General features: G+C 43.7%; 44 protein-coding genes (2 of these 44 cut by a window edge). 22 read left to right on the top strand and 22 right to left on the bottom strand.

Features of this window, described 5'->3' with window-relative positions; translation table 11 throughout:
• Positions 1–2,832: the 3' portion of a TIM-barrel domain-containing protein gene (locus ACTD55_RS03460; RefSeq protein ID WP_438862911.1), read on the top strand. Its footprint begins 114 nt before the window's first position; 2,832 of the gene's 2,946 nt are visible here — the last part of the coding sequence; its start codon lies off the left edge, out of view; the stop codon is at positions 2,830–2,832.
• Positions 2,833–2,996: 164 nt separating this feature from the next.
• The gene (locus ACTD55_RS03455) at positions 2,997–6,191 is read left to right on the top strand and encodes a glycoside hydrolase family 3 N-terminal domain-containing protein (RefSeq protein WP_438862910.1); all 3,195 of its coding nucleotides are present in this window, start codon (positions 2,997–2,999) and stop codon (positions 6,189–6,191) included.
• 96 nt (positions 6,192–6,287) lie between these two features.
• On the opposite strand, the gene mdh is transcribed toward ACTD55_RS03455, so the two are convergent.
• Entirely contained in the window at positions 6,288–7,229 is a 942-nt protein-coding gene (mdh, locus tag ACTD55_RS03450) for a malate dehydrogenase (protein ID WP_438862909.1), read from the bottom strand.
• A gap of 206 nt (positions 7,230–7,435) precedes the next feature.
• Here mdh and argR point away from each other — a divergent pair, with 206 nt between their 5' ends.
• The gene (gene argR / locus ACTD55_RS03445) at positions 7,436–7,897 is read left to right on the top strand and encodes a transcriptional regulator ArgR (RefSeq protein WP_438862908.1); all 462 of its coding nucleotides are present in this window, start codon (positions 7,436–7,438) and stop codon (positions 7,895–7,897) included.
• 92 nt (positions 7,898–7,989) lie between these two features.
• On the opposite strand, the gene ACTD55_RS03440 is transcribed toward argR, so the two are convergent.
• Together ACTD55_RS03440 and ACTD55_RS03435 are read right to left on the bottom strand one after the other, a co-directional pair.
• A complete protein-coding gene (locus ACTD55_RS03440) occupies positions 7,990–9,129 on the bottom strand; it encodes an endonuclease/exonuclease/phosphatase family protein (protein ID WP_438862907.1) in 1,140 nt (379 codons plus the stop codon).
• Positions 9,130–9,279: 150 nt separating this feature from the next.
• Positions 9,280–12,426, bottom strand: a complete 3,147-nt coding sequence (locus ACTD55_RS03435; RefSeq protein ID WP_438862906.1) for a TonB-dependent receptor — start codon at positions 12,424–12,426, stop codon at positions 9,280–9,282.
• Positions 12,427–12,802: 376 nt separating this feature from the next.
• On the opposite strand from ACTD55_RS03435, the gene ACTD55_RS03430 reads away from it, so the two are divergent.
• The 5 genes from ACTD55_RS03430 (at position 12,803) to ACTD55_RS03410 (ending at position 17,456) form a co-directional block, all read left to right on the top strand.
• Positions 12,803–13,621 carry a hypothetical protein gene (locus tag ACTD55_RS03430; RefSeq protein ID WP_438862905.1) on the top strand — a complete coding sequence of 273 codons (819 nt, stop codon included), beginning with the start codon at positions 12,803–12,805 and terminating at the stop codon, positions 13,619–13,621.
• Complete coding sequence (locus tag ACTD55_RS03425; RefSeq protein ID WP_438862904.1) at positions 13,608–14,549, top strand: hypothetical protein; 942 nt, start codon at positions 13,608–13,610, stop codon at positions 14,547–14,549. The genes ACTD55_RS03430 and ACTD55_RS03425 overlap by 14 nt, the downstream gene beginning before the upstream one ends.
• Before the next feature lie 104 nt (positions 14,550–14,653).
• A complete protein-coding gene (udk, locus tag ACTD55_RS03420; RefSeq protein ID WP_438862903.1) occupies positions 14,654–15,280 on the top strand; it encodes a uridine kinase in 627 nt (208 codons plus the stop codon).
• 24 nt (positions 15,281–15,304) lie between these two features.
• Positions 15,305–16,513 carry a NupC/NupG family nucleoside CNT transporter gene (locus tag ACTD55_RS03415; protein ID WP_438862902.1) on the top strand — a complete coding sequence of 403 codons (1,209 nt, stop codon included), beginning with the start codon at positions 15,305–15,307 and terminating at the stop codon, positions 16,511–16,513.
• Positions 16,514–16,616: 103 nt separating this feature from the next.
• Positions 16,617–17,456: an isopenicillin N synthase family dioxygenase gene (locus ACTD55_RS03410; RefSeq protein WP_438862901.1), complete on the top strand. Its 840-nt coding sequence runs from the start codon at positions 16,617–16,619 to the stop codon at positions 17,454–17,456.
• Positions 17,457–17,502: 46 nt separating this feature from the next.
• Here ACTD55_RS03410 and ACTD55_RS03405 read toward each other — a convergent pair whose 3' ends face one another.
• From ACTD55_RS03405 to ACTD55_RS03380, 6 genes are all read right to left on the bottom strand, one after another.
• Positions 17,503–18,681, bottom strand: a complete 1,179-nt coding sequence (locus ACTD55_RS03405; protein ID WP_438862900.1) for a dipeptidase — start codon at positions 18,679–18,681, stop codon at positions 17,503–17,505.
• A 31-nt stretch (positions 18,682–18,712) separates the two neighbouring features.
• A complete protein-coding gene (locus tag ACTD55_RS03400; RefSeq protein WP_438862899.1) occupies positions 18,713–19,636 on the bottom strand; it encodes a Dyp-type peroxidase in 924 nt (307 codons plus the stop codon).
• Positions 19,637–19,855: 219 nt separating this feature from the next.
• Complete coding sequence (locus ACTD55_RS03395; RefSeq protein WP_438862898.1) at positions 19,856–21,100, bottom strand: ammonium transporter; 1,245 nt, start codon at positions 21,098–21,100, stop codon at positions 19,856–19,858.
• 14 nt (positions 21,101–21,114) lie between these two features.
• Complete coding sequence (gene glnK, locus ACTD55_RS03390) at positions 21,115–21,453, bottom strand: P-II family nitrogen regulator (RefSeq protein ID WP_438862897.1); 339 nt, start codon at positions 21,451–21,453, stop codon at positions 21,115–21,117.
• A 200-nt stretch (positions 21,454–21,653) separates the two neighbouring features.
• On the bottom strand, positions 21,654–22,526 hold the full coding sequence (locus tag ACTD55_RS03385) for a M20/M25/M40 family metallo-hydrolase (protein WP_438862896.1): 873 nt from the start codon (positions 22,524–22,526) through the stop codon (positions 21,654–21,656).
• 58 nt (positions 22,527–22,584) lie between these two features.
• A complete protein-coding gene (locus tag ACTD55_RS03380; RefSeq protein WP_438862895.1) occupies positions 22,585–23,814 on the bottom strand; it encodes a tetratricopeptide repeat protein in 1,230 nt (409 codons plus the stop codon).
• Between the two features lie 202 nt (positions 23,815–24,016).
• Here ACTD55_RS03380 and ACTD55_RS03375 point away from each other — a divergent pair, with 202 nt between their 5' ends.
• The 3 genes from ACTD55_RS03375 to ACTD55_RS03365 all read left to right on the top strand — a co-directional run bounded on the left by ACTD55_RS03375 (position 24,017) and on the right by ACTD55_RS03365 (position 29,543).
• A complete protein-coding gene (locus tag ACTD55_RS03375) occupies positions 24,017–25,105 on the top strand; it encodes an AGE family epimerase/isomerase (protein WP_438862894.1) in 1,089 nt (362 codons plus the stop codon).
• A 2-nt stretch (positions 25,106–25,107) separates the two neighbouring features.
• The gene (locus tag ACTD55_RS03370; RefSeq protein WP_438862893.1) at positions 25,108–26,958 is read left to right on the top strand and encodes a sodium:solute symporter family protein; all 1,851 of its coding nucleotides are present in this window, start codon (positions 25,108–25,110) and stop codon (positions 26,956–26,958) included.
• A 140-nt stretch (positions 26,959–27,098) separates the two neighbouring features.
• Positions 27,099–29,543, top strand: coding sequence for a GH36-type glycosyl hydrolase domain-containing protein (locus ACTD55_RS03365; protein WP_438862892.1), 2,445 nt, complete (start codon positions 27,099–27,101; stop codon positions 29,541–29,543).
• Between the two features lie 135 nt (positions 29,544–29,678).
• Here the strand turns inward: ACTD55_RS03365 and katG are convergent, their stop codons facing one another.
• Both katG and ACTD55_RS03355 read right to left on the bottom strand, forming a co-directional pair.
• Positions 29,679–31,862, bottom strand: coding sequence for a catalase/peroxidase HPI (katG, locus tag ACTD55_RS03360; RefSeq protein WP_438862891.1), 2,184 nt, complete (start codon positions 31,860–31,862; stop codon positions 29,679–29,681).
• Positions 31,863–32,139: 277 nt separating this feature from the next.
• On the bottom strand, positions 32,140–34,053 hold the full coding sequence (locus ACTD55_RS03355; RefSeq protein ID WP_438862890.1) for a CocE/NonD family hydrolase: 1,914 nt from the start codon (positions 34,051–34,053) through the stop codon (positions 32,140–32,142).
• Positions 34,054–34,293: 240 nt separating this feature from the next.
• On the opposite strand from ACTD55_RS03355, the gene ACTD55_RS03350 reads away from it, so the two are divergent.
• Positions 34,294–34,758 carry a GNAT family N-acetyltransferase gene (locus ACTD55_RS03350; protein WP_438862889.1) on the top strand — a complete coding sequence of 155 codons (465 nt, stop codon included), beginning with the start codon at positions 34,294–34,296 and terminating at the stop codon, positions 34,756–34,758.
• Here ACTD55_RS03350 and msrQ read toward each other — a convergent pair.
• Positions 34,742–35,344, bottom strand: a complete 603-nt coding sequence (gene msrQ / locus ACTD55_RS03345; protein WP_438862888.1) for a protein-methionine-sulfoxide reductase heme-binding subunit MsrQ — start codon at positions 35,342–35,344, stop codon at positions 34,742–34,744. The two genes, ACTD55_RS03350 and msrQ, sit on opposite strands and share 17 nt — an antisense overlap.
• A 42-nt stretch (positions 35,345–35,386) precedes the next feature.
• Complete coding sequence (gene msrP, locus ACTD55_RS03340; RefSeq protein ID WP_438862887.1) at positions 35,387–36,415, bottom strand: protein-methionine-sulfoxide reductase catalytic subunit MsrP; 1,029 nt, start codon at positions 36,413–36,415, stop codon at positions 35,387–35,389.
• 149 nt (positions 36,416–36,564) lie between these two features.
• Here msrP and ACTD55_RS03335 point away from each other — a divergent pair, with 149 nt between their 5' ends.
• Positions 36,565–37,455: a dienelactone hydrolase family protein gene (locus tag ACTD55_RS03335; RefSeq protein ID WP_438862983.1), complete on the top strand. Its 891-nt coding sequence runs from the start codon at positions 36,565–36,567 to the stop codon at positions 37,453–37,455.
• 41 nt (positions 37,456–37,496) lie between these two features.
• Here the strand turns inward: ACTD55_RS03335 and ACTD55_RS03330 are convergent, their stop codons facing one another.
• The gene (locus ACTD55_RS03330) at positions 37,497–38,510 is read right to left on the bottom strand and encodes a LacI family DNA-binding transcriptional regulator (RefSeq protein WP_438862886.1); all 1,014 of its coding nucleotides are present in this window, start codon (positions 38,508–38,510) and stop codon (positions 37,497–37,499) included.
• A gap of 115 nt (positions 38,511–38,625) precedes the next feature.
• Positions 38,626–40,008: an ATP-dependent RNA helicase DbpA gene (gene dbpA, locus ACTD55_RS03325; RefSeq protein WP_438862885.1), complete on the bottom strand. Its 1,383-nt coding sequence runs from the start codon at positions 40,006–40,008 to the stop codon at positions 38,626–38,628.
• Positions 40,009–40,229: 221 nt separating this feature from the next.
• Between dbpA and ACTD55_RS03320 the strand changes: the two genes are divergently transcribed.
• Positions 40,230–41,615: a Na+/H+ antiporter NhaC family protein gene (locus ACTD55_RS03320; RefSeq protein WP_438862884.1), complete on the top strand. Its 1,386-nt coding sequence runs from the start codon at positions 40,230–40,232 to the stop codon at positions 41,613–41,615.
• Between the two features lie 75 nt (positions 41,616–41,690).
• On the opposite strand, the gene ACTD55_RS03315 is transcribed toward ACTD55_RS03320, so the two are convergent.
• The 4 genes from ACTD55_RS03315 to ACTD55_RS03300 form a co-directional block, all read right to left on the bottom strand.
• Positions 41,691–42,686, bottom strand: a complete 996-nt coding sequence (locus ACTD55_RS03315) for a GGDEF domain-containing protein (RefSeq protein ID WP_438862883.1) — start codon at positions 42,684–42,686, stop codon at positions 41,691–41,693.
• An 83-nt stretch (positions 42,687–42,769) separates the two neighbouring features.
• On the bottom strand, positions 42,770–43,789 hold the full coding sequence (gene hemH / locus ACTD55_RS03310; protein WP_438862882.1) for a ferrochelatase: 1,020 nt from the start codon (positions 43,787–43,789) through the stop codon (positions 42,770–42,772).
• A gap of 9 nt (positions 43,790–43,798) precedes the next feature.
• Positions 43,799–44,521 carry a YebC/PmpR family DNA-binding transcriptional regulator gene (locus ACTD55_RS03305; protein WP_438862881.1) on the bottom strand — a complete coding sequence of 241 codons (723 nt, stop codon included), beginning with the start codon at positions 44,519–44,521 and terminating at the stop codon, positions 43,799–43,801.
• 125 nt (positions 44,522–44,646) lie between these two features.
• Complete coding sequence (locus ACTD55_RS03300) at positions 44,647–45,102, bottom strand: YaiI/YqxD family protein (RefSeq protein WP_438862880.1); 456 nt, start codon at positions 45,100–45,102, stop codon at positions 44,647–44,649.
• A 289-nt stretch (positions 45,103–45,391) separates the two neighbouring features.
• On the opposite strand from ACTD55_RS03300, the gene ACTD55_RS03295 reads away from it, so the two are divergent.
• From ACTD55_RS03295 to ACTD55_RS03260, 8 genes are all read left to right on the top strand, one after another.
• A complete protein-coding gene (locus ACTD55_RS03295) occupies positions 45,392–46,684 on the top strand; it encodes an ammonium transporter (protein ID WP_438862879.1) in 1,293 nt (430 codons plus the stop codon).
• A 407-nt stretch (positions 46,685–47,091) separates the two neighbouring features.
• Positions 47,092–48,651 (top strand): 2-isopropylmalate synthase, encoded by a 1,560-nt coding sequence (gene leuA / locus ACTD55_RS03290; protein WP_438862878.1) that lies wholly within the window; start codon positions 47,092–47,094, stop codon positions 48,649–48,651.
• The gene (gene leuB / locus ACTD55_RS03285) at positions 48,652–49,749 is read left to right on the top strand and encodes a 3-isopropylmalate dehydrogenase (RefSeq protein ID WP_438862877.1); all 1,098 of its coding nucleotides are present in this window, start codon (positions 48,652–48,654) and stop codon (positions 49,747–49,749) included.
• The gene (gene leuC / locus ACTD55_RS03280; protein ID WP_438862876.1) at positions 49,749–51,152 is read left to right on the top strand and encodes a 3-isopropylmalate dehydratase large subunit; all 1,404 of its coding nucleotides are present in this window, start codon (positions 49,749–49,751) and stop codon (positions 51,150–51,152) included. Before leuB ends, leuC begins: the two co-directional genes overlap by 1 nt.
• Positions 51,153–51,154: 2 nt before the next feature.
• On the top strand, positions 51,155–51,757 hold the full coding sequence (gene leuD / locus ACTD55_RS03275; RefSeq protein WP_438862875.1) for a 3-isopropylmalate dehydratase small subunit: 603 nt from the start codon (positions 51,155–51,157) through the stop codon (positions 51,755–51,757).
• A gap of 227 nt (positions 51,758–51,984) precedes the next feature.
• Positions 51,985–52,617 (top strand): OmpA family protein, encoded by a 633-nt coding sequence (locus ACTD55_RS03270; protein WP_438862982.1) that lies wholly within the window; start codon positions 51,985–51,987, stop codon positions 52,615–52,617.
• 83 nt (positions 52,618–52,700) lie between these two features.
• Complete coding sequence (locus ACTD55_RS03265) at positions 52,701–53,561, top strand: TraB/GumN family protein (protein ID WP_438862874.1); 861 nt, start codon at positions 52,701–52,703, stop codon at positions 53,559–53,561.
• 11 nt (positions 53,562–53,572) lie between these two features.
• Positions 53,573–54,556 (top strand): D-cysteine desulfhydrase family protein, encoded by a 984-nt coding sequence (locus tag ACTD55_RS03260; protein WP_438862873.1) that lies wholly within the window; start codon positions 53,573–53,575, stop codon positions 54,554–54,556.
• 149 nt (positions 54,557–54,705) lie between these two features.
• On the opposite strand, the gene ACTD55_RS03255 is transcribed toward ACTD55_RS03260, so the two are convergent.
• The 3 genes in view from ACTD55_RS03255 to ACTD55_RS03245 are tightly spaced (at most 22 nt apart) and all read right to left on the bottom strand, a layout consistent with a single transcriptional unit that may run on beyond the window.
• Positions 54,706–55,245, bottom strand: a complete 540-nt coding sequence (locus ACTD55_RS03255; protein ID WP_438862872.1) for a hypothetical protein — start codon at positions 55,243–55,245, stop codon at positions 54,706–54,708.
• Positions 55,246–55,267: 22 nt separating this feature from the next.
• Entirely contained in the window at positions 55,268–56,860 is a 1,593-nt protein-coding gene (locus ACTD55_RS03250; protein WP_438862871.1) for a hypothetical protein, read from the bottom strand.
• A 9-nt stretch (positions 56,861–56,869) separates the two neighbouring features.
• On the bottom strand, positions 56,870–57,671 hold the end of the coding sequence (locus ACTD55_RS03245; protein ID WP_438862870.1) for a GMC family oxidoreductase N-terminal domain-containing protein. It continues 926 nt past the right edge of the window; only the last 802 of its 1,728 coding nucleotides appear in the window; the start codon falls outside the window, past its right edge; its stop codon occupies positions 56,870–56,872.

Raw genomic sequence — 57,671 nt, 5'->3', positions numbered from 1 at the left:
AAACAGCTGGGTCAGTTTGAACAGACTGATAACGGGATTATTGTCACTTTGGCCGAAAGCAGTGCCGACAAGGTTCGACTGCAAGTTATCAGCGACAAGATCATTCATGTGACGGCTTTGCCCGGTGACGATCTATCGGTGGTGCCGGACAGCCTAATGGTAACCGCCAAACCCGATGCAGATTTTAAGGTCACACAGCAAGGTGAGAAAGTACTGCTAAAAACCGCTCAGATTAGTGCTGAAGTTTCTTTGCTTGATGGCACAGTTAATTTTAAAGATGCGCAAGGCAAAACATTACTGGCTGAAACTGACCGTGGCCACTTTGGTCCGGTCACCGAAGATCCGATCAAGCCGGACGCCGATTCATTTACGGTCCGCCAGCAATGGAACAAGGGCACCGATGAAGGATTTTTCGGTTTGGGCCAACATCAGAATGGTCAAGCCAACTATGCTGGCGAAAATGTGGAACTGACCACCTACAATCTTGAAATTACCATTCCATTTGTAGTCTCAACCCGCAATTATGGTGTGCTTTGGGATAACGCTTCGGTAACCCAGTTTGGTGACCCGGAAAAGTCCAAACCGTTGAATGCCGATTTGGTGCTTTATGACGCAGATGGCAACAAAGGTGGTCTGACAGCCAACTACTACGACGGGGACAAACTGATATTCAGCCGGGTAGAAGCCGATCCCAATTACCAGTTTTTAGCTAATAATAGTGTGCGGGAATTCCCTTTTCCAAAAGAGCTAGGGGAGGTTAAAAACCCCCATGTGGTATGGGAAGGTTCGATTGAAGCCAAAACCAGTGGTGTGCATAAATTCCGTATGTATAGCAGCGACTACGCCAAACTTAGTATTGACGGTAAAGAACTGCTAAACCGTTGGCGGATGAACTGGAATCCCTGGTATCACAACACCGAAATTGAACTGACTGCCGGACAAAAAACACCAATAAAAATTGACTGGCAATCCCATGGTGGCTATTTCCGTTTGCTGCATAACGATCCCCTGCCCCATGACGAGCAATATTCATTGTCTTTTGCCTCGGAAACCGGCAAGGCTATCGACTATTATTTTGTCGCCGGTAAAGACACCGACGATGTGATTTCAGGCTATCGCCAGCTCACAGGTAAAGCGGTGATGCTGCCTAAGTGGGTGTACGGTTTCTGGCAAAGTCGCGAACGCTATATGAATCAGGATGAACTGGTTGATGTGGTTAAAGAGTACCGCAAACGTGAAATTCCACTGGATAACATCGTACTGGACTGGTCTTACTGGCCACAAGATGCCTGGGGTAGCCATAAATTTGATCCGCAGCATTTCCCCGATCCGAAAAAAATGGTCGATGAAGTGCATAAACTCAATGCCAATATCATGATCTCGGTATGGCCCAAGTTTTATCCCACTACTGATAACTACAAAGAGCTTGACGCCAAAGGCTATATGCTAAGTAAAAACGTCGAGCAGGAACATAATCTAGACTGGATTGGGCCCGGTTATGAAAACGGTTTCTATGACCCCTACCCGCAAGAAGCCCAGCAAATTTTCTGGCGTCAAATTAAAGAGAATCTAAATGTGCTGGGTTTCGATGCCTGGTGGCTGGATGCATCGGAGCCGGATATTCATTCCAACCTGTCCTTCCGTAAGCGCAAGGAAATCATGAGTCCGCTGTCAGTGGGCTCTGGCGCGGAATATTTTAATTCCTATGCGCTACCTAATGCAGAAGGAGTTTACAAAGGCGAACGCCAGACGGATCCGGACAAGCGCGCCTTCATCCTGACCCGTTCCGGTTTTGGTGGCATTCAACGCGCTGGTGCCGCCATTTGGAGTGGTGATACCGTGCCACGTTGGTCAAATTTACGTGAACAAATCGCTGCCGGAATCAGCGTCGGCTTGTCCGGTATGCCTAACTGGACTTTTGATATTGGCGGTTTTACTCCGGAAGATAAATATCGCTATTCTGCAGATGGCATCGTCGGTCACTATTCCGGCATGGCAAAAGAGCTAATACCGGAATGGCAGGAATTAAATCTTCGCTGGTTCCAGTTTGGCGCTTTTGTACCGATTTTCCGCTCCCATGGCCAGAATCCTTATCGTGAAATTTATAACCTGGCGGATGAGGGATCCGAGGTATATGACAATCTGGTTTATTACACCAAACTACGTTATCACCTGATGCCCTATATCTACAGTGAAGCCATCAAGATGAACCAGCAAGACGGTACGCTGATGCGCGGGTTGGTGATGGATTTCCCCGAAGACAAAACCGCAATTAACCTGAATGACGAATATATGTTCGGTCCGGCATTTTTAGTTAATCCCGTATATGAAATGGGCGCTCGCAGTCGTGATGTGTATCTGCCTAAAGGCGCCGACTGGTATGACTTTAACAGCGGTAAAAAATATCAAGGCGGGCAGACCATAAAAGCCGACGCACCACTTACGCAAATGCCTCTATTTGTTAAAGCTGGCTCCATCGTACCCAGCGGGCCAGACATCCAGTACGTATATGAAAAGCTTGATGCGCCTATCACGCTCAATGTGTATACCGGTGCCGACGGCCACTACACCTTATATAACGATGATGGCAAAACCTACGACTATGAGCAGGGTGAGCTAAGCGCGATTCCGATCCACTATGATGATGCTACCGGTACGTTGACTATCGACGAACGTCAGGGAACGTATGAAGGCATGGTTCAACAACGCACTTTCCATATCCATTGGTTTGATGGTAACAAAAGTGCGGATCGCCCATCCAAACTGGACGTCACCGCACAACAGAGTGTTGTCTACCATGGCAGCAAGCTCATTATTTCACGTCAAAAATAGTAGGAATGATCTTTATTCGGCAATATTAACCTCGCCTGGAGCGTTAATATTGTCGATCCTTTTATTAAAAATTCGTAATAGCACAAAGCAATAACGCTGTGGAAAAATGTTAAATAGTTGTTATTAATTGGCTTTGAGTTTACCCATTTAGCAGGACGACAAGTATGCCCCATCATCGCAAAACCATCTTAACGACTTTGCTCAGTGCAGCCTTGAGTGCTGTACTTCTGAGCAGCTGCGCCAGTTCCGAGAATACCGAAGAAAACCGTTCAAGTGCTAGTTTATGGCCTAGTGTCCACTCACCGATGGAGGACAATCAGGGCGATCGCGCGTTTGTGACCGATTTGGTTGCAAAAATGACGGTGGAAGAAAAAGTCGGTCAGGTATTACAGGCCGAGATCCAGACTATCAGTCCTGACGAAGCACGTCAGTATCATATCGGTTCAATACTAAATGGCGGTGGTTCAGTACCGAATCGTAATAGCAATGCTACTGCATCTGACTGGGCCGCTTTTGCTGATCAATATTACCAAGCGTCCATCGATGACAAAAACGGTCGCACCGGTATTCCGATTTTCTGGGGCACCGATGCCGTGCACGGACACAACAATGTTAAAGGCGCAACCATATTCCCGCATAACATTGGTTTGGGCGCGACACATGATCCGGATCTAATCCGCAAAATTGGCGAAGTCACTGCCCGCGAAGTGCGTGCCACGGGAATTGAATGGGTGTTTGCACCGACTTTAGCCGTGGCTCGTAATGACCGCTGGGGGCGCACTTACGAAAGCTACTCGGAAAATCCTGAATTAGTCGCCCAATACGCCAGCCAGATGGTACTGGGTTTACAAGGCTCACCTGGCAGTGATGCGTTTCTGGATGAGAGTCATGTCGCGGCGACAGCCAAACACTTTTTAGCCGATGGGGGCACCCTTGGTGGTGACGATCAGGGTAATGCGCAACTATCCGAAGCCGAACTGGTTTCTATCCATAACGCGGGTTATCCCGAAGCGATCAAAGCCGGTGTGCAATCAGTAATGGCCAGTTTTTCCTCCTGGAATGGTAAAAAAATGCACGGCAATCACTATTTACTCACTGACGTACTCAAAACCAGAATGGGCTTTGACGGTTTAATTGTGGGTGACTGGAACGGACATGGTCAAGTGCCCAATTGTACCAATGACAGCTGTGCGCAATCGATGAATGCGGGACTGGATTTGTATATGGTGCCCTACGACTGGAAAAGCATGTACAGCAAAACACTGGCACAGGTGAATGCCGGTGAGATCCCCATGGCAAGACTCGACGATGCGGTAACACGTATTTTACTGGTTAAAAAGCATTTGGGATTATTCGATGGCAAAAAACCTTCAGAGCGCCAATTAGGTGGGAAGAATCAGCTAATTGGTGCTGATGCACATAGGCTGGTAGCGCGACAAGCCGTGCGCGAATCGCTGGTGTTGCTCAAGAATAGCCAGCATATTCTGCCGTTAAAATCAGGACAACGCATTCTGGTAGCGGGCGATCATGCTGATAACATTGGCAAACAATCCGGTGGATGGAGTGTCAGTTGGCAAGGTACCGGCAGTAAAAACAGTGATTTCCCGGGAGCGACCAGCATTTATCAAGGCATTGAACAAGCGGCTAAAGCCGCTGGTAGCACAGCCATATTGTCTGTTGATGGCACGTTTGAACAAAAACCGGATGTCGCCATAGTGGTTTTTGGTGAAGACCCCTATGCCGAAGGACAAGGCGATATCAATACGCTGGAATTTGAACCGGGAAACAAGCAAAGTCTGGCGCTACTCAAATCCCTTAAAGCACAAAATATTCCGGTGGTGTCGGTATTTATTTCCGGCCGTCCTTTATGGGTTAATCCGGAACTTAACGCCTCAGATGCTTTTGTCGCCGCCTGGTTACCCGGTAGTGAAGGGGCTGGCGTGGCAGATGTACTGTTTGCCGATAAAACCGGCCAGCCGCTCTATGACTTTAGTGGCAAGCTGTCTTTCTCGTGGCCTAAATCACCACTACAAGATCAACTCAATATCGGTGATAAGGATTATGATCCCTTATTTGCCTACGGTTACGGCCTGACGTATCAGGACAACGGTGAACTGGCTACCTTAGCGGAGAAACTAGAGGGAGTCGCATCGGATCAACCACAGGATATTGCACTATATAATGCGCGACCACTGGAACCCTGGCATGCCTTTATCAAGAATTCGGACAAGAATCAGATATTCAGTGGTGCCTTTGCCGAATTGACCGATGGAACAGCCAAGCTGATCACCTCAGATAAAGACGTACAGGAAGATGCCCTGACGTTCAGCTTTAAAGACTCCTGGTTTTACAGCTTGTATTTTGAAGGTGGAAAGCCGCTGGATTTATCCCCATTTTTGGCTAATGGCACTGTCGAATTTGATATTCGCATTGAGGACTTTGCCAAGACAGCACTAGATCTAAGCATCAGTTGCGGTGACGACTGTGATTCTAAAGTGCGTTTGCGTGAATGGGCACAACAAGCTGAAGGCAAAGGCTGGCAGCATTTGTCCATTCCCATGCAATGTTTTACTAAACAGGGCGCCACGTTTGGTAAGGTTAACCATCCTTTCAATTTGGAAACCGGTGGCCAGGGACAGCTTAGCATTGCCAATATCCGTTTTAATGTCACTGGAAAAGGTAATTTCGATTGTCCGGAGCGGGACAAACTGGCGATTACTCCTGACACGTTGAACGAATATTGGTCGGTAGACTGGTGGATGCCCCGCCATCAGGAAAAACTGGCACAAGCCAAATTAGGCGAAGCAGATTTATTACTGATAGGGGATTCCATTACCCATGGCTGGGAAAACACCGGCAAGGAAGTTTGGCAACAATACTTTGGCGACATCAATACCATGAACATTGGCTTCAGTGGTGATCGTACCGAAAACGTATTATGGCGTTTACAGCATCATGAAGTGGACGGCATCAACCCTAAATTAGCCATTATGATGATCGGCACCAATAATACCGGTCATCGTCTGGATAGTCCGGCCAGTATTGCCGCTGGAGTTGAGCATATCCTTACTGAGCTAACAGAGCGCTTGCCGAACACCAAAGTATTACTGTTGGCGATTTTTCCGCGAGGGCCGGATCAGGACGATAAGCTGCGTCAGAATAATCAGCAAACCAACAAATTGCTCAAACAGCTGGCAGTTCTACACAACGCAATATTCGTTAATATTAACCAGCATTTTCTGGCTGATGACGGCACATTAAGCAAAGAAATAATGCCGGACTTACTTCATCCCAATGCCGATGGGTATAAAATCTGGGCGGAGCAAATCAAGCCCTATATCGACAAATATGTTAGATAGAAACAAACTAATTGAATAGCAATTTGACATAAAAAAACCAGCCGCAAGGCTGGTTTTTTACTTGTTTGAAACAGGCTAAACCTGTTTAACAATAACTTATTTACCGTTTACAAATTCCACACCGATTTTAATATCGCCGCGTAATCCTTCCAACATATCGTCTTTGGCTTTTTGCTCGTAAGCACTTAGCTCACCATAAGGTAAAATCTCTTCTACACCGTTAGCACCTAAACGCACAGGATGGGAGAAAAATGCTGCATCATCGGAGTCATCAACTTGTACGTAAGTATATTCAACCACGTTATCGCCTTTCATGGCGGCAACTAAGGATAAACAGAAACGTGCCGCTGCCTGGCCCATCGACAAGGTAGCCGATCCGCCACCAGCTTTGGCTTCAACCACTTCAGTACCCGCATTCTGGATACGGTGAGTCAAGCTCGCCACTTCTTCATCAGTGAAGCTCACACCTTCTACCTGAGATAGCAAAGGTAAAATAGTCGTACCAGAGTGACCGCCAATAACAGGAACGTGCACATTTGCCGCATTTAGACCTTTTAATTCTGCAACAAAAGTTTCAGAACGGATGACATCCAACGTCGTCACACCAAACAATTTGTTTTTGTTGTACACACCTTTAGCTTTTAATGCTTCCGCAGCAATCGCAACGGTAGTGTTAACCGGATTGGTAATAATACAAGTACATGCTTCCGGGCAGTTGTCTGCAATAGCATCAACTAAATTCTTTACGATACCGGCATTAATATTAAATAAATCTGAACGATCCATACCTGGCTTTCTAGGTACACCAGCAGGAATAAGCACGATACTAGCGCCTTCTAGCGCTTGCGCTAAATCATCTTTTCCATAACCTTTAACCTTAACGTCGGTAGGGATATGGCTTAAATCAACCGCTACACCCGGTACCACAGGGGCAACATCGTATAAAGACAATTCAGTACCCGCTGGAAGCTGGGTTTTTAATAAAAGGGATAGTGCCTGACCGATACCACCAGCTGCACCTAAAACGACGACTTTCATTGTATTCTCCTGTGATTCAAGTATTTTGCGGGCTGCAAAGTTACTACAACCGTACGAAAAGTTAAATATATTTGCACATTAGTGATTAAGTATGTGAAAGAGGTAATGACACTTACTTTAAATTTGCTAGTTAAGTAAATAGGTTCAAATTGCGAAATTTCAACTCTTTGTGCAGAATAGGCTACAAAATAATGAAAGGAATATAAATGTCGCAACCTAAAGACGAAGTCATCAAAGCCTTTAAAGAAATATTAAAGGACGAAAAATTTGGCTCTCAAGGTGAAATTGCCGCCGCTTTAAATGACTTAGGCTTTGATAACATTAGCCAGTCCAAAATATCTCGTCTATTAAGCAAATATGGCGCGGTTCGAGCACGTAATGCCAAAGGACAAATGGTTTACTGCTTACCACCTGAGTTTGGGATGCCCACCGCTAAAAGCCCGCTTAAACAACTTGTGCTGGATATTGTACACAATAATGTGATGGTGATTATTCGTACCAGTCCCGGTGCGGCCCAACTGATTGCCCGTTTATTAGATTCCCTCAGCCCGGCCGATGGGGTATTAGGTACTATTGCCGGTGACGATACCATTTTTATCGCCCCGGCTGATGTCACCAATATTGAAGCGACACTTAAACTGGTTGAAGGCCTGTTTGATAACGTTTAATTCCCTTCATCCTTGATACTGTAGGTTTGTTAACTGCATTCAGTTGCCGCTGCCGTGCAATTCCAATGATTTTGGGTATGCACGGCGTAAATTTATTTAATTTCCAAATCTAGCCAAACCAAACGATGATCCGACGAACTATTACGATCTTTAATTAAGTCGTAATCCGGATCATCAGTGACTGGCCAAAAAATACCACTATCGATTACTTTAAGGCCTTGTTCGGAAGGTAAAACGTAATCAGCTCGCATACGCCATCCAGCAGTATGAGTACTCGCCAACGGATTATCCGGTGTATGTTGCTGACCACCTTGGCTGTGAGGTATTGCCCGACCATTCACTTTAGGATGGGTTAATAAGCTTGCAATCGCCCCTTTATGGGAATCGCCTTCCGGTAAAGATGAATTCATATCGCCCAACAATACAAAACGTTGACCTTTGAAACCGCCCTTATGACCGTTATCGTCATAGATATAGGCTGGGTCATATTTGCTACCTAAATAGTCCACCCAGAAACGTACTTCATCATGATTACGTTTACCATTACGATCTTCAGGCCCGTCAAATACCGGCGGAGTGGGATGACTGGCTAAAATGTGAACCGTTTGCCCCTCAATCTTTACCGGTATATCCCAATGGGATTTAGACGATAACCGCATGATTTTCTGGGTTTCCGGCAAATACCAAGGCTGTCCCTCGGCATCAACGGTTTTGACCATCAAATTATCAGGCATGTCTTTCCATAAGAAATGTTGAAAAGTACGTACCGCTGTTTTATCTATCGGATAACGACTCAGTAATACCATACCGAAATGCCCGGGGTAAAAGCCAAAGCCAAATGCATCACCTTTAACGCCCGTTTTTTTGCCATCACGATCCAGATCGCCCCCACTATCGACCCCGGTATTCACGGGTGCTACATAAAAATAGGGATAATCAATTGACTCGGATCCTGGCTGGGCAATATTAAGGTAGTTGTGAATAAAAGCTTTGACGCCTTTATCCGGATCCGGCGTGTAATCAAACTCATTCAGCAAAATAATATCTGGTCTGACTCGTTGAATAATCGCTGCTATATTCTTGATTTGCTGATTGTTACCACTAGCTAGCAATTCAAATAATTCATTTCCAGAGACCGCCTGACCACGCTCAACATAATTGGTGGCCTCCATACTGACATTAAACGTTGCCACTTTTAATGATATAACCGCCAGCGCATTGCTTGATAGCATTAAGCATCCCCAAACGAATAATAATTTTCTCATCATGATTTCTCGGATTCTTAAACAATATTAATCATTGAATATAGGTTAACAATATTCCCTACTCTAAAATAAAAAGCCGGCGATTGCCGGCTTTTAAAACAAGAGATTAAGATTACATTAGAAAGTGTATCTAACACCTACTTTGATATACCAAACAGACTCGTCACCTTCGATTTTGTAAGAACTAACGTCAGCGTCAGTTGGTCCAATCTTAGAACGGCTGTTAGCGCTGTATTCGATTTGACCATTTTCATTCCAATCAGCGTTAGCGAATTCTTTGTTGTAATCGCCATCAGTTGGATTATAAACATGGCCCCAATCTTTGTTTAACAGGTTAGCCAGGTTTTTAATGGTGAAAGTTAATGTACCCTTATCACCGTCCATGAAACCAGGGATATCTTGCTGAATTGAGAAATCCATCGTCGTCACCCAAGGACGTACTGATGCATTTTTCGGAACGTAACCACCAGCATAACCTTCTAGACCAGCAGGAATAACATAGTCATCCATAAATTCCTGATAAGTTATACCGTCATATACAACGTTTGGATCATCGGCACCTGAAGGAATATACGGAGTATATGCATTGTATTTAGACAAGTAATCCTGATCGCCTAAATAACCGTTGCGATAAGTTCCCATTACCCAACCATAAGGACGTCCAGAACGGCGCTCATAGAATAAATTCATACGAGTTGCGTAACCATCGAAGAATTCCTGAGTGTAACCTAAGGCCAACTTCAAGCTATGTTTTATTTCGTAGTTACCGGTACCCAGTAAATCCACATTACGGTTTTCAACTACATCATATTTATAGTTAGATGCCGCTTGTGAACTAGTACCTGTATTACCATCAATCACATCCTGATTGGTATAAGATACTGTCATGCTAAAACCGCTATCCCAATCTTTACTTAAGCTAGTGGTAATAACGTTGGAATGACCATCCTTATCTGCATTTGTTAACAATATATCGTAATGGTCAGAACTAGTGGCATCGACTGGCTCATAAATAATGCGACCATCAAGTGTCGTTTCACCGCTAGGTTTACGATTTAGATCACGCCACGCTAAAGAATCTTGCTTATCCACATAGATGTATTCAGCAGACCATTTCCATTGGTCGCCAAAGCTCGGAATATCAAACTGATAATCAAAGCCTACACTGTAACGCCATTCAGAAGGTTGAGTGAAATTAGAGTCAATAACATCCGTTTCACCATCAGCAGTAACATTTGCTAATGAGTCTTTCATATCTTGTGGTACGACAAGAGACGTTACATCTTCATAAGATTTGGTGTTGGTTACGTAATTAATACCACTTTTACTATAAGAGTTGGAAATCCACACATTGGGCTTACCACCACTAAATAGACCCACACCACCATGTACGGTCAATGCATCATTAGCATACCAAGTAATACCCACTCGAGGTAACCAAATATCGTTACCGTCCAGATTTTCTTGGTTATCATAACCATAACGATTTACGAATTGCGGATTGTATCCAGGCTTATCTTTAGAAAAGATCCGTTCATAGCGTAGACCATAAGACAAGTCGATGTCGGAACTAAGCGCCCAATCATCCTGCATATAAAGAGAATAAGTTCCCATTACCAAAGAGGCAGCGGTATCTTCTTGATTGTTAGAAGGCGCATTACCGTAGAAAAGCTCACCGTTACCCGCAGCAAAATCTTCAATGCTATCAAATGTCCAGCTACCTAATGTCGCTTCGGCGAACATGTTAAAGATATCATTTCTTTCATATTGGAAACCAAAGCCCAACTTATGGTCACCCAATAAATATTCACCGTCTAAATTGGCACGCCACGTTTTAGTTTCCAACGCATTGGCATGACGATAATTATCTGGCCCAAAAGTCAGAGCGCGGTCAATAGACACTTTACCAAAATCGCGAGTGGCAACACCGGAAATGGATTCAACATCTTTATAGGAAACGGCAAACTCGGTAGAGAAATCGTTGTTCCAGTCAGAATAAAGATGCATTGCATAGGAATCCATATTCTGTTGATAATTATACCAGTTGGTCGACGTATTTAAGGTACTGCTGCTGCTAGTAAGGTTACGAAGATCATTACTTTCATCACGGTTGAATGTAAACGATGCACGATGGTCATCATTAATATTCCAATCTAGTTTAAGTAGGATTTTTTCATCTTCTTCTTTTGGACTACCTTCCCAACCACCAATATCATCAATGCCATAGCGATCTTTAGCAATCTGCGCGACTTGATTTAATTGCTCAACGGTAAAATCAGTTGTTAAAGGCGTTCCACTACCTTCAGGCCCATAATTTGAAATAATAGGTTTTTCGAAAGACTCATAGTTGGCAAAGAAAAACAATTTATCTTTGATGATCGGGCCACCTAAATGAGCGCCCCAAGTATCACTCTTAACGCCTTTAACCTCATTGTCTTTTGAGCTATTAGTGTCGTAGTCACCCGCCCAACTGTCGGAAGTTTTATCATAGAAAACTCCACCATGAAATTCATTGGTACCTGACTTGGTGACCGCATTAATACGAGCGCCACTAAAACCACCAAACTTAGCGTCATAAGGATTGGTATCAATAGAGATTTGATCAATCGCATCAAGTGAAATCGGTGAACGTTGAGTGGGGTAACCATTACCGTTAAGGCCGAAATCATCGTTAAGGCCAACACCATCCACATTAAGACTATTAAAACGTGGGTTAGAACCAGCAACCGAGAAGGCATTATCGTCGCCACCTAGGGAAGTAGCCAACGGATTTTGACGCAATACGTCTTTTAAATCACGATCAAACGAAGGGCTATTGGCAATTGAATCTGCACCAAACACACTTGCGCTACCAGAATTAATAGAAAACGCGCCAGCACTACCAGTTACGGTAATATTTTCCATATTCTCAGCATTGCCCAGTTGCTCATTCAGACGCATGGTTTGGCCTAATTGCAGGAATACGTTTTCTTTAGTTTGATCTTGATATTTATCAGAATCGATAACGACTTGGTAAGGTCCACCGACACGTAAACCTGCTGCACTAAAGGCCCCGGTTTCGTTAGTTGTTACTTCTGTAACCGTTCCTGAAGGCTGATGAATAAGTATAATTTTGGTATTTGCAGCAGGTTGGCCGTTAGGACCTAAAATAGTTCCGCGTACTGATGATGTAGTATCAGCAGCAAAAACCGTATTACTCGTGCCCATTGCTACTGACAAGGCAATTGCCGCAGCAATACGCGTTAGTTTTGACTTGTGTATCATGTTGTCTTCCTAAGTGTTGAGTGTGTCTTTACGACTTTATAGTTTATTTATTACAGATATATTTCGTTAATTATTTACAGCTAAATAAAACAAAACACCTAAAATAATAGTACATTTTCTGTTCACGTACTTTAATTCTGCTTGGTAAATCTTGCGCTCTTCAAGAAAAACAGGAAGGCCTTAATAATATTCATAACTTCTTGTTAATATATGTTTAATATCAATATCTTACGCGACTCAAATAAGATTACCTATTGCAATAAGTAAGTTTAATTGTTCAAATAGCTATTCTTACTTAAGTATCAGAACGGAACTAATTCCCATCGCTCATTTACTGTATTCCAAAACCTCAATTTTAGTCATGGGATTCGTGCTATTGATCATGGTGTGGTGTGCAGGAAGTATCAATCAAACTGATTCTGATCCCAGTTTTAAATCAATCATTCAGCACTTCGCCACTTGCACTACCCAAAGTACAAGTAATCAACGTGAATTTGCGGTTTATATTAATGCGGAGTTTGCGGCTAAAAAACTTGCACCTGCATTATGTGACAATCCTGTTGTATCTAAACAATTCGGCCAGGTCACGGTTTACTGGGATAGTGGTGATAATCAAGTATTACAATTTGTGGGTAAAGGCATTGCCGATTTGGCGCAAGTTAAACAAAATATGATGGATGCTATTAAGGCTGAATCAACCTACGGTTATGAGGAAGTTGCCTCTTATCCAGATTATTCCGCTTATTTGATCGCGATGCGTGAAAAACCTCAAATTACCAAGGAATATTTACTCGGCAAACATCTAGGTCTTGTGGATTATCCCACTAGTCGATCCGGGCATATCATCCCGATTAGAATGCTCAAATCACTTAATTTATCACCAGATAATATGCGTATTACTTATGCTAACTCCCATTCAGAGTTAAGGCATTTACTCACTTCCGGACAGGTCGATATTATTTCCAGTTACTGGCAGAAGAATGATGAATCAATCTTATTAAAAAACTATATCACCCCCATTGACGAGACAATTAAAGGCTCCAAGTGGTATATGAAAATGGAAACTAAAAATATTGATCTGTACTGCGCGGTTCAGCAAGTGTTGCTTGAGTTAGCACATCAACAGAGCCACAGTTATTTCAGTCAGTTACAGTTAGTTCCGCAGTGCAAGGGGAACGCTAATGCAGCCCATTAAACGATATTATTTACGTTTTACCTGCGCTTTGATCATTAGTTTTCTGGCATTCCAAATTACTTTTTCATTATCCTCGTATGTGCGCTACCAACATTATTCGCAATGGGTGAGTCTAAATCTGCAACAACGTATCGCCCTTGATTTGCCCTGGTTACAGTTAGCCAATAGCACAATGAAACAAGTCGCCAATAAACCGTCTGTACAAAGCTATATGCACGACCTCAATCAACAGGCTATCGAACAGAACATTCCCGTCAGAGTTCAATCAATACAAGGTATTAATGTCACGGATCAACTACCTACGGGACAACTCAGTATAAAAAAACTGGTAACACCACAAAGCCAAACGGACATTCAGTTACTAATTTTACCTTTCTCGATTTTTAACAGTTTGTCTGTATATCCACTACTGGCTAGTTTGTTATTGGTTTTCTTGTCTCGGCAACAACTTCGAGCGTGGGGTAAAAAGACGACTCCAAGTGAAGAGATGGCTCAACCTAAACCCAAGCTAATGATTAATTTGCATGAGCGTACCTTGTCGAATAGTGTTGATCACCGCACCGTGCAACTATCCAATAAGCCATTTTGTTTTTATATTGCATTGCTCGACTACTGTTTGAAATATGACAACGCCGCGCTTAATCACAATAAAAATCTCCCCGTAGAATTACTCGAGTTGGCTAATCGTTACTTTTACAGACTGATAGAGTTAGGACACACTATCCGTAAGCGCCCCGATTTCAGTTCCAATCTGGATAAAATGCTCAGTGAAATTAGAGCGGCGCTAGATGATGTCTATAAAGAATGTCCTGATTTGAAAAATCCCTATTACCCTCCCAAGGCCCAAGGCGAGGGTTCCCGTTCCAAACTACACAATTATGCGCTCGAAACACTTAGCGAAGACGATTTGGAGTTTATCGGTAAATAAACAGCCTTACGTAAAGCTAATTGCGCTTAAATTGCCCTTCAATGCTGGCTTTTTTCAGTACCGCTGGTAACCTGTGTATCGATTAATCTTTCACATTTCTAGCTATGTCATTACCTCATATAATTGCTATTTCCGGTGCATCAGGGTCAGGCAAGTCATTATTTACTGCCACCTTGTGCGAAGAACTGCGTCAGTTTAATACTGATGTATTGGTTTTATGCGAAGATCATTATTATCGCGACCAGACTCACTTATCCATGTCACAACGTGAGCAAAATAATTATGACCATCCACAAGCTTTTGAACATGAATTACTCGCTGAGCATTTGCGCCTGTTAAAAGAAGGCCAATCCATTCAATATCCCGAATATTGTTTTAAGACTCATACAAGGTTAAATAAGCAAACCGAAGTGACACCACAGAAAATTATCGTGGTTGAGGGAATTCTGTTATTAGCATCACCAGAATTAATTCCGTTGTTTGACCTCAAAGTCTATATGGATACGCCTTTAGATATTTGTTTATTACGCCGCATTCAACGCGATTTAACTGAACGGGGACGTTCTTTGGAATCTGTTGCCAAGCAGTATGAACAAACCGTCAAACCGATGTACCATCAATTTATTCAGCCCTGCCGCCACAAAGCCAATATTGTTGTGACTCAGGGGGGTAAAAATCGCCCGGCTCTTGAGGTGATAAAAGCCCATATCCGCAATGCATCAAAGTTATAATTACAATAAATTCAGGGATAACACATGACAAGTCTGCTCGGTATTTTCATTCTGCTAGGATTAGCGCTTTTACTCTCCAATAATCGCAAAGCAATCAACTGGCGTACCGTTATTGGAGCCTTTGCAATACAAGCTTTTATCGGTGCGTTTGTATTGTATTTTCCACCCGGTATCAAAATGCTGCTGGGATTAACCGACGTGATTAAAAACGTATTGGGATACAGTCAGCAAGGAATAGACTTTTTATTTGGCCCGGTCGGCGATAAATCCATCGGCTTTATTTTCGCCTTTAATGTGTTACCGGTGATTGTGTTTTTCTCGTCACTCATCAGTGTTTTGTATTATTTGGGGATCATGTCATGGATTATTCGAATGATTGGTGGTTTTCTGCAATGGGTACTTAGAACCAGTCGCCCCGAATCCATGTCGGCCGCAGCCAATATATTTGTTGGTCAAACTGAAGCCCCTCTCGTCGTTAAACCTTTTATTCCCCATATGACCCGATCCGAATTATTTGCCATTATGGTAGGTGGTTTAGCTTCCATTGCTGGCTCGGTAATGGCCGGTTATGCGGGTTTGGGAGTCGAACTCAAATACCTGTTGGCCGCCAGCTTTATGGCCGCACCCGCCGGGCTATTGATGGCGAAAATTATTTTACCCGAAACCGAACAACCCAAGAATGAACTTGATGAACTGGAAGACTCGTCGGAACAATATACCAATGTATTTGATGCAGCGGCCAGTGGTGCTGCATCGGGTATGCAACTCGCACTTAATGTAGGGGCGATGCTGTTAGCCTTTGTGGCACTGATTGCACTATTAAATGGCCTTATCGGCTGGGCCGGTGGGTTATTTGGTTACGATGACTTATCGTTCCAAATGATTTTAGGCTATATTTTTCAACCACTAGCCTGGACACTAGGTGTACCATGGGGTGAAGCGAATATTGCCGGTAGCTTTATCGGCCAAAAATTAGTTGTAAATGAATTTGTTGCCTATCTGGATTTTATGCAGCATAAAGAAGCTTTATCCGCCCAGACTCAAGCCATTGTCACCTTTGCTTTGTGCGGATTTGCCAACTTCTCATCCATCGCTATTTTAATGGGGGGATTAGGAGCCTTAGCGCCCAGTCGCCGCAAAGATATAGCTCAGTTAGGACTGAAAGCCGTAGCGGCGGCCACGTTAGCCAATTTAATGAGTGCGGCATTGGCGGGTATTTATTTATACCTCTAACCGCAATAGTAATTAGGTTAATTTGTCGGTACCTATCAGCAGGATCAATGCTACTAGGTCGATTATTGTCTAAGCTTTACCTATAGAAAATTCAGGATATGTTATGAAACTTGTTGCCGTTGATTTTAATGCCGATAACGCAGCTCAGCAGTTTGTTGAGTCTCTGCACGAAACTGGATTTGGCGTATTAAAAAATCATCCTATCCAGCAAAGCATGGTGGATAATATATATTCCACTTGGCAAACTTTCTTTGATAGTGAAGAAAAACATCGCTTCCACTACGACCCCAAAACTCAGGATGGCTTTTTTCCGGCCAGTGTATCGGAAGTGGCCAAAGGCCATAAAATCAAAGATATTAAGGAATACTTCCATTTTTATCCTTGGGGGCAATGTCCGGAACAATATCGTCAGCAACTGGCTGACTATTACGCAGCAGCCAATGATTTGGCTTCAACATTGTTATCCTGGGTAGAAAAATATTCACCCGATGAGGTATCGGCCAAATACAGCCAATCACTTTCCAGCATGGTGGAAAACAGCGATAAAACCTTGTTAAGAATACTGCATTACCCACCATTGAAAGGTAATGAAGAACCCGATGCGATACGCGCTGCTGCCCATGAAGATATTAACCTTTTAACCGTATTACCTGCCGCTAATGAGCCTGGCTTACAGGTAAAAAGCAAGGACGGTGGCTGGTTGGATGTCCCCTGTGACTTCGGTAATTTAATCGTCAATATTGGTGACATGCTGCAAGAAGCCTCTGGAGGATATTTTCCTTCGACCACTCACCGAGTGATTAATCCACAAGGCGCCGATCAGACCAAATCACGGATTTCACTACCGTTATTTTTACATCCTAAACCCGAAGTAATTTTATCCCAACGACACACTGCGGACAGTTATTTAACCGAACGTTTGAAAGAATTAGGGGTACTTTGACCAACAAAAACGCCGGCGATAGCCGGCGTTTTGACGTCAGATTGAATTAAATTTCAGACGCGACTTTTTCGACTTTTTTCCAGACTCGCATCAAATTGCCATTCAACACTTTTTTAATGTCTTCCTCGGAATAACCGCGATCCAGTAACCCCTGTATTAAATAAGGATAATAAGACACATCCTTAAGATCGCGAGGCAACGAATCTCCGACACCATCAAAATCGGAACCGATCCCGACATAATCAATCCCCACCAAATTTTTGACGTAATCAATATGATCTAACACCATATCCAGACTCGCGTAAGGGTAGGGATTGCTGCTTTTGAATTTTTCATCAAACGCTTCACGAGCGTCTTTATCGTCCTCAATTCCCAGCTTTTTAATTTCTGCCTTGCGTAAATTGCTCCATTGCTGAGTAATGCCGGAAACAAAGCTGGAACCGAAGTTAATCTGGATCACTCCCCCATTCTTAGCTAATGCCTTTAACATGTCGTCATCCATATTTCGCTCAAACCCGGGAGTGAAATGACGTAAAGAAGAGTGGGATGCAATCACTGGAGCTTTGGAAATTTCCACCGCCTGATAAAAGGCATCATCTGACACGTGAGAAATATCCACCATAATTCCTAGCTTGTTCATCTCCACCACCAGCTCTTTACCAAACGGACTCAATCCATGCCATTGACGACGTAAATCATAAGATGAATCTGCAATATGATTGCTTTGGGAGTGAGCTAATGTGATGTAGCGGATCCCTCTTTCATAGAAATGACGTAATTTATCCATACTGCCACCCACAGGGGTGCCATTTTCCATTCCCATTGGTAGGGCAATTTTGTGTTCTTTAAACGCCTGCTCTACATCTGCGGTAGAATAGGCCAGTGCAAATTTATCTGGTGCACGCCCCACAATTGCTTCAACACTATCTATCAATTTGTCCGCCAGTTCATCCCCACCACCGGACTTTTCATAACTGGCTGGAATATAAATCGACATAAAGGGCGCATTTAACCCTCCATGTACGGCTCGCGGATAATCAAAGTCGCCCTTATCTGTGGCCTTGGTCACATCTTCCCATTGATGATTAATCCGGTAAGGCACATCAATATGGGTATCAACAATAATATTGTCGCGAGCAATTTTTATCGCTTGTTCTGAAGGAACTCCCGCCAATACAGTTGTACACACGCTGCTCATTAACAGTGCAATTAAGGTCTTTTTCATTATTTTTATTCTCCTTGTCGGTAAGGTCGATTTATCGTTTAGCCTGTTGTTTTATAAAATTAATTGAAGGAGCGAAGAATGCTCCTCCCGTTTCGGCCGTGGTAAAATCCAATAACTTGTCGTAGTCACCATTTTCATCAGCCACAATTCGATTACGTAATCTGTCGGTAAACGGCTGAGGACTTTTAGCACAAGCAATAAAGTACAGCCCCTGCACCTTCATATCACCATAAGGCATACTTTGGCACAACAATTCAATCGGCTGACCTTGTGCATTTTGCATTGTTATTTTTTTAGCATGGGAAAAAGGCGCTTGGTTATGAGTCGAAAACGGCATATTTTCAGCTTTAGTACGCCCCATAATTTGTTCTTGTTCAACAACTGGCAGACGATTCCACTTTTCCAGATTATGTTGATAACGTTGCACATGAATATAGCTACCACCGGTAAACTCCGGATCTTCGTCGCCGACAATCGCAACATCAAACTTTTTCATCCCTCTGGGATTATCTGCCGCATCAACAAAGCCAGTCAGATCACGTCCATCCAGAAAACGAAACCCCTTAACCTGTTCAACTAATTCAACATCAGATTCCAACAACGCGCACACTTCAATACCAATGGCATGGCAAATATCTGCCCGATCAGCACGAATTTGAATAAACAGATCAAACGGCACGACAGGGGCACTGCGGTCATATTCAGAAAAATCCGGAAATGGTGCGAGTTGTTTAGGCAAGATCCCGGGAAACAATTCCATCCAATAATTACTGCCAACGGCAATCACTCCGGATACCATTCCTTCGTAGTGTTCTTCATCATAATGTTCAAAAATTTCCAGCATAATTGCCAGTTTTTCACGAATAATGGCTTCTTTGCCCTCCTCCACATTAAACATTAAAAATAACCCGTGGAGGTTAGGTTCGGCACAGATTCCTTTTTGTGGCTGTGACATTTGCCGCTTACCTTTATTAACCATGATGCTGGCTAATATACATCAGCCAGGTAAAAATAAGAACGAAGTAGACAAAAACGGATACAGAACTGACTCATTTTCTGACAATAAAAAACCCCGACAAAGACGGGGCTTAACAACGTTAATGTATCTTACTCCACGCGCCTGTTCCCGACGCTTTGCGGAGCACTCCATCCTTGGAGTTGGTGTAACTTGATACTATGATTTTACGGTGAAGTCAGGATAGGCTTCTAAACCACATTCACTCATATCCACACCTTCATATTCTTCTTCTTCTGAGACACGGATACCGATTGCAGCTTTGATAATCGCCCATACAATCAGGCTGACAACAAAGACCCATACGAAGATCGTCAATGCACCGATAATTTGACCACTAAAAGAAACTTCAGCATTGGTCACAGGGACTAACAACAGACCTAATAATCCCACCACACCATGGACTGAAATAGCGCCTACTGGATCATCGATTTTCAATTTATCCAAAGCTAGGATACTGAAGACCACTAACACACCACCGATAACACCAAATAAAGTAGCTTGTAATGGTGTTGGAGTTGATGGTTCTGCAGTAATAGCCACTAATCCTGCCAATGCGCCGTTAAGTGCCATGGTCAGATCGGCTTTACCAAACATAAAACGAGCGACAATCAGAGCACCAATCAAACCACCGGCAGCCGCCGCATTAGTGTTCATAAACACAACGGCAACGGAGTTGGCGCTTTCTACGCTTGCAGTCGCTAAAACCGAACCACCGTTAAAACCAAACCATCCTAACCACAGAATAAAGGTACCTAATGTTGCCATTGGTAAGTTAGCACCAGGGATCGCATTTACTCGACCATCAGCGGTATATTTACCTTTACGTGCCCCCAGCAGCAGCACACCGGCTAACGCGGCTGACGCACCCGCCATATGCACAATACCTGAACCAGCAAAGTCAGAGAAACCTAAGTCGCCAAGGGTGTATAAACCGAATACAGACTCACCACCCCACGTCCAGGCACCTTCCATTGGATAGATAAATGCCGTCATCACGATTGCAAAGGCAAAAAATGCCCATAGTTTCATGCGCTCAGCAACAGCACCGGAAACAATTGACATAGCGGTTGCCACAAATACAACCTGGAAGTAAAAGTCAGCCGCCGGCGCATAAGTCGCAGGATCTTCTGCTACTCCTGTCGCACCGTCAGACATAATTCCACTTAAGAACCAGGTAAAGTCGTCACCGCCATACATAATGGAGTAACCACAAATCATATACATGGTACAAGCGATTGCATATAACGAGATGTTTTTGGTTAATATTTCAGTTGTATTTTTAGCTCGGACTAACCCAGCTTCCAGCATGGCAAAACCCGCTGCCATCCACATAACCAACGCACCACAAACTAAAAAGTAAAAGGTATCGAGGGCATATTGTAATTCAAAGATTGGTTCCATTTTGCACTCTCCCCTTAAATTGCGTCGTTGTCTGTTTCACCAGTTCGAATACGAACCGCGTGTTCCAGATCATAAACAAATACTTTACCGTCACCGATTTTTCCGGTTTTGGCGGCACCAATAATGGCTTCAACCAAGCGATCTACCTGATCATCTTGCACTGCCACATCCAACTTCACTTTAGGTAGAAAATCCACCTGATATTCAGCCCCACGATACAATTCAGTATGTCCTTTCTGACGACCGAAACCTTTTACCTCTGTCACCGTCAATCCGTCGATGCCGATTTCAGAGATGGCTTCACGTACATCATCAAGCTTAAAAGGCTTTATGATGGCACTTATTAACTTCATCTTTGTTGCTCCTATATGGTTTTATTATATTTTTCACCTGTCTACGTAAAACCATTACAATCAACATGCCAATATTTTTTACCTTAAATATCAATAACTTAAATTAATCATTGCCATTAGGGATGGTAATTTTGCACTCAGAATGAGCAGAATTTTAGGTAAAATGCACCATGCTGGTGCTAGTGAAAGATAAGCGGACTTTAATTCGCGCTATCCCATATTTTTAAGGTATTTAAAATAGTTTCTACTGCGGCTTGATAAAACAGAGGATTGATATTGTCTATATCATCGTGCTCGGTATGGTAATAGCGATGATCGTTGACACCAAAGTATAAAAAAGGAATACCCTGTTGGTCGAAAACCCGGTGATCACTGGACTTACGCCAATTAATCCGCTGACCATTATATCCTCTGCTCACCCCTTCATGACCTCGTTTAAGACAAACACCCGCTTGCGCCAGACTCAATTCAACAATAGAGTCTAATTGTGGGTACGCTTTTGCACCGGCTAAATAGAGAGCCTGTTTGGATCCCGGATAAGCAATCATATCCATATTTACATTCAATTTAATATTACCTAACGCTACTGGTGGTGATTTGATAAAGGCAGTTGCACCATAAAAGCCTTTTTCTTCACCATCGGTCGCCAAAAAGATAACCGAATGACGTAAACGCTTTTCCCGTATTCCGTTGGCCAGTGCCAATAACCCCGCTACGCCTGAGGCATTATCATCAGCACCGTTATAAATTTTACCGCGCTGCTTACCTAAGTGATCATAATGCGCACTGATCACAATATATTGTTGTGGATACTGCTGCCCCTTTAACCAACCGATAACATTAGCTCCTTGCACGCTGCCGATAAGATATTCATGGGTAAAAATTTGCATATACTGGAGATGAAACTGACTAAGACCCATTTGCTGAAAACGCTGGCTCAAAAACTGCTGTGCACGCTGATTATGCCCGAGTTCCCGTCCCTGCATTTCATCGGATGAAAGAATTTGTAGATCACGCCATAATTGCTGACCATCAACCGTTTGGACAATAACGGGCTGCTGACAATTTGCCATTGCAGCAAAATTCATGCACCAAACAATGACCAGCAATAAAATTTTTATAAGCCCTCCTCTAACTTCGACTAAGCAAATCTAGTTTGCCCTGATAACGATTCTGCATAGTTTCATTAATGGAGTTACGTTTAGCCTGTTTTAAATATTTTTTACTTTGCTCGGTATCCCCTAACTGATAATAAGCTTTGGCTAAACCAAAATAGAATTCATCTACTTTTCTATTTATTCGTAATGCCTTTTTATAGTGATCGATGGCCAGATCCCAATGCCCTTTGTCGTATTCTTCTTCACCTAAAATAAAATGATAATAGGGATTAGATTGTCTTTTATTGTCGAGCATTTGATATAGCTCAGCAGCTTGCTGATGTTGGCCTTCAAAGGACTTAAGAACAGCCAAATTTTCCAAACTATTCAAATTATCATCATCTAGGTTAAGTGCATGTAAGTAGACCGCTTCTGCCCAGTCAAAATGGTGCTTATAGCGATATAGAATGCCTAAATTTCCCCATGCCGAAACAAAAGCAGGATCAAGGGTTAACGCCTGTTTAAAGTAGGCATAAGCGAGATTCAACTTGCCCAATATCAATGCATCAGCCCCCTTATTGTTATAAAACATTGCCATAATCTGTGCCTTACTCATGGGGATTTTTGCAAAGTGTTGACTTGACACATTACGATTAAAATCCACTTCGACAGCCTCAGAGCCAAATGTCAACGCAGCTCGATCAGCAGGATCTTCTTTCGGTTTTATTTTCAAATTGATATGTCCATTTAATAAGCTGTGACCATCACGTCTAACCCAGTATTCCGGGATTTTAATTTTTTGAAATATCACGTCCAACCCCGCATATTGGGCCATCGAATAGGCTAAAATTGTCATCGATAAACAGTTAGCTTGCTGACTTAAGAACGTTTGACTCGCGGTGGTGTTAGCATCATTGGCATAAATCAGGTTTAAGTTAGATTTATCAAAAAAGGAATCGGCTAAGACTTTTATACGTTTAGCAGAGCCGTGCACAGGAAATATATGCTCATCCATATATTTTTTTATCTCATCGGACAGGTAAAAAATCTGCTCTTCAGTTTCAATTTTTTGTTGGCGGTAGTTCGCAAAGGCTTGATCATTAAATAAATTAGTAGGCTCAACCAATGTAGAGGAATGGTTGGCGCAGGCAGAAAGACCAAACAACGTGATCAGGATGATAAATATTTTATCCAACATAATGCCCCCATAAACGGCATGAGCAATATAATAAACTGTAGTATTAGCCAGCAAATGGTCAAGCATTTTTGCCCCATACCTCCCTCGATTCATCACTCCCAATTCATACGCACATAACTGCGTATTAACATCCTGATAAAATTTATAATTATTTTTAATTCAAATCAGAATTGAATATGAAAACGTAAAACTTAGTATCATTCCTCTTGTAAACGTTTTCATGATAATGTAAATTTTTATAACATCCTCCATCAAATGACGTTTTAGCATGACACCAGAACAATTTAAGGACGAATTACAAAGTGAAGTGCGGCGCACTATTTTGCCTTATTGGATGTTTAAAGCCTGCGATATGGAAAACGGTGGCTATTGGGGCAGTATTGGTGCAGATGGCAAGGTTGATAAGTCGGCCACCAAAGGTTCGATTTTGCATTGTCGCATTATGTGGAGTTTTAGCGCAGCGTATGGCGTATTTAACGATGTGGCCCTACTCAATCATGCCGATAGAGCCAAGAATTTTATACACACACATTTGATTCAAGCAGATAACCATCGATTGGGATGGCATAGTCAAAACTTAAAATCTTTCAACAGTCTAGATGACGAATGTATAGCCCAAGCCTATTGGCTGTATGCCTTAAGTGAATACGACATGCAAATTAACCAAGGCGCATGCTCGGAAGTCACGCTAACTGCGTGGTTTAATTTACACCTGCTGTTTAAAGGAAAAACTTTTGATGTCTCGAACAGTGAAACCGGTTACACTTGGCGAACTTGGTTACATATTATTGAGGCATTAGATAAATTTGCGGCTTTAAGTTTTCGACCGGATGTAAAAGATTGCCTGACTGAGTTGTTAGACAACACTATGCTGCTACTCAAGCAACATGACCAGTTAGAGCTCAATGTTCCGCACTTATGTGCCTCATCCTGGTTATTAATGAAGTGGATAAAAAATTGGCAACCGGAACATCAAGCCGACGCGATTACCCTAGCTTGTTCCATTCTGGATAGTGCAATCGCAAAAGGCTTGAGCCACAACGATGGATTTTGTTTAACCCAGCAGGATAAGAATCAATACGGTTGGGTACAAGCGGAAGCCATGCTGGCATGTTGGCGCTGTTATACCGCCACCGGTGAACAGCGTTATTTGGACCAAGTGCTGAATAGTTGGAGCTTTATTCAACAACATATCAGCGACCCGGTGTTTGGTGAATGGCATTGGCAACATAATGACAACGCAGCAATCACAGACGAAAAAGCAGGCTTCTGGAAGTGTCCATATCATAATAGTAGGGCTTGCCTAGAAATTTATAATGACCTGTCCGAAATGGGCATTAAGCAGTGGAAACAATAACAATGAAAATCACTTTATTGGATATCAGTATTATCCTGCTCTATTTGCTGGCAATTGTTGGCATCGGCTTTTATTTAAAAAAACGTGCTGCACAAAGCATGGACGACTACTTTGTCGGTGGAAAAACCTTGCCTTGGTACATGTTAGGATTATCCAACGCCTCTGGCATGTTCGATATTTCCGGTACCATGTGGCTGGTCACGCTTTGCTTTGTTTACGGCATGAAAAGTATCTGGATCCCTTGGCTATGGCCGGTGTTTAACCAAGTTTTCTTAATGGTTTACTTATCGATTTGGTTACGCCGCTCCAATGTGTTGACCGGTGCTGAATGGATGCGTACCCGTTTTGGAGATGGCACCGGCGGTAAGTTATCTCACATGGTGGTGATTGCCTTTGCGGTTATCGGAGCGCTAGGTTTCTTAGCTTATGGCTTTGTCGGAATTGGTAAGTTCATCGAAATATTTGTCCCTTGGGAAGTAGTCTCTCCTTATGTTCCATTTGAGATTGCTATCGAATATGTGCCGCATTTTTACGGCATTATATTTACCTCAATCGCCACCCTATACGTGATTATGGGTGGAATGATGAGTATTGTGTGGGCGGATGTTCTGCAATTCTCGATCATGACGTTCTCAGCATTATTCATTGGTGTTATCGCCATGATGCAAGTCTCACCAGAAACGCTCAATGCGGTGGTTCCTAATGGCTGGATGAACCCATTTTTCGGCTGGACGCTGGATATAGACTGGTCGGCTACGATCAATGAAGTCAATGATAAAATCATTTCTGATGGTTATTCACTGTTTAGTATTTTTGTGATGATGGCGTTATTTAACGGTATTTTAAAAAGTGCTGCAGGCCCCGCTCCTAACTATGACATGCAAAAAATACTGGCCACTAAATCGCCTCGTGAAGGGGCCTTAATGAGTGGCTTTGTGTCCATTATATTAATGCCAATTCGCTACTTTATGATTGCTGGCTTTACCGTGTTAGCGTTGGTCTATTATGACAAACTAGATTTAATCAGCGGCGGTAAATTAGACTTCGAAAACATTCTCCCCGGTGCCATTTTAGAGTTTGCTCCCGTCGGTATTATGGGCTTGGTTTTAGCCGGGTTAATTGCCGCGTTTATGTCTACTTTTGCCTCTACCGTCAATGCGGTTCCAGCTTATTTGGTCAACGACATTTATAAACGTTATATACGCCCGGAAGCTGATACCAAAAACCTGATCCATGTTAGCTATATTGTTTCGGTGGTCGTGGTGATTATCAGTACTGCCATTGGCTTGGCGGTAGAGAGTATTAACAGCGTACTGCAATGGCTAGTGTCTGGTCTGTGGGGTGGTTATGTGGTTTCCAACGTCCTTAAATGGTACTGGTGGCGCCTGAATGGTTACGGCTATTTTTGGGGTATGTTCAGTGGTATTCTATGTGCCGGTATTTTCCCGAGTTTGTTAGGTCCTTACTTAGGCGTTGCGACTGATATTGTCCCCTTATATTTATTCCCGATAATTATGCTGGTGTCATTAATAGTATGTGTTGTCGCTAGTTTGAAAACCGACCCGGAAGATCCTGAATTACTCAAGCGTTTCTACAAAAATGTGAACCCTTGGGGTTTCTGGGGTCCAATCCGCGCAGCCGTTGTGGCCGAAGATCCAAACTTTGAGGCCAACCCCCACTTTAAACGCGATATGTTTAATATCGTCATCGGGGTGATTGCTCAAACGTGCTTGGTGGCATTACCCATCTTCATCGTAATACGTGAGTGGGATTCCAGTGCTGCTACTTTTGGTATCTTGGCCGTTACCGGTATTATTTTGAAGAAAAGCTGGTACGACACTTTACCGAAATAAGTCATACCTAGAATAAGTGTAGTCATGCAGGAAAAGTCCAATAGGCTTTTCCTGCATTATTGAGTTAAAATTTTTTACAATAAAATGAAAACGTTTGCAGGGTTATGCCTTTACAATAACGTTATCAACAGGATTTAAGCATGCAACAAGATCAATATGGTTACTTTGACGACGCCAATAAAGAGTTCGTTATTACTACCCCTTACACGCCTTTACCTTGGATTAATTATCTGGGTAACGATGGCTTTTATGCGCTAATTTCGAACACCGCTGGCGGTTATAGCTTTTATCGCGATCCCAAGTTTCGCCGTTTAACCCGTTATCGCTACAACAATGTACCTATGGATTCCGGCGGCCGTTATTTCTACTTTAATCTGGATGGCGATATATGGAGTGCCAGCGGTCGTCCGGTGGATTGTGAACTGGATCACTACGAATGTCGTCACGGCATGGGTTATTCCAGCTTCAGCGTCGAAAAAAACCAGATCGCCAGTAAACTCACTTCCTTTGTGCCGCTCGACACCACAGGCGAAGTACATCGTTTGCAAGTAACCAACAACAGCGACAGCAGCAAAGAACTGGATTTATTTTCCTTTATTGAATGGTGCTTGTGGAATGCCGAAGATGACGGCACCAACTTCCAGCGCAACCTGTCTACCGGCGAAGTGGAAATCGAAAGCAATACTATTTTCCATAAAACCGAATACCGAGAACGCCGTAATCATTATGCCTTTTACAGCGTAAATCGCGACATTGACGGCTTCGATACCGATCGCAATGCCTTTATCGGTAACTACAACGGTTTTGGCAATCCGCAAGTGGTCAAAAATGGTCAATCCACTAATTCTCATGCTCACGGTTGGTCACCTATTGCTTCCCACCATATCAAGCTGGATTTAGCCCCGGGCGAAACCGCCAGTATGGTATTTGTATTGGGTTATGTAGAAGTACCGGAAGAGCAAAAATGGCAATCACAGGGCGTAATCAATAAAAAACCGAGTTGGGATTTTCAGTCCAAGTTCGATACTGATGAAAAATTCGAAGCTGAACTGGCTAAATTAAATCAGTACTGGGATAACCTGCTGGGTAAAATCACGGTGAATACGCCGAATAACAGCATGAACCGGGCAATGAATATCTGGAACCAATACCAGAACATGGTGACGTTTAACTTGTCGCGCAGTGCGTCTTTTTATGAGTCTGGCATTGGCCGCGGTATGGGGTTCCGCGACTCCAATCAGGACACCATCGGCTTTACCCACATGGTGCCTAACGCGGTTAAAGAGCGAATTATCGATCTGGCCGCCACCCAACAATCTGACGGTTCGGCCTACCATCAATATCAACCATTAACCAAAAAAGGTAATGCAGCGATTGGCGGTAACTTTAATGACGATCCCATGTGGCTGGTACTTTCAACCGCCAACTATATTAAAGAAACCGGCGATGTGGCATTTCTGGACACTATAGTGCCCTTTGAAGATACGCCCGATGTACAAAGTACCCAATTCGATCATTTAACTGCGTCTTTTTACCATGTGGTGAATAATTTAGGCCCGCATGGATTACCGCTGATTGGCCGTGCCGACTGGAACGACTGCTTAAATCTGAACTGTTTTTCCACCGAACCGAATGAATCCTATCAAACCACCCAGCGCGGTGAATCGGATGTCGCAGAGTCGCTGATGATTGCCGGCCAGTTTGTACTTTACGGTAACGAATACGCGAATTTATGCGATTTAACCGGACGCACTGAAGACGCTGCCAAAGCCCGTGTTCATATCAACCAGATGATCGCCACCATCGATCAACACGGTTGGGATGGTAACTGGTTTATCCGCGCCTATGACTCTCGCGGCTTGCCGCTGGGTAGCCATACCTGCGATGAGGGTAAAATATTTATCGAATCACAAGGCTTCTGTTTAATGGCCGGTATTGGCATGCAAGATGGTCGTGCCGAAAAAGCGCTGAATGCAGTTAATCAGCACTTACTCGCCGAACATGGCATAGTGGTGCAGCAACCTGCCTACAGTGATTACAACAAATACTATGGCGAAATTACTTCGTATCCTCCTGGTTACAAAGAAAATGCCGGAATTTTCTGTCATAACAATCCCTGGATTGTGGTCAGCGAAGCCATGTTAGGTCGTGGTGATCAGGCGTTTGATTATTTTAGTCGCTTTACCCCGCTGTTCCGTCCGCAAGATATGGCTAAACATCGCACCGAACCCTATGTATACAGCCAGATGATTGCCGGTAAAGACGCCGCCATTCCCGGTGAGGCCAAAAACAGCTGGCTAACCGGCGCAGCGGCGTGGTCTTTCTATGCGGGCACCCAATATATTCTGGGCATCGCACCGGATTATCAGGGTTTAAGCATTAACCCTTGTATTCCTAAGGACTGGGATGAGTTCTCGGTTAAACGCCAGTTCCGCGATGCGACTTACCATATTCAGGTGAATAACCCGAATAAGGTCAGCAAAGGCGTAATGAAAATTGAAATCGATGGTCAAGGCATTGAAGGCAATACTATTCCTTACAATGATTTCAATGGTGAACATCAAGTCGTGGTGACAATGGGGTAAGTAATCACATTGACTGGGCACCTAATAAAAATCTGTAGATAACATTCAAAGAGCCAATAAGAATGCCGCTCATTTACACGAGCGGCATTCAAGTTAGTTTATAGCAATAGTGCGGTTTAGTCGTAATATTGAACCTTAAACCAAATCAAAACGATCCAATTCCATCACTTTTGTCCATGCGGCCACAAAGTCAGTCACAAACTTCAACTCCGCATCCGCTTGGGCATAGACCTCGGATACAGCTCTGAGTATCGAGTTGGAGCCAAATACCAAATCAGCACGGGTTCCGATCCATTTTTGCTGGCCGGTTCTTCGATCCACACCGGCAAACAACGAAGCATCTTTATCAAGCGCTTTCCATTCAGTACTCATATCCAGCAAGTGAACAAAAAAGTCATTGCTCAAGCTCCCCGGACGATCAGTAAAGACACCGTGTTGACTATCACCAGCATTGCTTTCGAGCATTCGCATTCCACCCACTAATACCGTCATTTCCGGTGCGCTTAAAGTGAGTAATTGAGCCTTATCAATCAGCATGGCTTCAGTTGCAATACTAGTGCGCGCTTTTTGATAGTTACGGAAACCATCGGCAAAAGGTTCAAGTACCTCAAATGCGTCTACATCGGTTTGCTCGGCAGAGGCATCCATACGTCCCGGAGTAAAAGGTACGTTGATATGATGACCGGCTTTACTGGCGGCTTGTTCGATGGCAGCACTACCTGCCAGTACAATCAGATCAGCCATAGATATTTTATTAACGGACGGACCGGCATTAAATTGAGTTTGGATTGTTTCCAACACACTCAATACCTTGGCTAATTGATCCGGCTTGTTAACTGGCCAGTCTTTTTGCGGTGCCAAGCGAATGCGTGCCCCATTAGCGCCACCACGTTTGTCTGAACCACGGAAGGTTGATGCCGAAGCCCAGGCAGTGGAGACGAGTTCACCTACGGATAAACCACTGGCTAATATCTGTCTTTTTAAATTGGTAATATCAGTATCTGTGACCAATTCATGATCCACTGCTGGAATGGGATCCTGCCAAATTAAATCTTCTGCCGGAACTTCGGAACCTAAATAACGATTTTTGGGCCCCATGTCCCGATGAGTTAACTTGAACCAGGCCCGCGCGAAGACATCGGCGAAATTTTGCGGATTTTCATAAAAACGACGGGAAATTTTTTCGTACACCGGATCAAACCGTAATGACAAATCAGTGGTTAACATGGTTGGCCGGCGTCTTTTTTTATTATCATGTGCATCGGGGATCACTTCGTCACTGTCTTTAGCGACCCATTGATAAGCACCAGCCGGACTTTTCGTCAGTTCCCATTCGTAACCAAACAGGTTCTGGAAAAAATAGTGATTCCATTGGGTAGGTGTTTGTGTCCAGGTGACCTCCAAACCGCTAGTGATAGCATCTCCAGCTTTACCAGTGGCATATTGACTGTGCCAGCCCAGTCCCTGCTGTTCCATACGGGCCGCTTCCGGATCATCGCCCACCAAATCAGCATCACCGGCACCGTGGGTTTTACCAAATGTATGACCACCGGCAATCAGCGCCACGGTTTCTTCGTCGTCCATTGCCATTCGGGCAAAAGTTTCACGGATATCCACTGCGGCAGCTAATGGATCAGGTTTACCATTTGGGCCTTCCGGATTGACGTAAATCAGCCCCATTTGCACTGCAGCAAGGGGATCTTCCAGATCACGTTCACCGCTATAGCGACTCTCATCCAGCCATGTGGTTTCCTTCCCCCAATACACGTCTTGTTCAGGCTCCCAGCTATCTTCCCGCCCACCGGCAAAACCAAAAGTTTTAAAGCCCATATTTTCCAGTGCTACATTTCCGGCTAATACCATTAAATCTGCCCAAGATATTTTGTTGCCATATTTTTGCTTGATCGGCCACAACAAACGTCGTGCCTTGTCCAGATTAACGTTATCTGGCCAACTGTTTAATGGAGCAAAACGTTGTTGTCCTGCCCCTGCTCCGCCACGACCATCGCCCATACGATACGTACCGGCACTATGCCAGGCCATGCGAATAAATAACGGTCCATAATGACCAAAGTCGGCTGGCCACCAGTCTTGGGAATCAGTCATTAGCTGAGTTAAATCGTGCTTAAGCGCCTGATAATCTAGTTTTTTGAAGGCCTCAGCGTAATTAAAATCACTGCCCATGGGATTAGACTTGGAAGAATGCTGGTGAAGAAGATCAACACGTAATTGATGTGGCCACCAATCCTGATTAGAAGTGCCGTTGCCGGTTGTATTTTTCCCGTGTCCCATTACCGGGCATTTACTTATCTCTTTCACAATAATTATCCTTAGTTGTCGAGAATAAAACCTACGGGAAAGTTATAGCCCCTTAATAACGATATGGAAAATACTATTTATATATCGTTATTATAGATAAAACCTATCAAAAATGATTAACCTCACCAGAATCAAGGTAGTAGATAATTGATGTAAAACGATAGAATTGGATATTGCTAAGCATATCCTCAAATAGAAAGAGACAACTCCCCCACTAGATAGCAGGGAAGTTTCGGTAAACGCAGTCAATCCATCCGTATTGATACAGCTGCTGGCACTACTCCACTATCGGTAACTCCACATTCGACGGTGCTTTGGTGGAGTGATATACGCTAATAGTGGCTTTTTTATAGTCTTGCGGTTTAGCGTAGAAGATATTTTCCACATAGCTTTGCGGATTACGGTCATACAACGGGAACAAACTGGATTGTACCTGCACCATCAATTTGTGTCCCGGCAAGAAAACATGATCCACATTTGGCAAAGCGAATTGATAATGTTCTACTTTACCGGGTTTAAGTGGTGCCGGTTTATCAAAGCCATGTACGTAGCGCCCCCGGAAAATCTCAATACCTATGGGTAATTCAAAACCGGCCATTTCTGGACCAACTGCACCCTGTCTAGGTCCTTCGGTAGTAGTATTGGGGTAGACATCTACCAGTTTAACCACCCAATCGGCATCGGTTCCACTAGTGGCGGCATACAAATTAACCATAGGTGCCCCCATAATATGTAATGGTTTATCCAGTACTTCACTGGTATACAGCAACACGTCCGGACGGCTGGAGGCAAAACGCTGATCGTGCACTAACCAAGGCTTCCATTGGTAGGAGTCTCCCATATTAATGGGACGGGGAATAAAGGGCACCGGTTTCGCCGGATCAGAAACATATTCATCGTGGCTCTTTTTGCCACTGGGGACATTGAATGACAATCCTCCGTCATCATCTAAATATACTTTTTTAGCCTTACCCATCGGCCAAGCTGGAGATTCATTCCACTGATTAGCACCGGTAGCATAAGTTAATACTGGTGGTGTTTTTGGATCGGGGGCACCTTTTAGGTAATGATCAAAAAACGGTTTCATATAGTTGACTCTAAACTCACGGGCGGTATCACCGGTAAAGGTTAAGGCGCCAAGCTTATAGCCATAGTGATTCACACCGGAATGACGCCATGGTCCGATAACCAGTGAAACCATATCGTTGTTTTTATCTTTCGGCTCCATTGCTTTATACACCGCTGGAGCCCCATAAGAATCCTCCTGATCCCATTGCCCAACCACCAGCATAGTCGGGACCTTTAGTGGCTGCTTGGCCATAATTTTGTCTACGGCCTGTAATGACCAAAACTCGGTGTAAGCAGGATTTTGAGTCAACTTTTGAATAAAGGGATAATGCTCAACTCCCCATTGCTTAATGTAATCACCGGTGGATCCAGCCTGCAAAAATCGGCTGTAGTCGTCTCCAGCACCATCGGCAATACCTTTTCCTTCACCATTAGCGGTACTCTGTCCCACCGTATAGCCAATGTTATTATTACGGAATGCTCCATTGTGAAACCAGTCGTCTCCCATCCAGCCATCCACCATTGGACTTTGAGGCACAGCGGCTTTTAAGGCCGGATGCGGATTAATTTCCGCCATCAGGGTGGTAAAACCCAGATAGGACGATCCCACAATCCCCACATTACCATTACTTTCCTGAATATTGTTGACCAGCCAATCAATGGTATCGTAGGCATCGGTGGATTCGTCGATACCTGTATCATTCAGCGGCCCCACAACCGGCCGGTTCGTTACATATTCCCCTTCGGAATTATGCATGCCGCGAATATCCTGAAATACGCGAATATAACCGTCTTCGACAAACTCCACATCCATCGCTGCGACAATTTCATTAATGGACTGACTAGCGGTACGCTCTGCGTCCCCTTTGGCATCATAAGGACTTCGGCTAAGCAAAATAGGCGCGTTCTTTGTACCTTTTTTCATCAGTATTACAGTGTACAATTTGACCCCATCCCTCATTGGGACCATGACTGTCTTTTTAACAAAATCAGCATTGGGGCGAATAGGGTTATAGCTTTTAACCCCATCCGGAGTCATAGGAGTGACTTTTTGCGGTGCCGCATACAAACCACAAGACACGACAGCAATCACTAAACTAATTAAAACTTTAGTGTTTATCATGAGAACCCTCATAAAATTAATAAGATGAACAATAAGTTACCCTGACCGAAACTACGGGTAAGACAAGCCGATTTACTCTCGCATATCGCAAGACCAACGACAACAAAATAGCCAAGGTGCTGATGATTAGCGAATGGAAAATGTAAAAAATCAATGACAAATACACATTAACGCCAATTGATTCTAATCCCATCGACTAAATGCTAATTTAGCCATATGACTTTCCAATAGGTTCTACAGATGAAGCTTACCAATCCAACCGAGTTACAGTTAAAGACCTTAATGAGCTGGTTCAGCAATCAACAGGAAACCTATCAATGGGGTGGGCCTGAATTTCCCTTTCCTTTTGACACCGACTCTTTTCGCGAGGGATTAAAACTGGATGAGTTGAATTCCTTTGCGTTAATAGATGACAACGATCAGTTTGTTGCTTTTGGGCAGTTTTATCTGCGTATTGGTCGCTGTCACTTGGGCAGACTAGTGGTTAATCCAAGCCATCGTGGACGAGGGGTCGGTAAGGTATTAGTACAACATTTAATTGAAAAAGGACGTAAAAACCTAAACGTTAGCGAATGCTCACTGTTTGTTTTGAATACTAATCAAAGCGCTAAACAGCTTTATCAATCGGCAGGTTTTATCAAAACTGACTACCCACAACCGATGCCTTTGGCGAATTGTGACTATATGGTCAAAAGCGATTTTTAACCAACCTGAATAATTTGTCTTTTCTAAAAAACAGCAAAAAGAAAGTAATGCCAAAGTAAATTATCGGTTCAATAATGTCGGATTTAACCGACCAAATATAATGGGTACACACCAATAACACGATGAGATAAATACTGTTATGCAGTCGTTGCCAATTACGGCCCATTTTTCGCCTCACGTTCATTGGAGAAGTGACGGCGAGTGCCAGTAACAAAATCAATGCTAACATTCCCACCATAATATAAGGCCGTTTAAGAATTTCACTTAGCAGTAGTGAAAAATCATTCTGTAGATCAAAAAGAATGAAATTAGCCAAATGCACGCAAGCATAAAAAAATGCGTACAAACCGACTAAACGCCTTACATTAATTAAATACCCCAGCCTGAAGATTTTGGCGACAGGCGAAATACACAAGGTCAGCAATAGAATATTCAGAGCCCCTTTGCCACTAAAATGAATCACCGCCTTGACCGGATCCGCCCCCAGTCCATCATGAAATGCCTGATAATACAGCCACACCAAGGGAAATAATGCGCCAAGATGAATAACCACTTTTAACAAAAATATTCGTCTTGCTGGTGTCATGTGCGCTTATTCTCCTTGGCGAAAATGGAAACGTTCCATCAATTAATAATAACGGTGCAGATCCATGCCTGTATATAAATCAGCAACATCGTCGGCATAACCGTTAAAAGGTAAGGTATCAATACGGTTATTGGCTAACAAGCCTCCGGTGGTAATTCTGCGCTCACTGGCCTGGCTCCAGCGAGGATGATCGACTGCGGGATTCACGTTAGCGTAAAAACCATATTCCTGCGGAGCCAACTTATTCCAGGTGGTAGGCGGCTGTTGTGTAGTCAATTTAATCGATACAATTGATTTAATGCTTTTAAACCCGTATTTCCACGGTACCACCAAACGTACCGGAGCCCCGTTCTGACCGGGCAATGACTTTCCATATAGTCCAACGGCTAACATGGTTAACGGATGCATCGCTTCGTCCATGCGCAATCCTTCCACGTAAGGATAATCAATACCGCCTCCCAGAAACCGGCTGTCCTGTCCGGGCATCTGTTTAGGATCATACAGGGTTTGAAAGGCCACATATTTAGCACTGGATTTTGGATCGGCTTGTTTAATGAGATCGGCTAATGGAAAGCCAATCCAGGGGATCACCATCGACCACGCCTCGACACAACGCAATCGATATATTCTCTCCTGTAACGGAAACCGACTGAATAAGGCATCATGATCGAGCAACAGAGGCTTATTCACATTACCCTCAACTTTTAGATACCAGGGATCGGTAACAAATCCTCGCGCATATTCGGCTGGTTGACTCTTTTGTGCGCCAAATTCATAAAAATTATTATGGTGAGTCACTTTATTTTCCGGTGTCATGGTTTCATCGGTAATAAATGGTTTGCCCGCTTTTGCGTAATCCAATGATTTTAACGGCACTTCCTGCGGTTCATCTGACTCGAAAATATCCAAAATTCCCGCCTGTGCCTGCTTAGCAGCGAAAGCCCCAGACAATAATGCACCAGCCCCTACAAATCCCATAGTTTTGAGTATTTGACGACGTTGCAAATAAATCGATTCGTCGGTTATCTGGTTTTCTAGTAATTCACTTTTGGCAGGGATCTTAATCAGCATAATAGGGATCCGGATGTCAGTTCGTTAATGGATAACTATCTAGACAAGATGATCGTCTTGAATCTTTCAAATTAAGTTAAATTTGTTAGACCTGAAAGTCATCAAAATAGTCTAGACTGGTAAACGTTACTCCCTAAATTGAGACACTAATCACTATGCCAGCTCATCCGAAAATCCCAGAACAAGCCTTTACCTTATATGATCAATTTGCTCACGGTAGAATTGACCGTCGTTCATTTATTACTGGTCTGGGCAAATTGTCCGTTGGTGCCCTCACCACCAGTATTATGTTGGATGCCTTAATGCCCAACTATGCCCTAGCTGAGCAGGTATCCTTTAACGATCCTGAGATTATTGCCAGTTATCAAGAGTTTGACTCACCAAAAGGGCATGGTAAAGGTCGAGGCTATCGGGTTGAGCCTGCCAAGCTGGATCAACCAGCACCATTAGTTTTAGTTATTCATGAAAATCGCGGACTCAATCCTTATATAAAAGACGTGGCCCGTCGCTTTGCCAAGCAGGGGTTTATCGCGTTAGCGCCAGACGGTTTGTATCCGGTTGGCGGCTATCCGGGTAATGATGAAAAAGGCAAAGAAATGCAACGTTCAATGGATCAAGCCAAGCTTGCCAATGATTTTTTTGCTGCGGCTAAATCACTCAAAAGTGACGCCAAAGGCAATGGTAAATTAGGCGTGATTGGATTTTGTTACGGTGGCGGTATCGTTAATAAAATCGTCACTGAAGCACCCGATTTACCTGACGCGGGTGTGCCATTTTATGGTGCAGCACCGGATTTGGACAAAGTGAAAGATATACAGGCACCATTAATGATTCAAATGGGTGAATTAGATGAGTGGGTCAATGGTATGTGGCCAGACTATGAAACCGCTCTAAAAACGGCAAATAAAGATTATCAGGCATTTATTTATTCCGGTGCCCGCCACGGGTTTCATAATGACTCCACCGCACGCTATGACAAAAGCAATGCAGAGTTAGCCTGGCAGAGAACGATAAGCTTTTTCAGACAACATCTAGTCTAACGACATCGGCCGAAAAATGGCGATGCCGCGATGAATATTGATTAAGGGCGATACGGACCGGTACTGCCCCGTACTTTCAATTCAACCGGTAGTTCGACGTAACGATGCCGAATGGGCTTATGTTCTAATTGGGCTAATAGCAATTCCATGCAATTCTGACCAATTTCAACTAACGGTTGATGCACAGTAGTTAAAGGAGGATTCATGTAGGCGGAGTATTCGGTATCGTCGAATCCCACCACCGACATTTCATCCGGTACTTTAATATTATGATCATGTAAGGCACTCATAGCACCGTAAGCAATATTATCACTAAAACAAAATATGGCTGTGGGTGGCTTTGCCAGTTGAAGCAATTTAGTCGCAGCAAATTTACCGGAAGCAATCATATAATCGCCATTAGTGATCAAATCCGGATCAAATGCGATGCCTGCCTGTTCTAACGCGAGTTTATAACCGGTTAAGCGATCAGTGGAGCTGGGTGCATCCATATTACCGGTAATGGCGCCAATCCTGCGATGCCCTAAACTAATCAAGTGATTCACCGCCATTTTGGCCGCATCCACGTTATTGATCATTACTTGGCAAACATCATCAATATTCAACGGTTCACAGGAGTTAACGATCGGTGGTAGCTGCTCTATCGTCGTACCGGGCTGGACATCAAATGGCAAATGTTGTGAAAACAATATAATGCCGTCTACTTGGCCGGAACGCACCATCGCCGCATAATGCTTTACTTTATCTGCATCGCGCTGGGTATCGCCAAGTAACACCGAGTAGCCGGCTTTCGCGGCTGTATCTTCAATAGAGCGAATAATTCCGGCATTAAATGAGTTGGTAATATCCGGAATAATGACCACAATACTGCCACTTTTCTGAGTGCGCAGACTGGCACCAAAACGATTAGGTGTATAGCCACATTGTTCTATCGCTGCTAAAACTCTTTCACGGGTTTTAGTGGATACAATTTCCGGATTACTTAATGTTCTGGAGACAGTGGCCGGAGATACTCCTGATAATTCCGCGACCAGTTTAATTCCTGATTTTGACAAGACTCAACTCACAATGAAAACGTTATCAACAAATTGTTAATATAACGGAAATAATTTGTAAAAAAAGGCTATTTAGCGATTAATCTTTTGAATTAGCTAAAAATTTATAATGGCATCAATTAAATTTACGCACTTTAAACGATTTACCTTTAATTTTGCCATTACGTAGATGATTCATTACCGGCTTAACGCTGCGTATTTTCACTGCTAGATAAGCATGAAAATCGGTAATATTGATTTTACCAATATCCTCTCCGGGTATACCAGCGTCTTTGGTCAACGCCCCTAGAATATCACCGGCTCGAAGTTTATTTTTCTTACCGCCATCAATACACAGCGTTGTATATTCCGGCGATAGGATACGATTGCGATGAAAAATATGTGCGATAATGCTCTTCCATACCAGTTTTTGCTGCTGGTAATCTTCAATTGCATTAGCACGATTCATTTCTTTAGCACTACACAACGTCAAAGCAAAGCCCACCGCACCGGCTCGACCCGTACGACCGATTCGATGCACATGTACTTCAGGATCCGGAGTAATATGATAGTTAATCACCGCTCCTACATCTTTTATATCCAAGCCGCGCGCTGCCACATCGGTGGCCACCAATACCCTGACACTCTGGTTGGAAAAACGGTACAACACTTGGTTGCGTTCACGTTGTTCAATATCACCGTGTAAGGCCAAGGCAGACACTCCCTCAGCTTGCAAAAAATCAGTAAGTTCTTGAGTTTCTATTTTGGTGTTACAAAAAATAATGGCGGAATTAGGCTGGTAGTGACTCAATAATCGACATACCGCATCGGCACGCTTGTTATCTTCGACTTCATAAAAATATTGTTCAATTTTACTCGCACTGTGAGTGGCTTCCACGGTAATCCATTGGGTATCTTTTTGGATTTCGGCACTCATTTTTTCAATAGCAGGCGGATATGTCGCTGAAAATAATAAGGTTTGTCTATCTGCCGGTACATTTGCAATCACGGCAGCCATTTCTTCTTCAAAGCCCATATCTAACATGCGGTCGGCTTCATCTAAAACTAAACAATTGACCTTATCCAGATTCAGTCTGCGTTTGGACAAATGATCCATGATCCGTCCTGGTGTTCCCACAATAATATGTGCACCATGTTCTAAAGACTGAATTTGCGGTCCAACTGGCGTACCACCGCATAAAGTTAGCACCTTAATATTATGAATAAAACGCGCGACGCGTCGGATTTCAATCGCTACCTGCTCGGCCAACTCACGAGTAGGACACATCACTAACGACTGAATACAAAAGCGCTCAACCTGCAAGCGAGACAACAGCCCAATTGCGAAAGCCACTGTTTTACCACTGCCAGTTTTGGCTTGAGCGGTTACATCTTTACCGGCCAGAATGGGAGGCAAACTCTGCGCCTGAATGTCGGTCATTTCGGTAAAACCCAACGTCGTCAGGTTTTGTTCCAAAGCGGGCAATAGATTAAGGCTGGTAAATTGATTGGATTTCACGGATTATCTTGTGTCTGAATAGAATTGCGGCTAATTCTACCGTTTTGTAGGCAAAACTAATACCATTTCGCATAAATAACTCTCACCCATAAAAAGACTTTTTGAGTAATAATTTATTCATAATAATGGTATAAAGACAGAGTATTTATCTTTGCGGTCAGATTTACTGCCAAGATTACCCCGTCTTCTAAAGAATCTAAAAATAAAAAGGGTCATAAAAAGTGAGTAATTGGTTAACTGTTTTACCGCCAATTTTGGCAATCATCGTTGTGTTTTGGCGTAAGGAAGTCATTCTTGCGTTATTTGTTGCTTTAGCCTCTTCTGAAATATTATTGCTATCTCAAGTAGGAGTAACCTACTACACCCCTCTTAGCGGATTAATCAGCACTCTCGAACGTATAGTCGGCGTATTTTCTTCGGCTGGAAACACCCGTATTTTAATTTTCTCGCTATTGGTAGGCGCGCTGTTAGCCTTTATGCGAGCATCAGGTGGGGTGACCGCTCTGGTCACTAAATTAATTAATGGTGGAATAGCCAATAGCCCGCGAAAAGTGGGGTTATTATCATTTTTTACGGGCGTTGTGGTGTTTATCGAATCCAATTTGAGTGTCCTGACAGCCGGTATATTATCCCGCGGTCTGTTTGACAAATTCAACATGAGCCGAGCTCGACTAGCCTATATTATTGACAGTACCAGTGCACCGATCTGTATCCTTATTTTATTAAATGGTTGGGGCGCTTATATTCTGGCGTTACTAGGTAATTACGAGTTACCCGAGTCCTCAGTTTCTACTCTGATTGGCACTATTCCTCTGAATTTCTACGCCATCATCGCATTGGTATTAGTATTATATACTGTCATCAGTGGTAAAACTTACGGCACTTTGGCCGAAGCAGAAAGAAATCCACAAGCGACTTTAGCTCATACTGAAATCGAACAACCCGCTACCAAAGCGCGTTACATGCTATTGCCGTTAATGACAATGGTATTCAGTATGGTCGGGTTTATGTTCTGGACTGGTAATGGCGAATTAACCAGCGGTGACGGTTCCAAATCGGTGCTGTACGCGACCAGTTTGGCCTGCTTAGTATCCTACGTGTTAATGCGGACCTCAGGCCAGTATCGACATAAACAACTAATTGATATTGGTTTTAAAGGCATGGGCGAACTCCTACCGTTAGTTACTATCGTATTACTATCTCTGGCATTAGGTACCAGCTTGAAAGCCCTCGGTACCGGTAACTTTATTGCTGGACTCGTGGCCGATTCATTACCCTTATTTATTGTACCTGCCATGCTGTTTTTAGCCGGTTCGTTGATCTCTTTTTCTACCGGTACGTCATGGGGTACCTTTGCTATATTAATCCCGATTGGCATGCCATTGGTGGTCAATTTAGGCTTGCCTCCGGAGTTAATTTTGGCAGCGATTTTGGGGGGAGGAGTGTTTGGTGATCACTGCTCACCTATTTCCGATACCACTGCCGTCAGTTCAATTGCCTCAGGCTGTGATTTACTTGAGCATGTGCGCACCCAATTACCTTATGCACTAGTGGGTGGAGTATTAACCTTTATCGCTTATATTGTTGCTGGACTAGTCATGATTTAAGCGCGACAACAGCACATAAAAAACGGCAATCAATATTGCCGTTTTTTATAATTGATTTTAACCATGTCTGTTTTATCACGCTACACAACTCATATTACGGCCTTCTTCTTTAGCCTGGTACATAGCTTTATCTGCCCGTCCAAGCCATTCGTATCCGGTCTCGCCTTGTTGATATTGTGCCGTGCCAAGAGACACGGTAATTTTATTGTGCTCCAGTAAACAGGTCTGTTCGATATCTTTACGTATTTGTTCTGCAAGATTTGCTGCATCGGTCAACTCGGTATTTTCAGTCACGATGACAAACTCTTCTCCGCCAAAACGGAACAAGCCGTCACTGCTGCGTATACGCTGTAAAATCATTTGTACTAACTGGATTAGTATTTTGTCACCGACTCCATGTCCATATTGATCATTGATAGATTTGAACCGGTCCAGATCAAGCAAAATTAAACACACCGGCATTGTGTTACGTTCTTGCAGATTAATAATATTTGCCAGTTTTTCATCTAGCGCCCGGCGATTACCCACACCAGTTAACGGGTCACTGACCGACAATGCCGTTAGCTGATTGTGCTGTTCCCGCGTTTTTGCGGCAAACACAAAACTAAATACTGTGGTAGCAATGGCGGAAATATAAAAAGCGGCGCCAGCGATAAGTTGTGTTTCGCGAAAAATAACCGGCACCAATGAAGCCAGTAATATTAAGGTAAACAACACACCGAGTTTGGGCGTTAAAATGAAAAACAGGGCGACGATAACAGGATAAGTCCAAACCAGTTGTGCACTGCCTTTTAGGTATATAGTGGCAAACAAGACAAACAGGCACAAAGCGGCTAATAGCCAACGTGCGATTCGAATTTGCTTAAACAGATAAACGTAACAAAATAGCCCGGCCATGGCACTAACCGCAAAAATATCTAATATCGCAATCAGCCAATCCATCGACAATAAACGCATAATACAAAAAGGCAGGAGGCAAAGTACGCTGGCAGCACAAAAAGACAGAATGATATATTCTTCAGTACTGCGCTTATGCGCTGCTAGTGATTTATTGGATGACGATGTAATCATGATGAATCAAGCCCTTTTTATTGCCTAATTTATCACCAATATATCCATAACGCATTGACTTGTGCGGTTAAAGAGCAAGGTTATTAATGCCAACCTTGTATATAGCTTAATGCGAGCTTCTTAAGTGATTGAATATGCTCAGGATCTGCATTCAACGCAGGAATATATTGATAATCCGTTCCTCCTGCTTCGAGGAAATAATCCCGATTTTCAATGCCAATTTCTTCGATGGTTTCCAGACAATCTGCCGAAAAACCGGGGCACACCACTTGCACCGATTTGACCCCATCCGCGCCAAGCTGTTTGAGGGTGACATCAGTATAGGGTGTTAACCATTCCTCTCGGCCAAAGCGCGATTGAAACGTGATGAGGTATTGCTGCTCTGATAATCCCAACTTTTGGGCAACCAATGTGGCAGTAGCCAAACATTGTTGTTGGTAAGGGTCACCTTTTTGCACATAGCGAAGTGGAATACCATGAAAAGAAAATAATAACTTTTCTGCCTGACCGTGCTGCTGCCAGTAGTTTTGTATTTTGTTAACTTGCGCCTGTATGTATTCATCAAACTGATAATATTGATTAATAAAGCGCAATTCCGGAAACCAGCGGCGCTTTACAAAACTCGCGGCAATCGCATCAAAAGTGGAGGCATTAGTGGCTGCACAATATTGTGGATACAGAGGTAACACCACTAATTTTCCCACTCCCTGAGCAATCATCTTATCTAATACAGAATCAATTGACGGTGAACCATAACGCATAGCGAAATCGACAACGATATTGTCACCTGCATCTTTATGCATCACTTCACGCAATGCATTACATTGATCACTAGTATGAAATAAAAGGGGTGAGCCTCTATCCGTCCAAACCTCTTGATAAGATTTGGCCGACTTTCCCGGCCGAATCAATAAAATCACCTTGAGAATAAACCACCACAACCAACGAGGCGTCTCGACGACCCGCGGATCAGCCAAAAACTCTTTAAGATAGGACTTAAGAGCTGGTTTTGTCGGGGCATCAGGCGTGCCCAGATTAGTCAGTAAAATGCCGATTTTATCCGATGATTTAGTCAATAATGCCGGGTTATTTTTATATTTCATTAATACGGCTTAATCGGCCATTTCTGCATTGTGATAAACATGTTGTACATCATCACAATCTTCCAACATCGCCAAAAACTTCTCAAAATTAGGCAAGTCTTCTTCACTGATTGTCGTCATCGTTTGTGGCTCGAAAGTAATTTCTTCAGCTTCAAACACAATATCCGGATTGGCTTCTGTCAATGCGGTTTTAACTTTATAAAATTCCGTGTGCGGCGCGTAAACCGTGATCATACCGTCTTCTTGTTCAATATCGGTCACATCTGCATCCGCCATCATCAGCAGTTCCAGGATGGCATCTTCATCATCTCCGGCAAACGTAAAAATGGCCTGATGCTCAAACATATGCGCCACTGAACCTTGTGCGCCAATTTTAGAACCGGTTTTAGTAAAGCAGTTACGCACATCGGTAATAGTTCGGTTGTTGTTGTCGGTCAAACAATCGACGATCACCATACAATTGCCCGGTCCATAACCTTCATACCGCGCAGTGGCATAATCTTCACCACCACCGCCATTGGCTTTTTCAATCGCCCGGTCAATAACATGGGCTGGAACTTGATCTTTCTTGGCTTTATCGATTAAACGACGCAGAGCCAGGTTGCCCACTGGGTCGGTGCCACCGCTTTTAGCGCAGACATAAATTTCTTTACCGTACTTGGAATAAACTTTGGTTTTCGCGCCTTGTGTTTTGGCCATTGAGGCCTTACGAACTTCGAATTTTCTTCCCATTGAATTATGCTCTCATACAACTTTCTACTTGGAATAACTGCTAAATAATGACTTATTGTGCTAGTTAATTTTATTCGGCTAATTCTACCGTTTTAGGCTAGTGGATTGCCAGTCATGATTGCCATTTAGGCTTGGCGTGCTTTTTTTGTTAACCATTTATCCAGTTCATCTGCAAACATTTTACGTTCAGCCTGGCTCAATGCCGGTGGCCCACCCGTATTCACACCGCTAGCACGCATGGTATCCATAAAGTCGCGCATATTTAGACGTACCCGAACATTGCTGGCGGTATATAGTTCCCCTCGGGGGTTTAATGCGAAGCCACCTTTTTCAATCACTTCTGCCGCCAATGGAATATCACTGGTAATAACCAGATCACCACTGTTGAGTCGCTTAACAATTTCGTCATCAGCCACATCAAATCCGGATGCCACCTGAATGGCATTGATATATTTGGACGCAGGCGTACGCACATATTGGTTAGCGACTAAGGTAACGGGGGTTTTGGTTCGTTCCGAGGCACGAAATACAATTTCTTTGATCACCACCGGACAAGCATCAGCATCGACCCATATTTTCATTGATACACCGTTTAGTTGTTCCCTTAGCGAGATACGCAGACTGGCATGGATTCTATCCTGTACACCAAAATTATTCAGTAAAAACCACACAAGGCTAGTTTATTGGTTAATTAGAACAAAATTAATCTTCATAGATAAAAGCAGATTACTCACTCAACATATTCTTGTGCTATCTTTTGGCCCGCTTAAAATCACCGTTGGCTCATCGGCATAGACAGGTTTTACAAGGCTTAACTGGGATAAACCGGACGATTTGCAGCCAATAAAAATAAAATGAATGGAGTGAATAATGAAAGCATTTAATCGCTTTTTCTGCCTGCTGGCAGTTTTTTTACCGGGTATCGCCTTTGCCGATGAATTAAATAGTGGTAACACTGCCTGGATATTAACATCAACCGCATTGGTGTTATTTATGACTCTGCCCGGCCTGTCATTATTTTACGCGGGACTGGTGCGGACCAAAAATGTGTTATCGGTATTAATGCAGTGCTTTGCCATTGCGTGTATGGCATCGTTGGTGTGGTTCATTCTGGGGTATAGTCTGGCATTTGACAGCGGTAACGCCTTTATCGGGGATATCAGTAATGCATTCTTTGCCAATATCGGTAAAGACACCTTATCTGGTGATATACCTGAAAGTTTATTTAGCATTTTCCAAATGACCTTTGCCATGATCACACCGGCTCTAATTGTTGGCGCGTTTGCTGAACGAATGAAGTTTTCGTCGGTGATGATTTTTAGTTTGCTGTGGTTGCTATTGGTCTATATCCCGGTTTGTCACTGGGTATGGGGCGGTGGCTGGTTAGCACAAATGGGCATTCTGGATTTTGCCGGTGGCATTGTGGTGCACATCACTGCCGGGGTAGCCGCTTTGGTAGCTGCACTCATGATTGGTAACCGCCATGGTTTTCCAGATACCGCCATGCCCCCTCACAACATGACCATGACGATGACTGGTGCCGGTATGCTATGGGTAGGCTGGTTCGGATTTAACGGCGGTAGTGCATTAGCCGCCAACGGTGATGCGGCCATGGCAATTTTAGTCACCCATATTTCTGCCGCTGCGGGCTCATTGGCGTGGATGGCGATGGAATGGAAAAAGTTTGGTAAACCCAGTGTATTGGGCATCGTTACCGGAATGGTCGCGGGTTTAGGCAGCATTACTCCTGCATCAGGCTACGTTGGTCCCGCAGGTGCATTATTAATAGGCTTGCTGGCCGGTGTCGTTTGTTTCTATGCAACCCAACTGATTAAGCGAAAATTCAAAATAGATGATTCTCTTGATGTTTTCCCGGTACATGGCGTAGGTGGCATTTTGGGTACCTTGGCAGCTGGAATACTGTCATCTCCGGATTTAGGAATTTTATCCGGTTTTGGTTTCGGAGCCGCTAATGAATCGATAGGACAACAATTTCAGGTCCAGTTTATCGGGGTTATAGCAACCGCCGCATATACGGCGCTGGTGACCTTTATCTTAATTAAAATCACCGGTTATCTGACCAATGGTATTCGCGTTAGTAAAGATACCGAAACTCAAGGTCTGGATCTCATATTACACGAAGAGTCTGGCTATAAATTTTAAGTCGATATAATTGAGTGCAGGTATTGATAAAAGCATATTGCTGTAAATTAATACCTGCTAATTATATAAATATACTCTTTTTTCGCATATTAATTCCAAATAAATATATGCCATCCCGAGTAACAAAGGTTGACGGAGCAACCGATAAAAGCTACTAATACACATATTATTGTATTGAATGCTGAATGAGCGTAATTAATGTACAACAACCTGCTCCTTATCCTACTCCTTATGGCAGCGAGATTGCACGGGTAGGTTGTATTCAATAGCAGGCAACCAAATTTTAAAAACCCGTGCATGGCACGGGTTTTTTTTTGACTTACCATCCGCGCGGTAGGTCGGAAATACAACGAGGATAGTCATACGGACTCCTCTTAACCACTCACCAAAAGAACGAGGGTAACAAAATGAATGATCGTGTTTTAATTTTCGACACTACATTACGGGATGGCGAACAAGCTTTACCGGCTAGTCTGACGATAAAAGAAAAACTACAGATCGCTCTGGCTCTCGAACGTTTGGGTGTGGATATAATCGAAGCGGGTTTTCCGGTGTCATCACCCGGTGATTTTCAATCTGTACAAGAGATTGCCCGACAGATCAAAAATGCAACGGTATGCGGCTTATCGCGAGCAATGATAAAAGATATTGATGCCTGTGGTGAGGCATTAAAAGTCGCCGATCATTTCCGTATTCATACCTTTATTGCCACCTCCGAAATCCATGTAGGTGCCAAATTACGTAAATCGCAGGATGAAGTATTAGATATGGCCATTGGCGCAATTAAGCATGCCAGACGCTATACCGATGACGTGGAGTTTTCCTGTGAAGATGCCGGTCGCACCAATATCGATTATTTATGCCGCATGGTGGAATCAGCGATTAACGCCGGTGCCACCACGGTAAATATCCCGGACACAGTGGGATATACCATTCCTACTGAATTTGGCGGCATTATTCAGAATCTGTTTAACCGCGTACCTAATATCGATAAAGCAGTAATATCGGTGCATTGCCACAATGATTTAGGCTTGGCAGTCGCCAATTCATTGAGTGCAGTTCAACAAGGCGCTCGTCAAATTGAATGTACTATCAACGGGTTAGGTGAACGGGCCGGTAACTGTTCACTGGAAGAAGTGGCGATGATTATCCAGACCCGCCAAGCCATGTTGGGGGTGCAAACCGGAATTAATAGTCAGGAAATTTCCCGCACCTCAAAACTGGTCAGTCAATTATGCAATATGCCGGTCCAAGCCAATAAAGCCATTGTCGGGGCTAATGCATTCAGCCATTCGTCCGGCATTCATCAAGATGGTGTACTGAAATCGCAGAATACCTATGAGATCATGACCCCGGAAAGTGTCGGAATTAATAAAAACAACCTGAATTTAACCTCCCGTTCTGGCCGTCATGTCATTAAACACCGCATGCATGAGTTGGGTTATCAGGAATCCGATTATGATTTGGATGCACTGTACGACAGCTTTTTAACCTTGGCCGATAAAAAAGGTCAGGTGTTTGATTACGATCTGGAAGCATTAGTGTTTTTTGATCAACAAAAACACCAACAAGCTCATTATGCCTTGGGGTACTTACACGCCAATTCAGGAAAAAGCATTGTGCCAACGGCCACGGTACAAATAAAAATGGGCGATAAGCAAGCTACCGAAACCGCCATTGGTAATGGTCCGGTTGATGCTGCTTACAACGCCATTATCAAAGCCACCGGTATTGATGGTCTGGATATCGTTGATTTCAAGCTAGATTCAAAAGGTGAAGGTGCCGATGCACTGGCGCAAGTGAGCGTAGTGGCCGAATACAAAGGCCGACGTTTTAACGGTATTGGTCTGGCCACTGATATTGTTGAATCAGGGGTAAAAGCCCTGATATACGTGTTAAATAATACCCACATGGCCGATCAGATTGATCAGCATAAACAACAGCAACAAAAGATAGTTGGAATTTAGATGTCAAACTACAACATAGCCGTATTGGCAGGAGATGGAATTGGCCCGGAAGTAATGGCTCAGGCAATTCGGGTACTGGATACGGTAAGTGAAAAATTTAATCTTACGTTTAACCTAACTCACCATGATGTAGGTGGTATTGCCATCGACAATCATGGTCAAGCATTACCTCCGTCAACCTTACAAGGTTGCGAGCAAGCCGATGCGATTTTGTTTGGCTCCATTGGTGGCCCCAAGTGGGACAGTCTGCCACTGGAACAACGTCCAGAACGGGCAGCGCTGTTAACTCTGCGCGGTCATTTTGATTTATTTGGTAATCTACGCCCGGCCAAAATTTATCCGGGCATGGAAGCGTTGTCACCACTGCGGGCCGATATTGCCGCCAGTGGGTTCGATGTACTGGTAGTGCGGGAACTCACCAGTGGCATTTATTTTGGCCAACCTAAAGGCACCGAGGGTGACGGAGAAGAGCAATTCGCTTTTGATACCATGCGTTATTCTCGTCGTGAAATTCGTCGCATTGCCATTCAGGCCTTTGAAGCGGCTCAGTTGCGCCGTAAAAAAGTCACCTCGGTGGACAAAGCCAATGTGCTGGTGTGCAGTCGTTTATGGCGTGAAGTAGTAGAAGAAGTGGCTAAAGATTATCCTGAAGTCACGTTGGAACATATTTATATTGATAACGCTACCATGCAGTTAATCCGTCATCCATCCGACTTTGACGTGATGCTTTGCTCCAACTTATTTGGCGATATTATCAGTGACGAATGTGCGATTATTACCGGATCGATGGGATTGCTACCTTCAGCCAGTATTAATCAGGATGGTTTTGGTATGTACGAGCCAGCGGGTGGTTCAGCACCGGACATTGCCGGTCAAGGTATTGCCAATCCGATAGCACAAATATTGTCTGCGGCAATGTTATTACGTTTTAGCCTGCAACAAAACGACGCCGCAGATGCCATTGAAAGTGCCGTGCTAAAAACCTTGGAAGATGGCGTATTAAGTGCTGAATTACTTAGCCAAGATAAGCGTCATCAAGCCAAAAGCACCGCTGAGATCGGTGATTACATTATTAAACTTATTCAAGGTACCCACTAATGGCTAAAAATTTATATGACAAAGTCTGGGATGCTCATTTGGTGCATCAGGATGGAGACGATTGCTTAATTTATATCGATCGTCATTTAATCCATGAGGTAACCTCTCCCCAAGCATTTGCTGGATTAAAAGAAAAAAACCGCAAAGTCCGTCGTCCGGATAAAACTTTTGCCACCATGGATCACAGTATCTCGACCCGTTCATTGGCGATTGATGCCTGTGGCCCGACTAACGCACTGCAATTACGCACCTTGGCCGAGAATTGTGAAGAAAATGGTATTCAGCTTTATCCGATTGGCCACCAAAAACAAGGCATTGTGCATGTTATCGGTCCTGAATTAGGTCTGATTTTACCGGGCATGACAGTAGTCTGTGGTGATTCCCATACCGCAACACATGGTGCTTTTGGTGCCTTGGCATTCGGTATCGGTACTTCACAAGTCGAACATGTTTTTGCCAGCCAAACGCTGAAGCAAGGCAAGGCTAAAAGCATGAAAGTGCTGGTCGATGGTGAGTTAGGTTTAGGCGTCACCGCTAAAGATATTATTTTGGCAATTATCGGCAAAATTGGTCATGCGGGTGCCACAGGCCATGTGATTGAGTATTGCGGTTCGGCCATCGAAGCCTTATCGATGGAAGAACGTATGACCATCTGTAACATGACTATCGAAGCCGGTGCCAAAGCAGGCTTGATTGCCCCGGACCAAACCACTCTGGATTATTTACAGGGTAGAGAATTTGCTCCTAAAGGCGCTGATTGGGATGCGGCTTGTGAATATTGGTTAAGCCTTCATTCTGACGCTGATGCCAGTTTTGATACGGTCGTCGAATTACCCGCAGACTCAATCAAACCACAAGTCACTTGGGGCACTAATCCAGGTCAGGTAGTGGCAGTAGATGAACCTGTTCCATCACCAGACAGTATGCCAAATGAAGTCGACCAAACGTCTTGCATCAATGCGCTGAAATATATGGGCTTAAATGCCGGCCAAAAGTTGTCCGATGTAAAAATTAATCATGTCTTTATTGGCTCATGTACCAACAGCCGAATTGAAGATTTACGCGCGGCTGCGCACGTCGCCAAATTAGGCAAAGTCAATCAAGCAGTAACCGCTATCGTGGTGCCCGGTTCGGCGCAGGTCAAGCAACAAGCCGAAAGTGAAGGTTTGGATAAGATCTTTATTGATGCTGGCTTTGAATGGCGCTTACCCGGTTGCTCCATGTGTCTGGGAATGAACGACGATATTCTGCAGTCAGGTGATCGCTGTGCATCCACCAGTAATCGCAACTTTGAAGGCCGTCAAGGGCGTGGCGCTCGCACTCATTTAGTGAGTCCCGCAATGGCAGCCGCCGCCGCATTACATGGACACTTTGTTGATGTCCGCCAGTTAAAAGGAGCCTAATCATGGCAGGAATAGATTTACATACCGGTACTGCCGTGCCGTTGGATCAGGCTAACGTAGACACCGATCAAATTATCCCAAAACAGTTTTTAACCGCGGTAACCCGCAGCGGCTACGGCAAGCATTTATTCCATGACTGGCGTTATCTGGACTTGCATGAACAGGAACCCAATCCTGATTTTGTCCTAAATAAACCTGAGCACCAGGGAGCCAGCATTCTGCTGACCCGACAAAATTTTGGCTGTGGCTCAAGCCGAGAACACGCCCCCTGGTCACTGACCGACTATGGTTTTAAAGTAGTTATTGCGCCCAACTTTGCCGATATTTTCTATGCCAACAGCATTAATAATCAGCTGTTACCGGTGAAACTGAGTGATACCCAGATGGATGCTTTATTTAGCGCAGTCCATCAAGATCCGGCCACCCCTATTAGCGTCAATTTATTTGATCAACAAGTGACTTGTAATGGTGAAAAATATCATTTCGATATTGATCCGGCACATAAAAACTCGTTGTTAAAAGGCCTTGATGCAATTGGTCAAACACTGGAACTCGACGCCCACATCCATGCGTATGAGCAAAAAATTCCGGCTTGGTTGAGTTAATATAGGCAATACCACTGCTGGATAAATGAATTGAGGGGCTGTTGCTCTGTCGCATATGCGAAATAACAGAGCATTAGCCCTTACCATTTAAAACGATAAAAATCACCACATTCAATGCCGTAGCGCATTATATTCATCTATTGTTCAGCCAATTATTTATACCATTGTTTTCAAACGGGTAGCGTCGCTGCTACTGTTATCAACCCCGAATACAAAAGGATAAAGTTATTATGCGCAATTTAGTAGTTGTGATGACATTAACGAGCATATTGGTCAGTGGCTGTGCCGCCAACGCCAGTAATACCCAAAAAGGAGCCGGAATCGGTGCAGTCGTTGGAGCCGTCCTCGGAAAAGCAACGGGTGATAATGCCAAAAGTCGCTACGTTTGGGGAGCGGCTGTCGGGGCGTTAGCCGGCAGTGCGATTGGCTCTTATATGGACAAACAGGAACAAGAATTCAGAGAAGAATTATCCGATACCGGCGTGTCAGTAGAGCGTGATGGCGATAACTTGCGCCTGATCATGCCCGGCAACATTACTTTTGCCACTGGCAGCGCCAACATTGTCAGCAATTTTGGCCCGATTTTGAACGATGTCGTCACCGTTCTAAACCGTTTTGACAAAACGGTACTACATGTCAGCGGCCATACTGATAGTGTGGGTAACGATGAATATAATCAGCAATTGTCTCTTAATCGTGCCAACAGTGTTAAAAACTACCTTATCCAGCATAATGTTGATGCACGTCGCGTGACTACTCAAGGTTTTGGGGAATCAATGCCTGTAGCTGACAATAGTACCGAAAGCGGCAGACAACAAAATAGACGCGTCGAATTGACTATTACTCCTCTTAAAAAATAGGCATATTAATAAATTGATTAAAGCTGATAGACTCGCTGTCTATCAGCTTTTTTTTATGACTAAATTTTCTTAGGGATAAGGCCATGCATATTCGTATTTTATTATTGGTGCTAAGCACGTTGTCCGGTTCAGTTTTGGCCGACTCACCGGTCTGGCAAGTATCCAATGGACATAACAAAGTCTATATTGGCGGTACGATGCATATGCTGAGTCAACACGATTTTCCTTTACCATCCGTATTTGACAAGGCCTATAACGATGCTGACATATTGGTATTTGAAACCGATATAGACCAGCTACAGCAACCCGAATTCCAACAATTAAGTCTGCAATTACTCACCTATCAGGATGGCACCAGTTTAAAAGATGTGCTGCAACCGGCCACCATTGCAGCAGTGCAAAAACATTTAAACGCTCGAGGGATGAGCCTTGATTCAGTGTTGCATTTTAAGCCAAGTTTTTTAGGTTTAATGCTAACTGTGGTGGAATTTAAAATCATGGGACTAAGTGATGAGGGCGTCGACCAGTACTTCTATGATCGCTCCAATGATGATCAAAAAGCGCATTTATACTTTGAGAGTCCTCGACAGCAATTAGACTTTATGGCCAACTTAGGTAGTGGCGATGAAGATCATTATGTATTGTATTCTTTGGCTGAAATCAGCAATGCCAAACAAGATATGCAAAGCATGCGGCAGCAATGGCGCTCAGGCGATTTCAATGCCATGGCCAATACCATGCTAATTCCTATGCAGCAGGATTTTCCTTCCGTATACCAAAGCCTGATATTAAATCGTAACAACGATTGGCTACCTCAAGTGACCCAGATGCTTGACACCAGTGCAACAGAAATGATTCTGGTCGGGGCGTTGCATTTAGCCGGGGAAAACGGAATATTAAATCAATTAAAACAGCTTGGTTATCAAGTTGAAGAAGTTCATTAGGGAGGCACAATATGCCTTACACAACATTAAAAAAACAACCATTGGGGTTTTTCCCTACCCCGTTAGCGGAGTTATCCCGATTAACCCGTCACTTGGGTGGCCCCCAGCTTTTTATAAAACGTGATGATCAAACCGGCTTGGCTCTAGGTGGCAACAAAACCCGCAAACTTGAATTTATTCTGGCCGAGGCGGTTGAACAAGGTGCCGATACCATTGTTACCGCTGGTGCGGGTCAATCAAATCATTGCCGCCAGACTGCTGCAGCCGCTGCGCTGCTGGGAATGGAATGCCACTTGGTATTAGGTGGACATCGTCCAGCAGAGATAACGGGCAATATACTTCTGGATGAATTATTTGGCGCCACCATTCATTGGGCAGGGGAACATCGTAAAGGGGAAGATATTCCCCAATTACTGACACAATTACAACACGCCGGTAAAAAGCCTTATCTGGTTCCTTATGGAGGTTCAAATGAATTAGGTGCGGTGGCGTACGTTGAGGCCGTTCGAGAATTACAGGCTCAGCAGAGGCAACAGAATATCGCTATTAGTCATATTGTATTTGCATCCAGTTCAGGTGGCACACACGCAGGACTGGCCTTGGGGAACAGACTATTCAATACCGATTACCAAATTATTGGCATCAACAATGATAAAGGTGAAGGAGATCCAATCCCGTTAGCACAAAAAGTCTTAAACTTGGCCAATAGTACTGCGCAAAAACTTGAGGTTAGTGTGGAACTCACGCCCGAAGATATTCAACTTAATCAGGATTATATTGCTGATGGCTATGGAGTGATCAATGAACTGGATAAACGCGCGATTTCTTTACTAGCAAGAACTGAAGGCATTGTCATTGATCCTGTATATACCGGCAGAGCAATGGGAGCGTTAATCGATATGATTGAAACGAATCAGTTTAATCCAGACGATAAAATATTATTCTGGCATACCGGAGGGGCTCCCGCTCTATTTGCTTATGCCAATACTCTTTAACGGTGGAGATTAACAACGATCAACATAGTGTAGAGATTGGCAATCTCGCAGAAATTATTGATTTTGTGACTCTGGTTCAACTTCAATACGGAGCAGTTCCCGCAAGGATAATTTATTCAGATACTCTGACGTCACGTTGATACCACTAATTAAGACCCCAACAAATTTATTGTCATGTTGCACCGGGACACTAATAAAAAAGAAAATGTCCCGGTACTGGCATCCCATCCTTCTTCACTAATGTAATTTTTACCGGTTACAGCGGGTTGAATAAACTTTTGTTCATCAGCCTGCCAGTAATCACTAGGGATTGGTGTCGCGGCAATCAATGCACCTAATTCATCCGTTAACATAAACTCGGAAAATTGGTTATGGGGTTCATTCAGTTTGGCTTCAAATAACTTAGCACATGGATGTTTTAACACTTGTAACAGAGGTTTGTCCTGGCTTGGCCATTTTTGATCAATCTTTAGAATATCAACCAAGGATAAAAGATGTGATTGATGGTCAACCAGACACTGTTGTATCTGGGTAGAGGCCAATAGCTCTGTGATATATTTCAGGTTTTCTGTAACAATATACTGTTTTTCTTCAGGGGGTATACTGGCCTGAGGCTCAGACAGTGCCAAGACATTCGATGTCCACATCAAAAACATCGTGGACACTAACAATTTTATTGTAATACGCATATTCATTCCTGCCACTATCCGATTAAAACTTCATTTGTATTTTACCAGACTCATTCAAGGCATCTTTAAAATCGCCCCAGCTGACTACATCTTCGACAAAATAGTCAAAGGTCCTAGTGGGCTGATTTTCGCCTTCACAGCGATTCACTAAATCCAGTATATATAATGACCGCAATACCCCCTGACGGCGATATCCCCTATTCTTTCGGAGTAAAATCTGATCGCGCCAAGTACCAAAGTTGATATAAGTCGCCGGACGTAACCCAGGAATGTCGGGTTGTTCCTGCAGCGGAATATGGGTGTGTCCTTCACCATAAACCTGAAACTGATAATGACGATATTTAGCTAAAAATGCCGGAAATCGTCGCATTTGGCTCAATTTAACTGACGTTTCACACAGTTTGTTCGTTATCTCAATCATTTTGAGTAATTTGGCTAAGGCCGTTATTTCCAATCCATACCCCAAGGATTTTAACCATATTAATAATTTTTTACCGAGACGTAAGCAAACACCTCGAAAAGACGAGGTAGATTGATAGGTAAAATCCCAACTTAGCCACTCAATAATACACTCATATAACGTATCTTCGATGATCTTAATCGCACCAGCACCACGCCCATCACTGCGCATATCGCTGGTTTCTTTTAGAATTCGAGTTAATGCCGCATAAGTCGGTCGATACAAATCCAGTTCATCCAAAATACTGTTTAAGCGCAAGTCGTTACAATCTATATCCGCGAGCTGTTTTTTTACTTTATAAATAAAGGTTGATAACACACCGGCTGCCACCGAATCACCAAAGCAGGGTAACAAAAACGGTGCATAACCTAATTTTTGCCATACATGAGGTTGCCAGCCGTTGCTGGTGGACCATCCCGGTTTATCCGTCTCGACTGGAATTGAGCGACTATTTTCTTTATCACGCCATTGACCATGGGTAGTAAAAAAACGAAAACCGGTATCACCACAATAAAATGGCATATAAGGCGCAACAGTTGGATTGGCAAACATATTTTCATCACCATACATACGACCTAACATTTGCCGTTCTGACTGACTGATGTCCGCCACTTTTATACCTAACCCCTGTTCATAGAAATAACTTAGCGCTTGCTGATCACAGAGCAACTCCTTGTCATGATTTCCCAGTGTAATCACGATATTGACTTGCTTTACTCCCGACTCTTCACTTAGCCTGCCTGGCAGCGCCTTCAGCATATTAAAAAACGCAACATGCTGCTGCTCAACTATTTCACGAATTATCAGATTAACCACTTCACTAAACTCTGCGGTACGCTCTCGCTCCCACGGATATATGCCTTTCTCGGCCCAGCGACTGCTGCGGATCATGTCGATAATGTCGCCATCGAGGACAAACAGAACCTCATCGATATAATAGTTTTTACAGCGCTCCAGGATGGAATTATAAAAAAGTTGCCACGCATGTTGGCTCAAATTCTGAAACCCAACCGTCCCGTCGGTCAGGTGAATATCACTGACACAAACACATAAACGATTACCACGCTCCTCGCCGGGCTGAGTAATTCCGTCAAGAAAAGCGCGCTCGTTATCTTCCTTGCTGACTGAATGTTTAATGGTATTCCAGATCCCCATGCGACTCTCCTATAGCTCGCCATCGGGATCAGGTACAATACCCGTTATCCCTTCAGCGACCCGTTCAGATAATGCGGTAATCGTCGCGACCGGATTAGCGCCTACCGCAGTTGGAAGCAACGCTCCATCAGCAACATATAGTCCTTGATACGCGAATACCTGACCGAAGTTTTCTGGCGCTGCGCTCGTTACCCCTTTTAAGGGGTCGTCGGCAAGACGGCATCCGCCTAAGGCATGCACAGTAACATTACTGCGCATTGGCCATAACCAATTGGGGAGCGGTAAAAATAATTTACCTCCCGCCCAATGTTTAAAGCGTTTCCCCATATCTATAATTGCTTGGTACAGCGACATATTTTGCTGATATGGCCAGTCGATATTCAAAAACCCAGAACTGTCTAATGTGGCTTTTCCCTGACTATTATCCAGCCCCATGCACAGCAATACCGCACTGTTAAATGATGCATCCCCTTTCAGTAATTGGGTAAAAGCATAGCCCACACGACCAGTGGTAATCCCATAAATAAAGCGTCTGAAAAACACTTGAATGGTTCGCCATAAAGCATGGAAATGAGAAAATCCGGGCTTAAGTCCTTCGGTATACCAAGCAGCAAAGTTCGGATAACTGGCATCTTCAAGAATAAACGCTTTGCTACGATCAAAGTTGTTATATAGGTTGTAATCGGTTTTCTGGGTAATCACCGGTCCATAGTTGGGATTAGCCGCTTTTTGACCATCGATGACAAAGGATAAAAAATCACCGTTGCCGGAAAAGTGCAGACCCAATTGCTGACTAATATTAGGCAAGGTT

Origin of the sequence: Neptunicella sp. (assembly GCF_048268085.1) — a bacterium.
In the GTDB taxonomy this organism is placed as follows: domain Bacteria; phylum Pseudomonadota; class Gammaproteobacteria; order Enterobacterales; family Alteromonadaceae; genus Neptunicella.
Note: the sequence above shows the minus strand (reverse complement) of the source record. Positions and strands in the feature narration are given on the sequence as shown.

What these genes read in the sequence shown, in the direction of transcription:
- leuC (WP_438862876.1), top strand. Translation starts at nt 49,749, where the DNA reads ATGGCTAAAAATTTATATGACAAAGTCTGGGATGCTCATTTGGTGCAT.
- leuD (WP_438862875.1), top strand. Translation starts at nt 51,155, where the DNA reads ATGGCAGGAATAGATTTACATACCGGTACTGCCGTGCCGTTGGATCAG.
- ACTD55_RS03260 (WP_438862873.1), top strand. Translation starts at nt 53,573, where the DNA reads ATGCCTTACACAACATTAAAAAAACAACCATTGGGGTTTTTCCCTACC.
- ACTD55_RS03435 (WP_438862906.1), bottom strand. Translation starts at nt 12,426, where the DNA reads ATGATACACAAGTCAAAACTAACGCGTATTGCTGCGGCAATTGCCTTG.
- hemH (WP_438862882.1), bottom strand. Translation starts at nt 43,789, where the DNA reads ATGAAATATAAAAATAACCCGGCATTATTGACTAAATCATCGGATAAA.
- ACTD55_RS03265 (WP_438862874.1), top strand. Translation starts at nt 52,701, where the DNA reads ATGCATATTCGTATTTTATTATTGGTGCTAAGCACGTTGTCCGGTTCA.
- leuB (WP_438862877.1), top strand. Translation starts at nt 48,652, where the DNA reads ATGTCAAACTACAACATAGCCGTATTGGCAGGAGATGGAATTGGCCCG.
- ACTD55_RS03400 (WP_438862899.1), bottom strand. Translation starts at nt 19,636, where the DNA reads ATGTCACAGCCACAAAAAGGAATCTGTGCCGAACCTAACCTCCACGGG.
- mdh (WP_438862909.1), bottom strand. Translation starts at nt 7,229, where the DNA reads ATGAAAGTCGTCGTTTTAGGTGCAGCTGGTGGTATCGGTCAGGCACTA.
- ACTD55_RS03415 (WP_438862902.1), top strand. Translation starts at nt 15,305, where the DNA reads ATGACAAGTCTGCTCGGTATTTTCATTCTGCTAGGATTAGCGCTTTTA.
- ACTD55_RS03440 (WP_438862907.1), bottom strand. Translation starts at nt 9,129, where the DNA reads ATGCTATCAAGCAATGCGCTGGCGGTTATATCATTAAAAGTGGCAACG.
- glnK (WP_438862897.1), bottom strand. Translation starts at nt 21,453, where the DNA reads ATGAAGTTAATAAGTGCCATCATAAAGCCTTTTAAGCTTGATGATGTA.
- udk (WP_438862903.1), top strand. Translation starts at nt 14,654, where the DNA reads ATGTCATTACCTCATATAATTGCTATTTCCGGTGCATCAGGGTCAGGC.
- ACTD55_RS03365 (WP_438862892.1), top strand. Translation starts at nt 27,099, where the DNA reads ATGCAACAAGATCAATATGGTTACTTTGACGACGCCAATAAAGAGTTC.
- msrQ (WP_438862888.1), bottom strand. Translation starts at nt 35,344, where the DNA reads ATGACACCAGCAAGACGAATATTTTTGTTAAAAGTGGTTATTCATCTT.
- ACTD55_RS03250 (WP_438862871.1), bottom strand. Translation starts at nt 56,860, where the DNA reads ATGGGGATCTGGAATACCATTAAACATTCAGTCAGCAAGGAAGATAAC.
- ACTD55_RS03295 (WP_438862879.1), top strand. Translation starts at nt 45,392, where the DNA reads ATGAAAGCATTTAATCGCTTTTTCTGCCTGCTGGCAGTTTTTTTACCG.
- ACTD55_RS03255 (WP_438862872.1), bottom strand. Translation starts at nt 55,245, where the DNA reads ATGCGTATTACAATAAAATTGTTAGTGTCCACGATGTTTTTGATGTGG.
- msrP (WP_438862887.1), bottom strand. Translation starts at nt 36,415, where the DNA reads ATGCTGATTAAGATCCCTGCCAAAAGTGAATTACTAGAAAACCAGATA.
- ACTD55_RS03315 (WP_438862883.1), bottom strand. Translation starts at nt 42,686, where the DNA reads ATGATTACATCGTCATCCAATAAATCACTAGCAGCGCATAAGCGCAGT.
- ACTD55_RS03300 (WP_438862880.1), bottom strand. Translation starts at nt 45,102, where the DNA reads ATGAAAATATGGGTCGATGCTGATGCTTGTCCGGTGGTGATCAAAGAA.
- leuA (WP_438862878.1), top strand. Translation starts at nt 47,092, where the DNA reads ATGAATGATCGTGTTTTAATTTTCGACACTACATTACGGGATGGCGAA.
- ACTD55_RS03405 (WP_438862900.1), bottom strand. Translation starts at nt 18,681, where the DNA reads ATGAAAAAGACCTTAATTGCACTGTTAATGAGCAGCGTGTGTACAACT.
- ACTD55_RS03350 (WP_438862889.1), top strand. Translation starts at nt 34,294, where the DNA reads ATGAAGCTTACCAATCCAACCGAGTTACAGTTAAAGACCTTAATGAGC.
- ACTD55_RS03425 (WP_438862904.1), top strand. Translation starts at nt 13,608, where the DNA reads ATGCAGCCCATTAAACGATATTATTTACGTTTTACCTGCGCTTTGATC.
- ACTD55_RS03370 (WP_438862893.1), top strand. Translation starts at nt 25,108, where the DNA reads ATGAAAATCACTTTATTGGATATCAGTATTATCCTGCTCTATTTGCTG.
- ACTD55_RS03395 (WP_438862898.1), bottom strand. Translation starts at nt 21,100, where the DNA reads ATGGAACCAATCTTTGAATTACAATATGCCCTCGATACCTTTTACTTT.
- ACTD55_RS03385 (WP_438862896.1), bottom strand. Translation starts at nt 22,526, where the DNA reads ATGGCAAATTGTCAGCAGCCCGTTATTGTCCAAACGGTTGATGGTCAG.
- argR (WP_438862908.1), top strand. Translation starts at nt 7,436, where the DNA reads ATGTCGCAACCTAAAGACGAAGTCATCAAAGCCTTTAAAGAAATATTA.
- ACTD55_RS03305 (WP_438862881.1), bottom strand. Translation starts at nt 44,521, where the DNA reads ATGGGAAGAAAATTCGAAGTTCGTAAGGCCTCAATGGCCAAAACACAA.
- ACTD55_RS03455 (WP_438862910.1), top strand. Translation starts at nt 2,997, where the DNA reads ATGCCCCATCATCGCAAAACCATCTTAACGACTTTGCTCAGTGCAGCC.
- ACTD55_RS03410 (WP_438862901.1), top strand. Translation starts at nt 16,617, where the DNA reads ATGAAACTTGTTGCCGTTGATTTTAATGCCGATAACGCAGCTCAGCAG.
- ACTD55_RS03380 (WP_438862895.1), bottom strand. Translation starts at nt 23,814, where the DNA reads ATGCTTGACCATTTGCTGGCTAATACTACAGTTTATTATATTGCTCAT.
- ACTD55_RS03355 (WP_438862890.1), bottom strand. Translation starts at nt 34,053, where the DNA reads ATGATAAACACTAAAGTTTTAATTAGTTTAGTGATTGCTGTCGTGTCT.
- ACTD55_RS03375 (WP_438862894.1), top strand. Translation starts at nt 24,017, where the DNA reads ATGACACCAGAACAATTTAAGGACGAATTACAAAGTGAAGTGCGGCGC.